This is a genomic window from Bacillus litorisediminis, assembly GCF_022808645.1.
In the GTDB taxonomy this organism is placed as follows: domain Bacteria; phylum Bacillota; class Bacilli; order Bacillales; family JC228; genus Bacillus_BF; species Bacillus_BF litorisediminis.
The window spans coordinates 115,343-173,013 of sequence record NZ_JAKZKT010000003.1 but is presented as its reverse complement, the minus strand read 5'-3'; the positions used below and the strand labels follow the sequence as shown (position 1 = coordinate 173,013).

At 41.1% G+C, this 57,671-nt stretch carries 49 protein-coding genes and 1 riboswitch (1 of these 50 cut by a window edge); of the genes, 40 read left to right on the top strand and 9 right to left on the bottom strand.

The genetic code is table 11. The features are described 5' to 3' along the window. Positions 1 to 60: 60 nt before the first annotated feature. The 6 genes from MLE14_RS02680 (at position 61) to MLE14_RS02655 (ending at position 8,415) form a co-directional block, all read left to right on the top strand. The gene (locus MLE14_RS02680; RefSeq protein ID WP_243296733.1) at positions 61 to 537 is read left to right on the top strand and encodes a DinB family protein; all 477 of its coding nucleotides are present in this window, start codon (positions 61 to 63) and stop codon (positions 535 to 537) included. A gap of 223 nt (positions 538 to 760) precedes the next feature. After that, positions 761 to 1,936, top strand: a complete 1,176-nt coding sequence (locus MLE14_RS02675) for an iron-containing alcohol dehydrogenase (RefSeq protein ID WP_243296732.1) — start codon at positions 761 to 763, stop codon at positions 1,934 to 1,936. 344 nt (positions 1,937 to 2,280) lie between these two features. Continuing rightward, positions 2,281 to 4,155, top strand: coding sequence for a sigma-54-dependent Fis family transcriptional regulator (locus MLE14_RS02670; protein ID WP_243296731.1), 1,875 nt, complete (start codon positions 2,281 to 2,283; stop codon positions 4,153 to 4,155). 178 nt (positions 4,156 to 4,333) lie between these two features. After that, complete coding sequence (locus MLE14_RS02665) at positions 4,334 to 5,521, top strand: iron-containing alcohol dehydrogenase (RefSeq protein ID WP_243296730.1); 1,188 nt, start codon at positions 4,334 to 4,336, stop codon at positions 5,519 to 5,521. A gap of 27 nt (positions 5,522 to 5,548) precedes the next feature. Then, entirely contained in the window at positions 5,549 to 6,904 is a 1,356-nt protein-coding gene (locus tag MLE14_RS02660) for a GntP family permease (RefSeq protein ID WP_243296729.1), read from the top strand. A 50-nt stretch (positions 6,905 to 6,954) separates the two neighbouring features. Further along, the gene (locus tag MLE14_RS02655) at positions 6,955 to 8,415 is read left to right on the top strand and encodes a CoA-acylating methylmalonate-semialdehyde dehydrogenase (protein WP_094245263.1); all 1,461 of its coding nucleotides are present in this window, start codon (positions 6,955 to 6,957) and stop codon (positions 8,413 to 8,415) included. Positions 8,416 to 8,661: 246 nt separating this feature from the next. Here MLE14_RS02655 and MLE14_RS02650 read toward each other — a convergent pair whose 3' ends face one another. Further along, positions 8,662 to 10,578 carry an ABC transporter permease gene (locus tag MLE14_RS02650; protein WP_243296728.1) on the bottom strand — a complete coding sequence of 639 codons (1,917 nt, stop codon included), beginning with the start codon at positions 10,576 to 10,578 and terminating at the stop codon, positions 8,662 to 8,664. Continuing rightward, entirely contained in the window at positions 10,565 to 11,332 is a 768-nt protein-coding gene (locus MLE14_RS02645) for an ABC transporter ATP-binding protein (RefSeq protein ID WP_243296727.1), read from the bottom strand. Before MLE14_RS02645 ends, MLE14_RS02650 begins: the two co-directional genes overlap by 14 nt. Before the next feature lie 210 nt (positions 11,333 to 11,542). Here MLE14_RS02645 and MLE14_RS02640 point away from each other — a divergent pair, with 210 nt between their 5' ends. Both MLE14_RS02640 and MLE14_RS02635 read left to right on the top strand, forming a co-directional pair. Further along, a complete protein-coding gene (locus MLE14_RS02640) occupies positions 11,543 to 12,214 on the top strand; it encodes a response regulator transcription factor (protein WP_313897723.1) in 672 nt (223 codons plus the stop codon). Continuing rightward, positions 12,211 to 13,242, top strand: coding sequence for a sensor histidine kinase (locus MLE14_RS02635; protein WP_243296726.1), 1,032 nt, complete (start codon positions 12,211 to 12,213; stop codon positions 13,240 to 13,242). The genes MLE14_RS02640 and MLE14_RS02635 overlap by 4 nt, the downstream gene beginning before the upstream one ends. A gap of 188 nt (positions 13,243 to 13,430) precedes the next feature. Here MLE14_RS02635 and MLE14_RS02630 read toward each other — a convergent pair whose 3' ends face one another. After that, complete coding sequence (locus MLE14_RS02630) at positions 13,431 to 14,729, bottom strand: MFS transporter (protein WP_243296725.1); 1,299 nt, start codon at positions 14,727 to 14,729, stop codon at positions 13,431 to 13,433. Positions 14,730 to 14,847: 118 nt separating this feature from the next. Here MLE14_RS02630 and MLE14_RS02625 point away from each other — a divergent pair, with 118 nt between their 5' ends. Beyond that, positions 14,848 to 16,095 carry a helix-turn-helix domain-containing protein gene (locus MLE14_RS02625; RefSeq protein WP_243296724.1) on the top strand — a complete coding sequence of 416 codons (1,248 nt, stop codon included), beginning with the start codon at positions 14,848 to 14,850 and terminating at the stop codon, positions 16,093 to 16,095. Positions 16,096 to 16,171: 76 nt separating this feature from the next. On the opposite strand, the gene MLE14_RS02620 is transcribed toward MLE14_RS02625, so the two are convergent. Both MLE14_RS02620 and uvrA read right to left on the bottom strand, forming a co-directional pair. Continuing rightward, complete coding sequence (locus MLE14_RS02620) at positions 16,172 to 17,896, bottom strand: ABC transporter ATP-binding protein (RefSeq protein WP_243296723.1); 1,725 nt, start codon at positions 17,894 to 17,896, stop codon at positions 16,172 to 16,174. 69 nt (positions 17,897 to 17,965) lie between these two features. Next, positions 17,966 to 20,428 carry an excinuclease ABC subunit UvrA gene (uvrA, locus tag MLE14_RS02615; protein ID WP_243296722.1) on the bottom strand — a complete coding sequence of 821 codons (2,463 nt, stop codon included), beginning with the start codon at positions 20,426 to 20,428 and terminating at the stop codon, positions 17,966 to 17,968. 349 nt (positions 20,429 to 20,777) lie between these two features. On the opposite strand from uvrA, the gene MLE14_RS02610 reads away from it, so the two are divergent. The 27 genes from MLE14_RS02610 (at position 20,778) to MLE14_RS02480 (ending at position 49,708) form a co-directional block, all read left to right on the top strand. Then, complete coding sequence (locus tag MLE14_RS02610; RefSeq protein WP_243296721.1) at positions 20,778 to 21,425, top strand: DapH/DapD/GlmU-related protein; 648 nt, start codon at positions 20,778 to 20,780, stop codon at positions 21,423 to 21,425. A 53-nt stretch (positions 21,426 to 21,478) separates the two neighbouring features. Then, on the top strand, positions 21,479 to 21,910 hold the full coding sequence (locus MLE14_RS02605) for a hypothetical protein (protein ID WP_243296720.1): 432 nt from the start codon (positions 21,479 to 21,481) through the stop codon (positions 21,908 to 21,910). A 14-nt stretch (positions 21,911 to 21,924) separates the two neighbouring features. Continuing rightward, the gene (locus MLE14_RS02600; RefSeq protein WP_243296719.1) at positions 21,925 to 22,626 is read left to right on the top strand and encodes a MerR family transcriptional regulator; all 702 of its coding nucleotides are present in this window, start codon (positions 21,925 to 21,927) and stop codon (positions 22,624 to 22,626) included. A 157-nt stretch (positions 22,627 to 22,783) separates the two neighbouring features. Beyond that, entirely contained in the window at positions 22,784 to 23,713 is a 930-nt protein-coding gene (locus MLE14_RS02595) for a PhzF family phenazine biosynthesis protein (protein ID WP_243296718.1), read from the top strand. 642 nt (positions 23,714 to 24,355) lie between these two features. Further along, positions 24,356 to 25,372 carry a TAXI family TRAP transporter solute-binding subunit gene (locus tag MLE14_RS02590; protein WP_243296717.1) on the top strand — a complete coding sequence of 339 codons (1,017 nt, stop codon included), beginning with the start codon at positions 24,356 to 24,358 and terminating at the stop codon, positions 25,370 to 25,372. A gap of 89 nt (positions 25,373 to 25,461) precedes the next feature. Next, entirely contained in the window at positions 25,462 to 27,438 is a 1,977-nt protein-coding gene (locus tag MLE14_RS02585) for a TRAP transporter permease (protein WP_243296716.1), read from the top strand. A gap of 31 nt (positions 27,439 to 27,469) precedes the next feature. Continuing rightward, a complete protein-coding gene (locus tag MLE14_RS02580; RefSeq protein ID WP_243296715.1) occupies positions 27,470 to 28,177 on the top strand; it encodes a FadR/GntR family transcriptional regulator in 708 nt (235 codons plus the stop codon). A gap of 30 nt (positions 28,178 to 28,207) precedes the next feature. After that, positions 28,208 to 28,828, top strand: a complete 621-nt coding sequence (locus tag MLE14_RS02575; RefSeq protein WP_243296714.1) for a fumarylacetoacetate hydrolase family protein — start codon at positions 28,208 to 28,210, stop codon at positions 28,826 to 28,828. A gap of 88 nt (positions 28,829 to 28,916) precedes the next feature. Beyond that, entirely contained in the window at positions 28,917 to 29,627 is a 711-nt protein-coding gene (locus tag MLE14_RS02570; RefSeq protein ID WP_243296713.1) for a FadR/GntR family transcriptional regulator, read from the top strand. 22 nt (positions 29,628 to 29,649) lie between these two features. Then, positions 29,650 to 31,062 carry an FAD-binding oxidoreductase gene (locus MLE14_RS02565; protein WP_243296712.1) on the top strand — a complete coding sequence of 471 codons (1,413 nt, stop codon included), beginning with the start codon at positions 29,650 to 29,652 and terminating at the stop codon, positions 31,060 to 31,062. Further along, positions 31,055 to 32,341 (top strand): (Fe-S)-binding protein, encoded by a 1,287-nt coding sequence (locus MLE14_RS02560; RefSeq protein ID WP_243296711.1) that lies wholly within the window; start codon positions 31,055 to 31,057, stop codon positions 32,339 to 32,341. Before MLE14_RS02565 ends, MLE14_RS02560 begins: the two co-directional genes overlap by 8 nt. Positions 32,342 to 32,353: 12 nt before the next feature. Then, positions 32,354 to 33,544 carry an L-2-hydroxyglutarate oxidase gene (gene lhgO / locus MLE14_RS02555; RefSeq protein WP_243296710.1) on the top strand — a complete coding sequence of 397 codons (1,191 nt, stop codon included), beginning with the start codon at positions 32,354 to 32,356 and terminating at the stop codon, positions 33,542 to 33,544. Positions 33,545 to 35,522: 1,978 nt separating this feature from the next. After that, positions 35,523 to 36,752, top strand: a complete 1,230-nt coding sequence (locus MLE14_RS02550; protein ID WP_243296709.1) for a CaiB/BaiF CoA transferase family protein — start codon at positions 35,523 to 35,525, stop codon at positions 36,750 to 36,752. After that, positions 36,753 to 37,538, top strand: a complete 786-nt coding sequence (locus MLE14_RS02545; protein WP_243296708.1) for an enoyl-CoA hydratase/isomerase family protein — start codon at positions 36,753 to 36,755, stop codon at positions 37,536 to 37,538. A gap of 16 nt (positions 37,539 to 37,554) precedes the next feature. Beyond that, positions 37,555 to 37,986 (top strand): PaaI family thioesterase, encoded by a 432-nt coding sequence (locus tag MLE14_RS02540; RefSeq protein WP_243296707.1) that lies wholly within the window; start codon positions 37,555 to 37,557, stop codon positions 37,984 to 37,986. A 91-nt stretch (positions 37,987 to 38,077) separates the two neighbouring features. Then, positions 38,078 to 39,067: a Bug family tripartite tricarboxylate transporter substrate binding protein gene (locus tag MLE14_RS02535; RefSeq protein WP_243296706.1), complete on the top strand. Its 990-nt coding sequence runs from the start codon at positions 38,078 to 38,080 to the stop codon at positions 39,065 to 39,067. 112 nt (positions 39,068 to 39,179) lie between these two features. Beyond that, positions 39,180 to 39,620 carry a tripartite tricarboxylate transporter TctB family protein gene (locus MLE14_RS02530; protein ID WP_243296705.1) on the top strand — a complete coding sequence of 147 codons (441 nt, stop codon included), beginning with the start codon at positions 39,180 to 39,182 and terminating at the stop codon, positions 39,618 to 39,620. 18 nt (positions 39,621 to 39,638) lie between these two features. Beyond that, a complete protein-coding gene (locus MLE14_RS02525; protein ID WP_243296704.1) occupies positions 39,639 to 41,162 on the top strand; it encodes a tripartite tricarboxylate transporter permease in 1,524 nt (507 codons plus the stop codon). A 129-nt stretch (positions 41,163 to 41,291) separates the two neighbouring features. Continuing rightward, positions 41,292 to 41,975: a GntR family transcriptional regulator gene (locus MLE14_RS02520; RefSeq protein ID WP_243296703.1), complete on the top strand. Its 684-nt coding sequence runs from the start codon at positions 41,292 to 41,294 to the stop codon at positions 41,973 to 41,975. Then, positions 41,975 to 42,502 carry a gamma carbonic anhydrase family protein gene (locus MLE14_RS02515; protein WP_243296702.1) on the top strand — a complete coding sequence of 176 codons (528 nt, stop codon included), beginning with the start codon at positions 41,975 to 41,977 and terminating at the stop codon, positions 42,500 to 42,502. The genes MLE14_RS02520 and MLE14_RS02515 overlap by 1 nt, the downstream gene beginning before the upstream one ends. 3 nt (positions 42,503 to 42,505) lie before the next feature. Then, on the top strand, positions 42,506 to 43,909 hold the full coding sequence (locus MLE14_RS02510) for an SLC13 family permease (protein WP_243296701.1): 1,404 nt from the start codon (positions 42,506 to 42,508) through the stop codon (positions 43,907 to 43,909). 14 nt (positions 43,910 to 43,923) lie between these two features. After that, positions 43,924 to 45,141 (top strand): CaiB/BaiF CoA transferase family protein, encoded by a 1,218-nt coding sequence (locus MLE14_RS02505; protein ID WP_243296700.1) that lies wholly within the window; start codon positions 43,924 to 43,926, stop codon positions 45,139 to 45,141. 215 nt (positions 45,142 to 45,356) lie between these two features. After that, positions 45,357 to 46,436 (top strand): Ldh family oxidoreductase, encoded by a 1,080-nt coding sequence (locus MLE14_RS02500; protein WP_243296699.1) that lies wholly within the window; start codon positions 45,357 to 45,359, stop codon positions 46,434 to 46,436. Between the two features lie 100 nt (positions 46,437 to 46,536). Continuing rightward, positions 46,537 to 47,403 (top strand): fumarylacetoacetate hydrolase family protein, encoded by an 867-nt coding sequence (locus tag MLE14_RS02495; RefSeq protein WP_243296698.1) that lies wholly within the window; start codon positions 46,537 to 46,539, stop codon positions 47,401 to 47,403. A gap of 20 nt (positions 47,404 to 47,423) precedes the next feature. Beyond that, the gene (locus MLE14_RS02490) at positions 47,424 to 48,215 is read left to right on the top strand and encodes an SDR family oxidoreductase (protein WP_243296697.1); all 792 of its coding nucleotides are present in this window, start codon (positions 47,424 to 47,426) and stop codon (positions 48,213 to 48,215) included. 21 nt (positions 48,216 to 48,236) lie between these two features. Then, the gene (locus MLE14_RS02485) at positions 48,237 to 49,235 is read left to right on the top strand and encodes a 2-hydroxyacid dehydrogenase (protein ID WP_243296696.1); all 999 of its coding nucleotides are present in this window, start codon (positions 48,237 to 48,239) and stop codon (positions 49,233 to 49,235) included. 35 nt (positions 49,236 to 49,270) lie between these two features. Further along, entirely contained in the window at positions 49,271 to 49,708 is a 438-nt protein-coding gene (locus MLE14_RS02480) for an Hsp20/alpha crystallin family protein (RefSeq protein ID WP_243296695.1), read from the top strand. Between the two features lie 172 nt (positions 49,709 to 49,880). Here MLE14_RS02480 and MLE14_RS02475 read toward each other — a convergent pair whose 3' ends face one another. From MLE14_RS02475 to MLE14_RS02460, 4 genes are all read right to left on the bottom strand, one after another. After that, positions 49,881 to 50,873: a zinc-binding dehydrogenase gene (locus tag MLE14_RS02475; protein ID WP_243296694.1), complete on the bottom strand. Its 993-nt coding sequence runs from the start codon at positions 50,871 to 50,873 to the stop codon at positions 49,881 to 49,883. A gap of 2 nt (positions 50,874 to 50,875) precedes the next feature. Then, entirely contained in the window at positions 50,876 to 51,829 is a 954-nt protein-coding gene (locus tag MLE14_RS02470; protein ID WP_243296693.1) for an ArsA family ATPase, read from the bottom strand. A gap of 49 nt (positions 51,830 to 51,878) precedes the next feature. Further along, positions 51,879 to 52,145, bottom strand: a complete 267-nt coding sequence (locus MLE14_RS02465; RefSeq protein WP_243296692.1) for a cory-CC-star protein — start codon at positions 52,143 to 52,145, stop codon at positions 51,879 to 51,881. A 65-nt stretch (positions 52,146 to 52,210) separates the two neighbouring features. After that, on the bottom strand, positions 52,211 to 53,953 hold the full coding sequence (locus MLE14_RS02460; protein WP_243296691.1) for a carbon starvation CstA family protein: 1,743 nt from the start codon (positions 53,951 to 53,953) through the stop codon (positions 52,211 to 52,213). Between the two features lie 313 nt (positions 53,954 to 54,266). Between MLE14_RS02460 and MLE14_RS02455 the strand changes: the two genes are divergently transcribed. From MLE14_RS02455 to purB, 4 genes are all read left to right on the top strand, one after another. Beyond that, positions 54,267 to 55,097, top strand: coding sequence for a UTP--glucose-1-phosphate uridylyltransferase (locus MLE14_RS02455; RefSeq protein ID WP_243296690.1), 831 nt, complete (start codon positions 54,267 to 54,269; stop codon positions 55,095 to 55,097). A gap of 242 nt (positions 55,098 to 55,339) precedes the next feature. Then, positions 55,340 to 55,441: riboswitch (purine riboswitch) on the top strand. A gap of 142 nt (positions 55,442 to 55,583) precedes the next feature. Continuing rightward, a complete protein-coding gene (gene purE / locus MLE14_RS02450; RefSeq protein WP_243296689.1) occupies positions 55,584 to 56,072 on the top strand; it encodes a 5-(carboxyamino)imidazole ribonucleotide mutase in 489 nt (162 codons plus the stop codon). After that, positions 56,065 to 57,213 carry a 5-(carboxyamino)imidazole ribonucleotide synthase gene (gene purK / locus MLE14_RS02445; RefSeq protein WP_390628048.1) on the top strand — a complete coding sequence of 383 codons (1,149 nt, stop codon included), beginning with the start codon at positions 56,065 to 56,067 and terminating at the stop codon, positions 57,211 to 57,213. Before purE ends, purK begins: the two co-directional genes overlap by 8 nt. A gap of 6 nt (positions 57,214 to 57,219) precedes the next feature. Beyond that, on the top strand, positions 57,220 to 57,671 hold the start of the coding sequence (purB, locus tag MLE14_RS02440; RefSeq protein ID WP_243296687.1) for an adenylosuccinate lyase. Its footprint extends 841 nt past the window's final position; the window shows 452 of its 1,293 coding nt (coding positions 1-452); the start codon lies at positions 57,220 to 57,222; its stop codon lies off the right edge, out of view.

Genomic DNA, 57,671 nt, shown 5'->3' with positions numbered 1-57,671 from the left:
TTCAATGTTCTCCCGAATTCTTTGAAGATAAATATTGAGGGAATAAGGAAGGTGGATGGCATGCTGAAATTATTCGAGTACAACTGGCAAGTACGCAAGGATTGGTTAGACTGGTGCGACGAAGTGCAAGAGGAAGAGCTGCTGAAGAAACGTGTAGGCGGTCCGGGAAGCATTCTCTATACGATGTTTCATATTATAGAGTGTGAATACGCCTGGATTAGCGCATTGCAAGGAAAGCCGATGCCTGAAGAGCCTCCGTTCGAGGACTATGCCGGAGTGCAAAAATTAAGAAATTATTCAGCACGTTGCCATGAGGAAATAGCTCCTTTCATTTATGCTTGGAACAGGGGCATGGAAACTCGTATTTTGTCTGACAAAAACTCAGCAGGTAAATGGGAGACCTTCCAATACGGGGAGATCATGCGACATGTTATCGCCCACGAGATTCACCACATCGGACAATTGTCTATATGGTCGCGGGAAATTGGAAAGCAGCCAGTAACTGCAAATTTGATTCGCAGGGGATTGTTTGTATAACCAATTACTGTCGTTGATTTAATCCTAAAGCCATAAAAACAATAGCAGCTCAAACTTTATTTTCGTTTGTACCGCTATTGTTTTTATGTGATTTTAGATCCCATTGGTTTTGATTGAATTTCAGAATAAATTGCAATCACTGTTATTATTTTTAAATAGTAGCAGTGGCCGCCTTAGAAATGAATAAAGTGATATTGTATCAATCAATAGGAGGAGTGATCAAATGTCTGAAAAAATAACGTTTGTACCAGTCAGTTTTACCGGCTGGAATTCACTGTCCCATCTGGTAGAACAAGTAAGTCAGTTTGGGGTGAAAAAGATTCTTTTGGTTACGGACCCTTTTTTGAAGGAGATCGGTTTAACGGATAAAGTTGTTGTCCCTCTGAGGGAAGCTGGTTACATCATTGACATCTATACCGATATTGTTCCGGAACCGCCTCTGGAAATTGGAGAGAAATTAGTGGCCAATACACGTGAGTTCCAGTATGAAATGGTTATCGGTGTGGGGGGCGGCAGTGCGCTAGATTTATCAAAACTAGCAGCTGTTTTAGCTGTCCATGAAGGTAACGTCGCGGATTACTTAAACTTGACGGGTACAAAAAGAATTTCAAAAAAGGGGCTTCCCAAAATTTTAATCCCTACGACTTCAGGAACAGGCTCAGAGGTTACCAATATTTCAGTTCTATCGCTAGAAACGACAAAGGATGTTGTCACTCATGACTATTTGTTGGCCGATGTCGCGATCGTGGACCCTGCTTTAACCATTTCGCTGCCGCCTAGGGTAACCGCGGCAACCGGTATAGATGCTCTGACCCATGCCGTCGAAGCTTATGTTTCTAAAAACGCAAGCCCGGTATCTGATGCCTTTGCGCTGCAGGCAATCAGGTTAATCAGCGGATCAATCCGTACAGCAGTGTCGAACGGTGAAGATCGGCAAGCCCGTACCAATATGAGCTATGGAAGCTACCTTGCCGGATTGGCCTTTTTTAATGCCGGAGTCGCAGGTGTACATGCCTTAGCCTATCCGTTAGGCGGTCAATTTCATATTGCCCACGGTGAATCAAACGCTGTATTGTTTCCGTATGTAATGGGCTATATTCGGCAGAGCTGCGAGAAACGAATGAAAGATATTTATAACGCAATGGGCTTCCATCCCACAAATCTTTCACCATTAGAAGCCTCCTATAAGTGTGTAGCGGAGTTAAAACGTCTAGTAGAAGAGATTAATATACCATCTACGTTAAGAGGATTTAACATTCCCGAGGATGCGCTGGAACGTTTAACAAATGACGCAATTCAACAAAAACGATTGCTAGCCCGCAGCCCCATGACACTAGAAAAAAAGGATATTTACCGGATTTATAAAGCTGCCTATGCCGGTATCATCGAAGACCAATAATAAGAAAATCATTTTTTTGCTAAACAAGCAATCTAATTTAAAAATAAGGATTAGTGGACAAGAACTATTGATTGACACAGGTTTGACCAACATGATGAAACCCGGGCTCCATAGGTGAAGTTCGAGTATAGATCTCGTATGCCTCTATAAACATAGCTTGATAGTATTCAACATTAAAATGTTCAATAATCAGGTAAAGCAGAAGTTGATCTCTTTGAATGAGGCACTTCTGTTTTTTTACTGTTAAAAATCAGAATATTCTATATAGACACATTGAAAAGTAGATAGATTTTATACTAATCTAACAGATAAAGGGAACTGAATCAGCAAAGGAGGGGATGTATATGAAAAAAATAGAGCAGGTGTGCAAATGTAAAACAGGGTTAACTGCAGCGGACTGGATGATGAAGAACCCGGCCTATATCCATTTGGATACTAGAGTAGGAGAAGCAGCAGCCATTCTCACACAACATGATTTGGATTTTATTTCTGTAGTGAATCAAGACCTTAAGCCAATCGGGGTGCTTGGTTCAAAAGCTATTATTTTGGATCTTTTACAGGGCTTGCCTGACAGGCCAGTCTCAGAATGTCAGATAAATATTGATTTTCAAAGTGTCAGCCTTTATGACACCATTACAGATTTATACCAGCAGCCTTATACGTATTATCTTGTATTGGATGACGAGATGAGACTAACGGGAATTCTATCCCAAAAGGAGATTTTGCATGCACTTGGCCATTATGTAGATGAATTGAACAAGAGCAAAAATGCAGCAGAGATCTTAAGCATCATTTTAGATAGTGCCTATGAAGGGGTTGCAGTTGTAGATGAAGAGGGAATTGTCCGAGAATTTAATGATGCGTACAGCCGATTTACAGGCATAAAAAAAGAAGAGGCGATTGGCCGTCATGTAAAAGAAGTGATTGATAATACCAATTTGCATAATACAGTGAAAACAGGTCTTCCGGAACGGGGAGTTATTCAATATATTAAGGGTCAGCCGATGGTCGTTAACCGGATTCCGATTTGGAAGAATGACAAGGTCGTAGGAGCGATTGGCATGCTCATTTTCGAGGGAGTCGGGGATTTATATCGAATATATGACCGGTTTCAAAAACTAAATATTAAGCAGCAGCCTCCAAAATATTTAGAAGACAAGAAAAAGGCGAAGATTTCGATTGATTCCATAATTGGTGAAAGTGAATCGATTGCAAAAGTGAAACGATTGGCCAGAAAGGTTGCAGGCACAAGTGCAACCGTGTTAATCACGGGCGAAAGCGGGACCGGTAAAGAAATGCTCGCTCGCAGCATCCATCATTTAAGCTTTTATGCAAAGGGGCCATTTGTAAGCGTGAATTGTGGAGCGATTCCGGAGCATTTATTTGAATCTGAATTGTTCGGATATGATGAAGGAGCGTTTACTGGTGCAAAAAAAGGCGGAAAACCAGGCAAATTTGAATTGGCCCAAAATGGCACTATATTTTTAGATGAAATTGGTGAACTGTCGCTTACGATGCAGACGAAGCTTTTGCGGGTTTTGCAGGAAAAAGAAATTGAACACGTCGGGGGAAATCAAAAATATAAAATTAACGCGAGAATCATCGCAGCGACCAACCGTGATTTGAAAGCAATGGTTGAGAGAGGCGAATTTAGGGAGGACCTTTATTACCGGATTAATGTGATTGAACTAACTATTCCGCCGCTCCGGGACCGAATCGAAGATATTCCGCTCTTAATCTCGCATTTTTTAACAAGTACCTCTAAAAAATATGATATTGAAGAAAAATTGGTTACGAAAGAAGCAATGTCTGTCTTTTTGCACTATGCTTGGTATGGAAATGTAAGGGAATTAGCGAATGTCATTGAAAAACTTGTCATTCTTACAGAAGGCCCGGTCATTGACGTTCAGCATGTTCCTCGATATATGAAGGAAATTAGCTATCATTACGACAAGTATCGCAATCTTGAACAAGCTGAAACCATCGGACTCTACCATTCATCTGTTTTTGATTCTGAAGAAAAAACGGCATATCATGCCGAAGGAAATAATCGGCCCCTACTTGAACAAGCCAAATCTATTCATGCCAAAAAAGAAAAGGAAGCGATTATGGAGGTTCTGGAAAAGACGGGCGGGAATAAATCAAAGGCAGCCCGTCTGTTGGGAATACATCGAACGACTTTGTATCAAAAAATAAAAAAATATCGACTTGACTGGTAAATCTTATTGTTCAAAAAGTGTATATAATCCACTACACTTTCTCTACAGTTTTGTAGATATTCCTCTACATACATATAACGAGATCTTCCATATCATTCGGAAAATGAGCGGTTTTTTTATGTTGGCACACTTCTTGCATGTTATAAAGTTGTAATCGAATAGAAAGGAGTGTCAGCGTTTGGGATTATTTCGAGCACCGCAAACCATTTCTTATGGACGCCATGCATTTGATACGGTTGGAAAGGAGGCCGCATTAAGAGGAAAAAAAGCGCTCATTATCAGTGATCATATTATGGAAGGCCTAGGCAATGTCGGAAAGCTTCGCGATCTGCTTATCAAAGAAGGAATCACGAGCGCTGTCTATACTGGGGTCAAATCAGAGCCAACCGATGTTTATGTGGAGGAGGCTTTGAATCTTCTAAAACAAGAACAGTGCGATCTGGTCCTTTCACTCGGAGGAGGCAGCTGTATTGATACAGCGAAAGCAGTCGCAATTCTCGCAACCAACAGCGGATACATTGGCGATTTCATGGGAGGCAAAAAGATTGCAAGTAGAGCGCCGATTCCTCATATTGCGATTCCGACTACAGCAGGAACAGGGTCTGAAGCAACGGATGTTACGGTCATTACGAATACAACCAGCGATGTAAAAATGATGATTAAGCAGCCTGCCCTTATGCCAACTGTGGCTATTGTTGACCCCTTATTAACAGTGTCATCACCTAAGCCTGTTACCGCTGCAACGGGTGTTGATGCATTAAGTCATGCGGTTGAAGCTTATATTTCACGCCGTGCTCACCCGATGACCGATGTGTTGGCTCTATCCGCCATGGAACTTATTGTCGGAAATCTAAAAGATGCCTATAAAGATGGGGACAATCTTCAGGCGAGAGAAGCGATGTCCTTAGGCGCTTTGCAAGCTGGAATGGCTTTTTCTAATGCATCTGTCTGCTTAGTTCATGGGATGTCAAGACCAATTGGGGCGTTATTCCATGTGCCTCATGGGTTCTCTAATGCGATGCTGCTTCCGGCAGTGCTTGAATTTAGTCAAGCGCATTGTGTCGATCGTTTGGCGGACTTAGGCCGTTATTTTAATCCGGAAGCGAACCGATTATCAAATGAAGAAGCAGCAGATATTGCTGTACAATCTGTAAAAAAGCTATGCCTGGAATTAAATATCCCCAATTTACAGGGATGGGGAATTGATCAGGAGCAATTTGAAAGCGCTCTCGATAAAATGGCGACAGATGCGCTGGCGAGCGGAAGTCCGCAAAACAATCCTAGAGTGCCGGCAAAAGAAGAAATCGAGGAACTTTACCGAATTTGCTACAGCTACGACTACTCAGTTAAAAGTTCCGTACTTTAAAAATGTTAGGGGAATGGGGAGAAAAGTATGGAAGTGTTAGGATTCGTTGGTTTAATTGGGTCATTGGCACTATTAGTGTATTTGACGATGAAGGGCATCAATATTATTGTCTCGGCGATTCTTTGTTCTGTGCTGGTCGCGGTTTTAGGGGGATTAAATTTAGAAACAGCCTTAATGGATGATTATATGACCGGGTTTGTGAACTATTTTTCTTCCTGGTTCTTTGTTTTTTTACTTGGAGCTGTTTTTGGAAAATTCATGGAAGAAACGAGATCGGCTGAAAGTATTGCGACCTGGATTAGCACCAAGTTTGGAGTAAAACGGGCTGTATTTGCTGTGGTGGCTGCAGCAGCGATTATGACATATGGCGGAGTTAGTTTGTTTGTGGTTGGTTTTGCAGTTTATCCAATTGCGGTTTCGTTATTCCGGACTGCCAATTTACCGCACCGGTTTATTCCGGCAGCCTTAGTGTTTGGCTCTATTTCCTTTACCATGACTTCACCGGGTTCACCTGAAATTCAAAATATTATTCCAACCGAATTCTTTGGCACTACGCCAACTGCGGGCGGGTGGATTGGTGTTCTCTGTGCCTTGATTATTATGGTAGCAGGCGGATTATATATAGGAAGAGTTGTGAAAAAGGCTTCTCAAAACGGGGAGGTATTCTCCCTTCCGAGAACATCGCCATTAGAAGCTAAAGAAGAAATGGCAGCCAGTCTTGCAGCTGAAAGTATGGACATGAACCCTGAGCAAAAAGCGAAGGATTTACCTCATGTTTTTCTTGCCGTTTTGCCATTGATTTTAGTTATTGTATTGCTAAATGTATTAGGGCAATTTATGGATCCAACCATCGCTTTATTAATTGCGTTAGTGATTGGGATCGCTGACGCATGTATAACTATGAGTAAATATTTGAAGGAATTTTGGAATTCATTAGCTATCGGAGCGCAAAACTCATTAGTAGCGATTGCCAATACTTGTGCGGTTGTTGGTTTTGGCAGTGTGGCTGCTACGGTTCCGGCCTTTGATACTTTAATTGAAGGCTTGGTGAATATGCCTGGACCTCCATTGTTAGGACTGGCAGTGGGAGTTACCTTAATTTGCGGAATCACTGGTTCTGCATCGGGCGGGTTAGGGATTGCATTGCCAATTCTTTCACCTATTTATATGGCGCAAGGTCTCGATCCGGGTGCGATGCATCGGATTTCCGCATTAGCTTCTGGCGGCCTTGATTCACTTCCGCACAATGGGTATGTTGTAACGACTATTCGGGCTATATGTGGTGAGGAACATAGTCGTGCATACAAACCTATCTTTATGCTAAGTGTCATTTTACCTACCATTGTTCTATTCTTGGCGGTAATTCTTTACTCTATTTTTTAAAGATTCTTTACAAATAAAAATAAAATCATAGATTGAAAGGGGATCCTTACATGACTCAGACTGCTGTTAAAACACTAAAGAACTATGTAGGCGGAGAATGGATTGAAGCTAAATCCAATCAAACAGAACCAGTCTACAATCCAGCGACTGGCGAGATTATTGCGTACGTACCGATTTCCAGCTCTGAAGATGTCGATCATGCCGTTGATGTTGCCTTCGAAGCATTCCAAACTTGGAAGGAAGTGCCGGTCCCAAAGCGGGCGCGAATTTTATTTAAATATCAGCAATTATTAGTTGACCATTGGGACGAATTAGCCAGACTCATCACTCTTGAAAATGGAAAAAACTTCACAGAAGCACAAGGTGAGGTTCAGCGCGGAATAGAAAATGTTGAATTTGCAGCCGGTGCACCTTCCCTTATGATGGGTGAGCAATTAGCTTCTATCGCGACCGATTTAGAGTCAGGTGTGTATCGTTATCCGATTGGTGTCATCGGAGGGATTACACCATTCAACTTTCCAATGATGGTCCCTTGCTGGATGTTCCCTATGGCGATCGTGACCGGAAATACTTTTGTTTTAAAACCATCAGAACGAACCCCCTTACTAGCCAATCGCTTAGCTGAATTGTTAGAAGAAGCGGGTCTTCCAAAAGGGGTATTCAATATTGTTCATGGTGCTCATGATGTCGTGAATGGGCTTTTGGATCATAAAAAGGTGGCAGCTATTTCCTTTGTTGGCTCCCAGCCTGTTGCAGAGTATGTCTACAAGCGCGGCACTGCGAATTTAAAACGCGTTCAGGCTTTAGCGGGTGCGAAAAACCATTCAATCGTGCTTAAAGATGCCAACTTAGATAACGCAGCTACACAAATTTTAAATGCAGCCTTCGGTTCAGCAGGTGAACGCTGTATGGCTGCATCAGTAGTGGCCGTCGAAGAGACTGTGGCAGATGCATTTTTAGAGTTACTTACGGATAAAGCAAATAAGATTACGATTGGGAATGGACTAGATGAAGGAATTTTCTTAGGTCCCGTCATTCGGGAGCAGCATAAGGAACGGACTTTAAAATATATTGAAACCGGTGTTGAAGAGGGCGCAACTCTTGTACGTGACGGCCGTAAGGATGAAGCTGCACAAAAGAAAGGCTATTTTGTCGGCCCGACCATTTTTGATCATGTAACAACAGGCATGAAAATTTGGCAGGATGAAATTTTTGCGCCAGTATTATCCATTGCCCGTGTGAAAAATTTAGACGAAGCCATCGAACTTTCCAATCAATCCCGTTTTGCAAATGGAGCCTGTATTTTTACGAATGATGGGGGAAGTGTCAGAAAGTTCCGCGAAAATATTGATGCTGGCATGCTAGGGGTTAATATTGGAGTACCAGCTCCAATGGCCTTCTTTCCGTTTTCCGGCTGGAAAGATTCTTTCTATGGTGATCTCCATGCCAATGGTAAAGATGGATTACAATTTTATACACGCAAAAAAGTGATCACAACCCGTTGGGTGTAAGATTCATAGAAAAAGAGTACTGCAAACGTGCAGTGCTCTATTTTTTTATCTTTGTATAAAAAAGATTGTTTCAAATAAGTATTTACATACAGAAGAAGCATTTTCTTAACGGAAATTAGAAAAAAGTCATTGGTTGCAAATAAATAAAAAAACAAATCCAAAGGATTTTTTTAAATAGTAATGTTTTTGGTTGAGGGACAGACCCCAGTGGACGAAAGCTGGAATGCACTGGAGGTCTGATCCTTTTTATTTATTAACAATATTATGATAGGTGTTAACGGTCAGCACATAATAGATGATGTAAATCAAAATAAAGGAAGCCATTGCCGTAATTAAAGGAACAACCATATTAGCTCCTATCAGATTGGATATGAAATTACTTGTAAAATGCAAAATGGCGCTTCCGTGTAAGATTCCGACAGTTAACGGAAGTCCGAAAACAAAGCTTGATTGTTTTTGGATGGTTTTTCGGACTTCTTTTTTGCTGACACCGACTTTTCGCAAGATATCATAGTTTGGTTTCACTTCATTGGCTTCTGTCAGCTGTTTAAAGTAAATGATACTTCCGGTTGCGGCCAGAAAGACTAGTCCTAAAAATCCGAGTATAAAGAGACTGAGCGCATTGCCTTCTTTCCCTTCTTTATAGGCGATATAAAAGGAGGAAGTAACCTGAAAGTCCTTTCCGGCCAGTTGATCAAAAGCTATTGCGGTAGCTTCTGTTGTCTTCTCATTCTCCACTTCATAAGCCCGATAGGTAAGCGGTGTGATTTCTTTCGATACCTCTGCAAATACTTCATCACTTACCACAATAAAGAAATCAGGGTAATCAAATGGGAGGATCGAGTCTGTTGCCAGATCCGTAATCGAAAGGGTTTGTTGACTTGCAAGCGTGATGCTTTCACCGATAAATTGCTCGGCTTTAAACTCCGTTAATCTCGGCTTGATGACAGCTGCTTCATTCCCGGACAGGGATACTTTTTTATCCCGATTCAACGCTTCAGACACTTGATTAAAAGCGGTTTCTGAAAGAAGTTTCATAGGTTCAGTTACATAATCGAGCTTAAAGGAAAGCTCTCCGCTTACTTTAATAATTGGAATCGTAACCTCGGCCAGCACGGGATGCTCCGAATCCTTTTTAATAAGGTCCTCAGCCTGCTGGTCAAATTCATCCCCTCTCGATAGATGGGTATAAGTGAAAGGGACATCATCTTTAGCCCTTTGTTCGCTTCCATAATAACCACTATACGTAGCGCCAAAGAAACTTATAGTGGCTGCGCTTAAAATTGCGATTAGAGTAAAGGTCCGCGCATTGCCTCTAATGCGATACAAAAGCTGGGACGTGACAAGCAGGTTGATCCCCCGATAATAGCGTGCTTTATTTTTCTGAAATCCTTTTAAAATAAATAAGGTGACCGAGCGGAAAAATAAATGGGTTCCGATGATTAATAAGATTAACGCAGAGCCGTAATTAAACTGCACATACTCATTGGTAAGTTCTTCTGGAAAAGGTCTTAGGATTAAATAGTAGCTTATACCAAGCATAACTAGTCCAATGACAGTGGATACAGCCGAAACCTGCGGTGCTTGTTCTCCTTTTTTCTGGGCTTGAAATAGCTCAATTAATTTAAATCGATAGATGATCCGGTAACTTTGGACGGACGTAAAAAGAATGATGACCATAAATACGGACGCGGTTTGGACAATCGCTGCGATTGAGATACTGAAGTCTACCACAGCAGCAGATCCCATCAATTTGATTAAAATCATCGAAAATAGCTGGGAAAGGACGGCTCCGAGAACGATCCCAATGATGAGAGCGATGATTCCCATTATTAAGTTTTCATAGAATAGCATTTTGCCAATCGTTTTCTTGCGTAAGCCAAGCATTGAATAAAGACCGACTTCTTTTTTTCTCTGTCTTGTAAAAAATGAATTCGAATAGAGAATAAAGATGCCGACAAACAAAATCAAAACAGCAGAGGAGGCCATGAACATAAAGTCCATTGTCTCTGATAAAAGAATACTTTCTTGAATTTTATCGCTGTATTGTAACGAAACAAACGTGAAGTAAATAACCATACTAAATACAAGGGAAATGAAATAAACCACATAATTTCTAAAGTTCCCTTTAATATTCTTTTTCGCAAGACTAAATAGCGTCACTTGTGCCACCTCCCAGAGCTGAAAGGACATCTAACACCTTGTTAAAAAACTCTCTGCGGGTTTTATTGCCTTTCACAAGTTCTGTAAATAGCTTTCCGTCTTTAATGAACAAGATTCTTTGACAGTAGCTGGCAGCAAACCCGTCATGTGTTACCATCAGAATGGTGGCATGGTCTTGCTCGCTTAAGTCTTTTAAGCTTTCTAATAAATCCGTTGCTGACTTAGAATCAAGGGCACCAGTAGGTTCATCAGCTAAAAGTAAGCTCGGTTTTGTCACGATGGCACGAGAGGCAGCTGTTCGCTGTTTCTGTCCGCCCGAGATTTGATAGGGATACTTGTCTAAAATCGAACGGATGCCAAACCGATCCGCTACAGCTATAACCTTTTCTTCTAATGTGCTGACATTCATTTTCGCCAAGGCCAGCGGAAGCACTATATTTTCTTTTACCGTTAACGTATCAAGTAAATGATAGTCCTGAAAAATGAAACCAAGCTTATCTCTGCGGAAGGCAGACAATTGTTCTTCATTCATGCTTCTAATGTTGATCCCGTCGATTAGAATTTCACCAGATGTCGGCTGATCAATGGTCGCTACTACATTTAAGAGCGTAGATTTACCTGCTCCAGAAGGACCCATAATGCCAACAAACTCTCCTTCATAGACAGTTAAATCAATGTTATCGAGGGCGGTAAAGACGTTTCCTTTTGCTCCGTATATTTTCTTGATTTGTGTTCCTTCTACAATTTTCTTCATCTATTTCAATCCCCCATAAGTAAATGTTGGTTTCTCAGTACTGAACAATCTCATTGTATCTGATATAACATTCACGTAATCTTACAGTTTCTCCTTTAAAGCTTACATTTTTGTAAGCTGCATGCAGAAACCGAACTATTTTTAGTAGTATGGAATCAAGATGAATTAATAATTCTGTACATGCTCACTTGTAAGAAGGGGGATTAGAGTGTGAAAATAATGATTGTAGAAGATGAAAAGACGATTCGGGATATGCTGGGAGAAAGCCTTGCAAAATGGGGCTTTGAAGTGGTTACGGCAGACGAGTTCGAAGACGTTTTGCAGGTGGTGATATCCGAAAAACCTCATTTAATCCTGCTTGATATTAACCTTCCTTCATTTGACGGGTTTTATTGGTGCAGTAAAATCAGAGAGTTTTCAAAAGTCCCTGTTATCTTTATCTCTTCCCGTGATTCAGCAATGGACATGGTAATGGCGATGAACATGGGAGGAGACGATTTTATTCAAAAGCCATTTGATACCAATGTCTTAATAGCTAAAATCAACGCCCTGCTGCGCCGGTCTTATTCCTATATGGATATTGAACCGAACGTGCTCGAGCATAACGGGGTTATCTTAGACTTGAAAGACTGGGAAATTATATATCAAGGAAATAAAGCGGATTTAACCAAGACTGAGTTTATTATATTAAGGCTTTTAATGCAGCAGAAAGGGACTGTTGTGAATCGGACGAAAATGATGCGGAGTCTTTGGAAGGACGAAAGCTTTATCGATGATAATACGTTAACCGTAAATATCACACGGCTGCGAAAGAAGCTCGCTGAGTTGGGGAAAGATGATTTTATTTCGACTAAAAGGGGAGAAGGGTACATCATCCAATGAACTTTTTTGAATATATCAAAGATAAACGGTTTTTCCTCGGTTTCTATGTGATGATCATGATTTTTGTTTCCTTAACGATGCTAGTCAGTGTTCATTCAATTCCGATTGGAAATATCCTATATATCCACATTGGCTGTGGTTTATTGGCCATTCTTTACATCGTCCTCGGTTATTTTTATAAAAGAAAGTTTTACGTAAATCTCCATGACATGATTGAAAGCGGACTGGAGGATATCGGTTCGCTTACGCCTCATATCCAGAATCATCAACAGATGCTATATGTAGAGCTTTTACAAAAAATGATCAGCAACAATCATGCCCAGCTTCAGAAATTATATGATGAAAAGCGGGATCAGCAGGAATTTATTATGGCGTGGATTCATGAAGTAAAGCTTCCCATCGCTGCCAGCCGGCTGCTGATGGAAAATAGTGAAGGAAAGTCAATTGAATATTTAGTAGATAAGTTAGAGGATGAAATGGATAAAATTGATCATTATGTGGAGCAAGCACTCTTTCAATCTCGTACGGATTCATTTGCTAAAGATTACTTCATCACAGACATACCAGTGAAACAAGTCATTCATAAGAGTGTGAAAAAATATGCCAAGCTCTTTATCAATAAAGGGATCCGCTTTCAAATGGAGATTGCAGGCCAGGTTGTCCATAGTGAGAGCAAATGGCTTGGGTTTGTCGTGGATCAAATCTTGATGAATTCACTCAAATATACAAACGAAGGCGGAGAAATCTCAGTTCGTTTTGAAGAGGATCGGAAGGAAAGGCGGCTAGTCATCAAGGATAATGGAATTGGGATTACTCCAGAAGACCTGCATCGAGTTTTTGAAAAAGGCTTCACGGGAACGACCGGGAGATTGTACGGAAAGTCAACGGGGATGGGATTATATTTGGCGAAAAAGCTCGCTGCTAAATTAGGCCATGACCTCACGATTGAATCAGAGGCAGGCGAGTATACAAGGGCCATTATTCATTTTCCGAAAATTAGGCAGTACTTTCAATTTGACGAGCATTGACAAAACGGAACCACCCAGGACAAGAGGGACAGGAGACATGCCTGACAAGAGAGTGGACAAGAATTAGCGGTCCATAATGTTTAAGCTGCGATGATTTCCATATTTATTTTTTAAATTGACAAAAAAAGAGCGTAACCCAAAGTGGTTAGATGACACCCTATAGGTTACGCCCAAATTCTATAAAATGACTATGCCCCTAACACATTACTGTCTACCGATGGTTTTTTAGAAAGGTCAGGATGAGCTTTTTGAATCACGGATGGTCTCCCTAGAATGAGAACAACACCGATTAGTACTGCTGCTGATGAGAGCAGGATCCATTGAGCCGGGAGATAGTCGTAGAGGAATCCGTAAATGATCATCCCTAGTGGCATGAGGCCCATTGCCATCATTTCAAGAATCGAGAATACCCGCCCTTTGTAATCATCATCAATCCTCTTTTGCATCATGACTTGGATTGGCGTGTTAACAATGATCATCATGGATCCGAAACCAAACATGAGTACGATATAATAAATAAATGTCGAAGCATATGACAGTGAAACCATCAGTGGTATCGCAATGGCTCCCATGATGGCTGCCATTGCGAAAATTCCTCGTTTCGACACTAATAGCGGAAATTTGACTTCTTTCCGCATAGAGAAGTAAATGGAAAAGAGAAACATTCCAACTGCAAAAGCACCTTGTGTTAAACCAAAATGCTGGGATTCCATCTGTAATTTTTCGATCAAAATAAATGAATATCCGACTTCGAAAGCCCCCATTAGAAAGTTAATCAGCAGTGAAATCCAGATGATCGTCATGAAAACTGTCTGTGTTTTCAAGTAGCTGATACCAGCTTTGATACTTTGCCACATCTTTTCTTTCTTTTCTCCTTCAACGGACTGTTTTCTTTTCGCGAAAAGCTTGAAATTCATCGTAGCTTCCAGGATGATGGCGAAGCTAGAGGCAACCATATACATAATGAGAAAAACGGGCATGGAAACGGCTCCGTATAAAAGTCCGCCGACAGCCGGGCTCCCGATGGCTGCAAAGGAGAGGGCCATTTGGTTCAATGACATGGCTTTCTGAATTCTTGCTTGATCCACAAGTCCGGTAATGGATGAAGTGAAGGCGACTCCAGAAAAAAGAGAGGTTAGTGACAAAATACTGGTGGTTGTATAAATCGCAATTAATGAAAGTCCTTGCGCTAAGCTGACGGTAAGAAGCCCGCCGATTGCGAGGGTCGTTATGACTTGTGAAGTAATCGCAATGGATTTTCTCGAGTACCGGTCCGCAATGTACCCGGCAAAAGGAGCAGCCAGTGTGCGCGGTAAAATATTGCATACGAGATTGGTGGCAAAGCTAGTGGCAGAGCCAGTTAATTGCAGGATATAGAAGCTGATGGCAAAGGCATACACTTGTGCTCCAAACGATGAAATTAGTTTGCTAATCGTAAAGGTATACAAGTGATAGGTTGCTTTTTTTAACTTTAAAGCCTCTTCCATAAAAATCCCCACCCCAAAAAGTTTAATTTGATTAAACAAATTGTATCATGAGTAAACTTCCATTTCAATAAAAAGTTTAATATAATTAAACTATGGACAAGTTAGGAGTGTTGCCGCCATGTTAGGTGAACGGATAAGAAAGCTTAGAAAACAAAAGAACTTAACGCTGGAAGCACTAGCTGGTAAAGGCTTGACAAAGGGAATGCTGAGCTTAATTGAAAATAACAAGGCAAACCCATCGATGGAGAGTTTATCCTACATTGCTGATCAGCTTGGAGTTGAAGTGGCCGAGCTGCTTGGAGACATTAGCTCTGAGGAAATGCGGGCGGTCCTTGAACAAGCTGAAAAGCTTTTTAATATGAATTCCGAAAAAAGAGATGAGAAAATTTTTGAGGAGATCGTTTCTATCATCCGGCCATATATACCGAGTCTTAACCAGGGATATGAGTCGGCGCGCTTGTTAGAAATCTATAGCCGGACTCTCTTTTATCAAAAGAAAGAGGGGTGGGAAGAGCTGTCCGTGCGATCTTCTAAAATGTATGATCAGTTGAATCTGATAGCGAAACGTGCTTCGATTGGCATTTTTCGGGCGATGGCCAGGTTCGTTGAACATCAGTATGAGTTAGCATTAGAAATTTTTAAAAAAGAACGGGCTGATATCGAGGATAAACAGTCACTTATAGACCCCATTACTCGGCTTGATTTGGATTATCATGAAGCTATATTGCATTTCTCCGTTGGCGATTCACGGTCTGGCATACAAGTAATGGAGCAAGCCATTGCTTTTTCAAAGGAACAAAAGATTTTTTACCTCGTCAGTGATTTATACCGGCTTGCAGCAGCCTATGCTATGCTGGAGCAAGATGAGGAAGAGATGGAGTATTATATTAAAAAATTGCGGCAGTACGGAGAGTTTGCAGAGGATCTTCATTCCTTGTTGTTTTGTGAGCTCATTGATCTTGTATACCTAAACAATGAGCAACAGAATTTCGAAGAAGCCTTGCAGGTGATTGAGAAGCATTTAGGGAATCCGAAAATGATGGAGGACTACAAATATTGGATCTACCTGGAGAAGGGGAAAGCATTGTATGGTCTTGGGCGTTATCACGAATCCCTGCAATGGTTTGAAAAAGTCGAAATACCAGCCTATCTCCATTTTCCCATTGATTTGGCTTTTTTCTATGTCATGCATGCTTACCAATCGCTTTGCTACTACGAACTAGGTGAAAATGAGAAGGCTGCAGAATTTGCAGAAAAGGCGCGGGACCTATTCAAATCCCTTCCGCAATCACCGCAAAAGGAATTCGCTGAAAAGGCTTATCGAAAAGTAATTAAATGCCAAGACAAAGGGGATACCGAATATTAATCTTTTAAATTAGGACTTCTTTTCATAGGAATAAGGAACGCTTCTGACCATGTACCAATCAGAAGCGTTTTTATATTTATGCCAACTGCTGCTCGGCAAACTCTCGATACAGCGGATGTGATTGTACCAACTCTTGGTGAGTACCAGCCCCCGTGATTGTTCCATTTTCAATTAAGATGATTTTATCTGCGTTGACGATGGTGGATAATCGGTGGGCGATAATAAAGGTGGTTCGCCCTTCCATGAGCCGTGCCAAGGCTTGCTGGACAATCCCTTCTGATTGACTGTCTAAGCTTGCCGTGGCTTCGTCCATCATCAATATTTTTGGATCTCTCAGGAAGGCTCTTGCAATCGCAATTCGCTGTCTTTGACCGCCTGAAAGCTTAACTCCGCGTTCTCCCACCTCTGTATCTAGCCCATTTGGAAATTCTTTTATAAATTGACCAGCGTAAGCCATTTTAACTACTTCCCATAAGCGGTCATCGTTGATTTCTCCTACGTCCTCTAGTCCATAGCACAAATTTTCTCGAATCGTTCCAGCCATCATCGGACTGTCTTGCGATACATAACCAATTTGCTTTCGCCATGCATACACGGAAAGCTCGCTAATCAGGGTGTCCCCAATCAGAATTTTACCTGATGTCGGTTCATAAAAGCGTTCCAGCAAACCAAACATCGTGGTTTTCCCGCCTCCGCTCGGACCTGCAAAAGCAATCATGGATCCAGGCGGTACGTCAAAGGATATATTTTTCAGGACAGGCTCTTCCTCACTATAAGAGAAGGAAACATCCACTACATGAATTTCTTGGTTCGTAATATCCATTTCTTTTCCGCTTTGTCCAGGCTCCACTTCTTCATCTAATATTCCAATAATCCGGTCAGCTGCCCCTTTTGCTTTTTGCAGCTGGGTAAAAAATAAGGTAAAAGATGTAATGGGATAAATAATTTGAAAAAGATAGAGCAGAAAAGCAACCAGTGAGCCTGTGCTCATGGTGCCATCTGCCACTCGGATCCCGCCATAGCCAATGATGATGACAATGACCACCATGACGACTAAGTACATAAGGGGTCCGATAAGAGAGAAAATTTTCCCTTCTTTTAACCCAATCAGCACCAGCTTTTCGATCCCGGCTAATCCCTTTCTTTCTTCGTTCTTTTCCGCATTGGAGGCTTTCATGAGCCGTATTTCACTTAGAGTCTGCTGGACATTCGCAGTAAAGCTGGCTGTCTCATCCTGAAGACTGCGAGATATCTTGGACATTTTACTGCCTAAAGGGGCAATAAATAAAATCGATATGGGAACCGCAATAAACATGAGCAAGGTCATTTTCCAGTCCATTATAAACAAGATCGTAACGGCACCGATAATGGAGGTAATTCCGCTAATAAATTGAGGGAAATGCTGCGAAATTAAGTCCTTTAAAACACCGGTATCATTGACAACCCGACTGACCGTTTCCCCGCTGGTATGTTCATCAAAGTATCGAACGGGTAAACGTAAAAGCCGGAACCATATTTTCTTGCGCAGCTGAGCGACTATTTTTTGCCCTACATAGGTTAAAGCATATAAAGAAAGTCCGTCTATGACAGCTTGTAACAAAAAAACCGCAACCATGGCCATAATTAATAATGTGTTGATGGATTCAATGGAGAAACCATCAACCATTTCTCTTGTTAATAAGGGGATGGTGAGCCCAGTCATAGTAGTGAGAATACTTCCGATCATCCCAATGGTCAAGGCTAATTTAGGTATATCAGCAGAAAGGATAAGAGACAGGAATGGCTGACGTTTTATTTTCATGCGTATACCTCCTTTTTTGAAGAGTTGTAACGCTTCTGGTCTCGGGTAAGACCAGAAGCGTACTTTTATTTAATGAAGGTTTAAGTACTTGCCAGTATGTGAGTTTTCTAAAAGAGCAATTTGTTCCGGTGTTCCTTCACCAATCACTTGTCCACCGGCAGCTCCGCCTGATGGCCCCATATCAATCAACCAATCAGAGGCTCGAATCACTTCTAGTGTGTGTTCAACGACAATCACAGTGTTTCCTGCATCTACCAGCCGATTTAAGAGGAGAAGAAGCTTGTTTACATCAGATGGATGTAATCCTGTTGTCGGTTCATCGAGCAAGTAGAGAGTGTGATTGGCGGTTTGTTTGTACAATTCCTTCGCCAATTTAATCCTCTGACTTTCTCCCCCAGACAGGGTCGTGACAGATTGCCCCCAGTTTAAATAGCCCAGTCCAACATCACATAACAAATCAATAATGGATCCAATCTTTTTCATTCCCTTAAACATTTCACGGCTCTCCTCAATCGTCATATCCAGGATAGCTGAAATGTTTTTACCCTTGTACGTTATTTCGAGGATGAAGTCCTTAAACCTTTTTCCTTTACACACAGGGCAGGTGACCTCTAAATCAGGCATGAAATGCATATTGGTCATTACAAACCCAAGACCTTGGCAATGTTCACATCTACCGCCTGGTGTATTGAATGAAAAATCCTTTGGCTCAAGCTTCTTATCTTTTGATTCTGGCAGACTGGCAAACAGATTCCGAATTAAAGTGAAGGCTTCAGAATAGGTTGCGACATTCGACCGCTGCATCCTGGTTAGAGGCGTTTGGTCCACAGTTATCATGTTTTCAATCGAATCAAAACCAGTTATCTTTTCACACCCCTCTACTTTTCCTTCCTTCGCGGAAGAAAGCACATCGAATACTAAGGTAGATTTTCCAGAACCGGAAACCCCTGTGATTGAAATGAACGTTCCTAGCGGGAAGGAGACGGTCACATTTTTCAAGTTATGCTTGGTTGCGTTATGAACAGTTAGATACTTTCCGTTTCCGTCGCGTCTTTTCCTTTTTGCAGTTACAGGTTTTTTTAGGAAGGCCCCTGTAATCGATTGCTCCTGTTCCATTAACTGTTGGACAGTACCTTCACCGATCACGTTTCCTCCGTACTTACCGGCACCAGGACCGATATCAATAATGTGGTCAGCTCCCCGCATCATATCTTCATCATGTTCGATTACTAAAACGGTATTGCCTAAATCTCGCAGTTCTCTCATAATTTCCAGCAGCCCTTGCGTATCCTTTGGATGTAATCCTGCTGTCGGTTCATCTAATATATAGAGTACACCAGTCAGACCCGAACCAAGAATCGTAGCTAATCGTAAACGTTGGGCTTCACCGCCTGAGAGCGTAATCGTCTGGCGATCTAATGTCAGATAGCCTAATCCCACTCGAATGATACGGGTGATTTTTGTTTTGATCTCATGCAGTAAGGATTCTGCAACGTATAAGCTTTCTTCCGATAATTCGCTAAGAAGCTCGTCAATCCAAATGAGTATATCGTCCAAGGACCATTTAGAAACGGCTGTAATGGAGGTGCCAGCCACTAACACTTGACGGCTGGCTTTATTTAACCGTTCGCCTGAACAATCAGGACAAGTTTTGGAGAAAAATAATGGAGCTTCTCCCGATTGGCCAGCCTTTTCTTTGAACCTTCTCCAAATTCCCGTAACCACACCCTCGAATTTTCCTTTATTGACAGCCTTGGGAGGTTTTTTATCTGGAAAGTAGGATGAGAATGGTTCACTTTCTACTCCATAATAGAGAAGATCTCTTTGAACATCCGTATACTCCTTTAATGGCTGGTCTAAGTCTAATGGGATTTCATAGTAGTCAGCAGCAGCCTTTAATATTTGGAATTGATAGTCACGATAAGGTCCCTTCCAAATCAGGACCGCATCTTCATTTAAACTAAGCTCTTCATTAAAAACGGAGTGAAAGTCTAGCTCTGAAACGATTCCAAGTCCGCTGCAAGTTTCGCACGCCCCTTCCAGTTTGTTAAAGGAAAAATGGCTGCGAGTCAGCTTTTCAAAACGATGCTGGCAATGAGGGCAATCTATATATTGTTTAAAGTCATCTTCTTCATAGATGTCTTTGTCGAAACGGGGAGGGATTAGCCTAAGACAGTTGGGGCAAAGTTGTTCTCCAAGTTTTTCATAAACCACTCGTAAATACGTATAAATATCCGTTATGGTTCCAACGGTGGAGCGTGGGTTTCGATTTGTAATGTGCTGGCCGATGCTGATGGATGGAGATAAACCGGCAATCGATTCGACTTTCGGCTTCCGAATAGCATCTGTCGTCATCCCCATGGATTCCATATAGAGCCGCTGGCATTCTCTTTGAAGGGTATCTAGGGCTAACGTTGATTTTCCAGAACCCGAGGGACCTGTAATTAAAACCAATTTGTTCTTTGGAATCCGAAGCGAGATGTGTTTCAGGTTGTGTTCATACGCACCTTTAATCTCAATGAAATCTTTCATAAAATTCCTCCTTATATTATAGTTACTCTCCTATTCTATAACATTAAAGCAAATGCTAAGGTTGTGTGTTATTTTTATTGATTTGAATGGTAAAATACCGTCATGGTGGTTTAAGGTTATATTGTAATGTTGGGAAGGGTTAGTCTCGGGGAGAGAAAAGAGCTGCCCAAGCCGGAAACGAAGAGCCCGAGTTTAATTGCAGAATTCATTTATCATTTTGTCAATGTGCCGGGAAAGCTTAATTGGCAAGACTTAATTTGTTCACAAAAGCTTTACGATTCCGTAACTTGTCGTACATGTAAACAACTTATGATGAAAGAAAGTCGTAAGAATGAGAGGATGGATAGTAGTGACATTTACATATATCGATCATGCGGTTAAGGAAAAACAGCTTACTCCGGTGCCTTCCATACACGAGACGGCAATCGTCCGAAAAAGCCAAATCGGGGAGTGGACTGAGATCGGCGCATTCAGCCGATTTAATGAAGTAATGTTTGGAGATTATAGCTACTGTGTTGATGATGTTGAAATTAATTATGCGGAGATCGGGAAGTTTTGCTCAATCGCTTCACACGCATGCATTAATCCTGGCAATCACCCAATGTGGAGAGTCACGCAGCATCATGCCACATACCGCAGCAAATCGTACGGATTCCAACAATCGGATGACATTGAATTTTTCCAATGGAGAAGAGACCATAAGGTGGTTATCGGCCATGATGTATGGATTGGCCACGGAGCCACGATTATGCCGGGAGTGACAATCGGAACGGGGGCAGTTGTGGGTTCTGGAGCGGTCGTAACCAAAGATGTTCCCCCGTATACCATAGTGGCTGGAGTGCCGGCAAGGCCAATTCGACAAAGATTTTCAAGTGAAATTACCGAAAAACTGCTTGCCATCGCATGGTGGGATTGGCCAAGGGAGTTGTTGGAGCAACGTTTCGATCAGTTTAACGATTTGGAGCAATTTTTATGTACATATGCATCGGAAAAATAATCTTAAAGTCTCTCGATGGCGTCGGGAGGCTGTTTTTTTGAGGTTGAAATCTCGTGAGTGTAGTGGTTTACTTATTTAGTCTCGGTAGGAGGAGAATTAGTCTCGGTAGGAGGAGAATTAGTCTCGGTAGGAGGAGAATTAGTCTCGGTAGGAGGAGAATTAGTCTCGGTAGGAGGAGATTTAGTCTCGGTAGGAGAGGATTTAGTCTCGGTAGGAGAGGATTTAGTCTCGGTAGGAGGAGAATTAGTCTCGGTAGGAGGAGAATTAGTCTTGGTAGGAGGAGAATTAGTCTCGGTAGGAGGAGAATTAGTCTCGGTAGGAGAGGATTTAGTCTCGGTAGGAGAGGATTTAGTCTCGGTAGGAGGAGATTTACTCTCGGTAGGAGAGAATTTACTCTCGGTAGGAGGAGATTTACTCTCGATAGCGGAGGATTTACTCTCGGCAGCGGAGAATTTACTCTCGGTAACGCCAAATATCCTTTTTAGCAGAGGTGGATTCAATGGTAAAACCAATTGAGATTGCTAAGAAGCTCGGTATTAGTACAAGTGCTCTGCGCCATTATGAATCATGGGGCATTGTTCCAAAAGCAGAACGGAAAGCAAATGGATATCGTGTATATACAGAGGAACACGTTGCCTATTTTGAATGCATTCGCGCCATGAACTCCGGGTTTGGCATGAAGCTGATCCGCGAAATTATGCCAATGCTTCAAAAGAAGCAGGTCATAGATGCTTTATGGAAGGTCAATGCCATTCAGGCACAGTTAAATAAAGATAAACAAAAGGCAGAGAAGGCACTCGCCATCCTTGAACAGGATTCATTCGATGAAATGATGAGCCCGCAACAAAGCAAGCAGTGGTACACCATTGGAGAAGCAGCCGAGTTAATCGATGTCTCGCCGTCAACACTCAGACACTGGGAACAAGAAGATTTAATTGAACCGGAGCGTGACAGGACAAGCGGCTACAGGATGTACACGAAAAATGATTTGCGAAAGCTTTTAGTGATCCGCACCCTCCAAAAAGCGGTGTATTCGCTAGAGGTTGTCCGGGAAATCCTCGGTGAAATGGACAAGCATAATCTGGAAGAAGCTATAAAAATCACTAGGGAGTCCTTGGTTTATCTAGACTATTTGGTTAAAGAGCAGCTGAAAGGGATGGCTTATTTGTATAGATTGTGTCAGATTGTCGAGGAAAAATGAAGGGCTTCAGATGAATCGCTGATTGAGTCATTGAAGGAATGTTCATATATTCCCTCCGCCTAAAAATAAATGCAATCATTTAATTTATGAAAAACATTCGTTTGATTCATGATAAATCGAGAGATATATTTATTTAGCAGGGATTGGAGGAGAACGCATGAACATTTTAAATTATACGCTGTTAGACGTATTTACAACCAATCAGTTTGGAGGGAATCAGCTCGCCGTATTTTATGGGGAAGAAGACTTGTCAACTGAAATAATGCAAAGGATTGCCAGAGAGTTAAATTTATCTGAGACGGTATTTATTTTTACCGCCGATTCACCTAGTGCAGATAAAAAATTACGAATCTTTACTCCGCAGCTTGAGCTGCCAATGGCTGGTCACCCTACCATTGGGGCTGCTTATGTATTGGCTGAAAAGGAAATTCTGAAGACTGAACCGGGTCAGAATCAATGGATATTTGAAGAGAAAGTCGGGAATATTCCCATTACAGTTTATAGGGATCATTCACGAATTTCAAAAGTTGAAATGAAACAGCCGAATCCAGTTTTTGGTGAGAAAATACAAGATTATGAAAGGGCTGCGAGCCTTCTTTCACTGTCAATTGACGATATAAATATGAATTTTCCTATTCAAACTGTTTCAACAGGGGTGCCGTTTTTATTTATCCCGATTCAATCGCTTGCAGCTATAAAAAGAATCAATTTTCGAAGTGACGTATGGGAAAAATATTTTAGCCGTAATCCTCATACAACAAATATTTTCACATTTACTGCAGAAACAGAAGAGCCTGAATCAACTGTACATAGCAGAATGTTTGCACCAGCGATGGGAATATCCGAAGATCCAGCAACTGGTGCCGCAAGCGGTCCTTTAGGCGCTTATTTAGTAGAGCATGGTGTCATCCCTTCGAATGAAGACGGTAAATATTTCATCAGAAGTGAACAAGGATTTGAAATAGGACGACCCAGCTATATTGACATCTCTATTCAAAAAAACGGTAACGACTATAAAGAAGTAAAAATTGGCGGAAACTGTGTGATCATGGGTTCAGGACAACTTTACATACGTTCATTGAAGTAAGGGATCTCACAACAGTGAATCCTTTTTTGCACTTAAGAAAGTATAAAATTTTAGCAAAGCAGCAAATTCGACGTAGCTAAAATTTTTAGGAATAAAGTATAAGCGCAACTAGGTAATCGCCTGCACCTAAAGGCCTGGCGCTAGCCAAGTTTTCTTTATTTAAGGTTTTGTTAAACTATCCGGCTGATTTCCGCTGCTGGCGCAGAAGCTTACGCAGGCGATTTGGGAGCCTCCTCAGCGCTTTAGCGTATGCTCAGGTTTCACTTGACTCGCTTTTCTAAGCAGGAGTCTCGCATTCCGCTCCAATCAGCATGGTTCCATACCACAATAAGCTTTTTTCTAGCCTTGTTTAAAGATTGCTAAATACATCATGCAAGAACCAATTTATGGAACAACCGATGGTTTGGCTCACGTCAGTCAAGCCTTTTTTCGTTGTTAAACAATGCGGTTTGATATGGAATGCTAGCTTTTCATACAAAGATCTATCCCCTTTAAAGCTTTATTGCTATAAAGTACCGAACAGTCGAAAATTTAAAAAAATTGTTGAATTTAAAATTTGTAATGTTGTATACTTGTAATACAACTTGTGTAAAGCGCTTACATGAAAAAAGTGAACAAATACAATAAGGGGAGAATAACTAAATGAAAAAGCACTTATTTCTAGTATTAACTTCCGTATTCGTTCTTTTGTTAGCCGCTTGTGGGGGAACAGGCAGCGGCGGCGGAGAGAACAAACAGCAATTTCTAACAATTGCAACGGCTTCCTCAGGAGGTACTTATTATCCAATTGGAGTTGGAATGGGGAACCTTTGGACTGAAAAACTCCAAGGTGAAGGTATTAAGGCTACAGGTCAATCTTCTGCAGGGTCTGTCGAGAATATCGACTTATTAAGAAAAGGTGAAGCACAGCTAGCGATTTTACAAGGTTTAATTGGAGCACAAGCTGTTGACGGATCTGGAAATTTTGAAGGAAATGCTTATGAGGATTTGCGTTCAATCTCTATGCTTTGGCCAAACGTTGAACATTTTCTTCTTATGAACGACAAGGTAAAGACAGGAACAATTTCTGATATTGAAGGTACCACTTTCTCAGTAGGACCACAAGCAAGCGGAACAGAACAATCTACTCTTGTTATGATGGAAGGAATCAATTTAACGAAAGAAAATATTAAACCTGAATATTTAGGATACGATGATACCGTTTCAGCTATGCGTGACGGAAGACTTGATGGCGGATCAGCTCCTGCTGGTATCCCGGTAGCGGCCGTTATGGATATGTATGCAAGCGGTGTCGATGCAACTGTGTTAGAAGTAACCGATGAACAGCTAGAAGCGATTAATAATGTTTACAATACATGGTATCGTTTCGTGATTCCTGCAGGCACGTATCCGGGAGTTGATAAAGATATCAACACAATTGCTCAGCCAAACTTCTTAGGGGTAACAAAAGAGCTTGACGAAGAAACGGTTTATAAATTAACAAAAACACTATATGAAAACCTAGACTTTATGTATGGTGTACATGATTCAGCTAAAAACATGACACTTGAAACAGCTTTAGACGGGCTGCCAGCTCCTTTGCACGCTGGGGCATATAAGTACTTTAAAGAACAAGGTCTAGAAATCCCTGAAAACTTAATTCCGCCAGAAGCTAAGTAATAAAGCGTTAAAATTGGAGGGATTCTTCCCTCCAATTTTTAAACTAAGTAGAAAAAGAGTTTGATTGAAACGAAAGAAGGTGGGATAGGATGTTTACATTTAAGAAGACACCTAAAGTTGGCCAAGAAATGGATTTGGATAAAGAGGGCGGCGGCGGAGTTCGCCAATTAACTGGAAAACAGGCTACGATTGCTGCAGTATTTGCAATTGGTCTATCGGTTTTTTCCATTTATGTAAATGGATTCATGAATATTCAGGAGATATACCGCAATGTCATTTTTCTAGGTTTCCTATTTGTTTTGGGCTTTCTTTTATATCCAGCAACAAAGAAGGGAAATCGAGAAAAGTTTTCAATTGTTGATGCTATTTTAGCTGTGATTGGATTATCTGGAGTTGTTTATATTCTATTTAATTATTCTGTCATTCACAATGTGAGAATGTCACAGGCGATTACGCAAGATTATATTTTTGCGATTATTACGGTTGTAATTCTATTAGAAGTTGCCAGAAGAACGATTGGGATTTTTATTCCTTTACTTTCTTTGATTGCGCTGATTTATGCTGTGTATGGCCCTTCTTTTCCGGGATTGTTTGCTCATGCAGGCTTCTCGATGGAGAGACTCTTATACCGCATTTATATGACTACTGAAGGTGTCTTCGGTATGACATTTTCAATTGCCACTACCTATATTATTATCTTCATTCTATTCGGAGCGTTCCTGACTGCAAGCGGAGCAACCAAGCTATTTAATGATTTGGCGATCGCAATTGCAGGACAACGCCGTGGCGGCCCAGCCCAGGTAGCCGTTATTTCTAGTGCTTTAACTGGCACTTTGAGTGGTAGTGCTGTCGCCAACGTTGCAACCACTGGAACCTTTACAATTCCTCTAATGAAAGGTCTTGGACTCAAACCAAGATTTGCTGGTGCTGTAGAAGCAGCAGCATCTACAGGCGGAATGATCATGCCGCCGATTATGGGAGCCGCTGCCTTTATTATGGCTGGATTTTTAGGAGTCAGCTACAATGTTATTATTTTGGCAGCTGTCATTCCTGCGATTCTTTATTATGCAGCATTAATCTTTGCGATTGACATCGAAGCGAAAAAGCAAGGTCTTAAAGGGATGAGTAAAGACTCAATTCCGCAGGTATGGGCTGTATTAAAAGAAAGAGGTCTTTTATTACTACCTATCATCGTTATTATTGGAGCTCTTTTATCTGGAAAAACTCCGCTGTTTGCAGGTTTTGCCGGAATTATCACAGTTATTGTTACGAGCTGGTTAACAAAAGATAAATCAAACCGTATTACGTTTAAAAAGGTAATAGAGGCTTTAATTGATGGGGCCAAAGGGACCGTTCAAGTTGGGGTTGCCTGTGCTTCCGTAGGTATTATTATCGCGGTTGTGACGATGACAGGACTTGGTTCTACTTTAGCCTATAACATTATTGAACTTTCTGGTGGAGAACTATCTGTCATCTTAGTTCTCATAATGATTACATGTATTGTTTTAAGTATGGGATTGCCTTCAACTGCTCTTTATATCGTTGTGGCTGTTACAGCTGCACCAGCATTAGTTGAAGCTGGAGTTAATCCAATTGCAGCCCACTTCTTTGTATTCTGGTTTGGAGCATTATCGAATGTTACACCTCCTGTAGCGTTAGCATCTTATACTGCCGCCGGACTTGCTGGAGCAGATGCGATGAAAACTTCATGGACAGCTGTGAAGCTCTGTTTGCCAGGGTTTATTATCCCGTTCATGATTGCTTACAACCCAATCATGGTTATGCAAAATGAAACAGGAGGAACCGCATCAATCGTTAGTGCGATTCCGGTTTTATTAACAGGAATGCTTGGCGTATTTGCGCTTGCTGTAGCGGTATTTAACTTCTTCAGAACAAAGCTGAATCTATTGGAACGGATTGGTTTCTTTGCGACTGCTATTCTTTTAATAGATCCGGGTATGGTGACTGATATAATTGGGTTAGCCATTGTTATTTTATTGTTGGCGATTCATATTACGCGCTCGAAAAAAATAGAAGTGAAGCCGGGATCTGAAGTAGGAGCTTAGAAAGCTCAATACTGCGTAAAGGAAGAATTCCATGCGTATTAAAAGAGAAAAGGTATCGAATTTAGTACTAGAAGAAATAAAAAAGATGATTAAATCAGGTGAATTCCCGCCTAACAGTAAGCTTCCGTCTGAAACAGAACTCGCAAAGATGTTTGGTGTAAGCCGCTCTCCTATTCGGGAAGCCCTAAGTGTGCTGGCAGCGAGCGGCTTAATTGAGTCAACTCAAGGCGGGGGAAGCTGGGTGAGGGAAGTGAACCTGGCCGAAATGCTAGAGCCTGTTCAATTCGAAATGGTTGAAGTTGAACAGGTTCAAGACCTATTAGAAATGCGCACAATCATTGAATCTGAAGCCGCTTTTCTTGCAGCAAAGCGGCATAAGCCCGAGGATATCATAGACCTGGAGGAAGCTCTTGAAGCTTTTAGAAGGGTCAGTGAAGATCAATATAAGATTGGGTATGAAGAGGATTATGCGTTTCACCGTATTATTGTCAGGGCTGCCTACAATCCATTTTTAACGCAAACTATGGATCATTTATCAGAGCTGCATTTAAAAGCGATGATGTTTTCGCTTGAGAAAAACCTTGGCTGGGAAGCGAAACGGCAAGAAGTTTTTATGGAGCACGTTCATATTTTTGAGGCTATTAAAAACAGAGACAGTCAAGCCGCACGGGCTGCCGTTATTGAGCATTTAACCAACGCCAGAATAAAGCTTGGGGACAGACGGGTGTCCAAGCTTTAAATCCAAAATAAAAAGGACCGATGTAGAAAAATGGATATTCGCAATATTTTTTGTATTGGACGCAATTATGCAGCACATGCAGCAGAGCTGGGAAATGCAGTCCCGGAATCACCGATTCTTTTTTCAAAACCGACTCATGCTTTGGTGAAAGCAAATGGAGAGGCCGTATCATTCCCGAGTAATCAGGGTGAAATCCATCATGAGCTCGAAATTGTTCTATATATCGGAAAACAAGTAACAGATGGGTTTAAAGCGGACGATGTTGTAACAAAAATGGCACTTGGAATTGATTTTACATTAAGAGATTTGCAGTCTGAACTGAAAAAACAAGGGTATCCCTGGCTTCGAGCAAAAGGATTTAAAAATTCAGCCATCATAACGGAATTCTGGGATTTCCCAGGTACAGATGCTTGTAAGGAAACCGACTTCTCTTTATTAAAAAATGGTCAGCGTGTTCAACACGGCAATATTCAATTGATGATGTTTGATTTTCAGTCCATCCTCGAACATATTCACCGGGAATTTGGTCTCGAGGAAGGAGATATTGTTTATACTGGAACACCTGAAGGAGTTGGATCCATCGCGAATAGAGATGAATTTGTTTTACTATGGGGAAATGAAGAAAAGGGACGTTTTATTGTCAGTCTATAAGGAGGGAAAAGGAGCGATTTGGATCGTTCCTTTCCTGCCATTAATGTGGACAGTCCACTAGACCTCTAGGACAGTAGGGAGGAGAAGGATGAAGCTACGGCCAATCAGAAAACAAAAACGAATCTATCAAGTTATTATTGATCAAATTAAACATGCCATTGAGAATGGACAGATTAAGCCGGGGGACAAATTGCCGTCTGAAAGAATGCTGGCCGAATCTTTACAAGTATCCAGAACATCTGTTAAAGAAGCTGTGACTGTTTTGGAATCGGCTGGGATTGTTCATGTCAGGCCGGGGGTAGGTATGTTTTTAATCCAAGATTCCCAACAAAGCCTACTATCCAAGCTTTCACAAGTAATTGAAGGGCATAAAGCGAACTTTAAAGATTTATTAGAACTTAGGCAAGCAATTGAAGGAGATGCCGCTTATTACGCAGCGATCAGAATTACAGAAGAACAAAAAGCAAAACTTACATCAGTTTTCCATGATCTTGTTTTGGCTGAAGAACTAGGCGAAGTCGCGATTGAGGAAGATTTCCGCTTTCACTTTACCATCGTCGAAGCAGCCAATAATCCGGTAATGCTGGAAGTGATGAATCTGATTTCAGATAAAATGATTCATAGTTTAGCAGCTAGCAGAGAGAACTCAACAAAGAATCAGGTTTTAAATATGGAAGTACAATCCGAACACCGCCATATTTATGAAGCCATTATGAACAATGAACCGGAGAAGGCCAGACAGGCAGCTTGGGAACATCTCCAAGGGAGTAAACAGCGTCATATCCATCTTTTAGAATAACGGAAAATGGAGAGGAAACAAAATGGACAGAGACAGAATGATTGATTTAATTGGGGAATTTATTCCAGAGAAAAAAAGGATTTTAACGGATAAAGCTGATTTATACAGTTACTCCTATGATGCTTCTTTTGGAGTCTATGTTCCTGATGTTGTCGTTCAGCCGAAAGAAACCGAAGAAGTGGCTAAAATTATGAAGTTGGCCAATCAATATGAAATACCTGTCTATCCTCGCGGTCAAGGCACCAGTTTAAGCGGCGGTCCGCTCCCGGTAAAAGGCGGGATTGTCCTTGACTTATCAAGATGGGACCAAAAACTTGAAATTGATGCAGAAGACATGGTGGCAATCGTCTCGCCTGGTGTCATAACAGCACATATAAACGCCAAAGCAATGGAAAAAGGGCTGATCTATCCTCCAGATCCGAGCAGCTCCAATATCGCTACCATTGGGGGGAATCTTGCAGAAAATGCAGGCGGACCAAGAGGGCTTAAATATGGGGTTACAAAGGATTATGTGATTGGATTAGAAGTGGTTACACCAGAAGGAGAAGTTATCCGAACAGGCGGACGGACTGTTAAAAATGTAACCGGCTACGATTTAACTAAATTGATAGTAGGCTCTGAGGGAACTTTAGGGATCATAACAGAGGCAATTCTCCGTCTTTATCCAAAACCGGCAGCAAGCAAAACCTTAATGGCGTTATTTGACGATTTGGTCGATTCAGGCAAAGCGATTTCGAAAGTCTTAAGCTCCGGGATCTTGCCGGCAAAGATGGAAATCATGGACCAAGCATCCATACAAGCGGTAGAGGCATACCATCCGCTTGGTCTCCCAATTGATGTAGAAGCATTAATTTTAATCGAATTGGATGGTCATCCGATGGCGATTGCTGATGAAATGGTAAAGGTTCAAGAGGTCTGTAAAGAGGTCGGTGCCAGAGAAGTAAAGGTTGCCTCGACGGATGATGAAGCAAAGGAATTGTGGAAAGCCAGAAAGCTGGTTTCCCCGGCCATTGTCCGAGTGAAACCAACGAAAATTTCTGAAGATGCAACGGTTCCGAGAAGTAAAATTCCAGATATGTTTAAAAGATTAAAAGAAATCAAAGAAAAATACAAAATTGATTTAGTCGTTTTCGGTCATGCAGGTGATGGCAATCTTCACCCGAATATCATTGCTGATAAACGGGATCATGAAGAAATGAAACGCGTGGAACTGGCTGTTCAGGAGATCTTTGAGGCAGCGATAGAATTAGGCGGGACTCTCTCAGGCGAGCATGGAATCGGGACGATGAAAGCTCCTTTTATGGAAATGGAATTAGGCAAGGTGGGGTTGGACATGATGAAGCGAATCAAGGAAAGCTGGGATCCAAAGAACATTCTAAATCCGGGCAAGATTTTTCCGGAGCCAGGGCAAAGGCTAGTGCTGTCTCATGAATAATGCCAATCTCGCGTATGAACAAACATTTGATTGTGTTCAATGCGGCTATTGTTTGCCAGCTTGTCCCACCTATAAAACGATGGAAAAAGAAACCCACTCACCTAGAGGAAGAATTAATCTGGTCAAAATGGCAGCAGAGGGAAAAATTTCGCTTTCCGAGCTGGAGGGTCCCATTGACCTGTGCCTAGGCTGCCGTGCCTGTGAAACCGTCTGTCCGACCAATGTGCAATATGGAAAGATTTTAGAATCAGCAAAAGAAGTCTTACAAGAAGAAAAGAAGAAGAAAATGCCGAATCGGGTGAAATTGTTTCAGTCCTTTTTCTTTAATAAAGTATTGCCTAATGATGCAGTTTTGAACATGGCAGGGTCGGGCTTAGCTTTCTATCAGCAAAGCGGGCTGCAAAAGGTTACGCGTAAGCTGGGAATCTTAAAAATGTTTCCTGAAAATCTTGCAAGCTTTGAAAAAATCTTACCAGATGTTGAAGGTCCGATTCGAAGAAAGCAAAGGGCGAGTCATTATTCTGCTCAAGGCAAACCGGTCTATCGAATCGGCTTTTTCACAGGCTGTATCATGGATACGATGTTCTCATCGATTAATACATTGAGCATCAAGCTCCTGCAAGCAGCAGGCTGTGATGTGACTGTTATTAAAGAACAAACCTGTTGCGGCGCTTTGCAAAGCCACAGCGGGGAAATCAACATGACAAAGATGCTGGCCAAGAAGAACATTGAAGCATTTGAAAAATATCAGTTTGATTTTGTGGTGAACAGTATTGGCGGCTGCGGAGCGATGCTGGTTGAATATGGCCATCTTTTGGCTGATGAACCTGCGTGGGCTGAACGGGCCAGGGAATTTGCAAGAAAAAATGCTGATATCAGTGTGGTACTAAGTGAGTTATCTTTGCCTTTTAAAAAAGAGATACGAAAGGCAGTCACCTATCAGCCCTCCTGCCATATGACCAATGTGCAAAAAAGAACAAAGGAACCGCTAGCTCTTTTGCGGTCAATACCGGGTATTCATTATATAGAGCTGCCTGATCATGATATGTGCTGCGGTTCTGCGGGGATTTATAACTTAGTGAATTACCAAGAGTCAATGAAGATTTTAGATGGAAAGATGGAGCATGTTCGAAGGGTTCAGCCAGAGGTCATTGTGACGACAAATCCAGGCTGTCATTTGCAAATGAAATTAGGGGTTGAACGGGAGCAGCAAACTGACAAGATTCAGGTTGTTCATCTGGTCGAATTGCTGGCTGAAGCTTGTGAGATTAACGTCTAGGGAGATGAGTATATGTATGATTTTACGATTATAGGCGGGGGTATTGTCGGTTTATCAGTAGGGTTGGCGATGACTGAACAATTCCCAGGAAAAAAGATCCTGATTTTAGAAAAAGAAAAAGAGCTGGCCGCTCATCAGACAGGAAATAATAGCGGAGTGATTCATTCTGGCATTTACTATAAACCAGGCAGCTTTAAGGCGAGGTTTGCGAGACAAGGCAGTCAATCAATGGTTGAATTTTGCCAAATATATGGAATTGAGCATGATATTTGCGGAAAAGTGATTGTGGCCACCAATCAGAAGGAATTGCCTTTGCTTGAAAATCTTTATCAGCGCGGACTGCAAAATGGTCTTTCGATTAGAAAATTGAATCGTGAAGAATTAGTAGAGATTGAACCGCATGTCAATGGGCTTGAAGCAATTCATGTCCCGGCTGCAGGGATTGTAAATTATAAGCAGGTTTCTAAAAAAATTGCAGAATTGATACAGGAACGCTGCGGAGAAGTAAAATGCAAAGAAGTGGTTCGGGCGATTCAAGAACATCAGGATGGGGTTACCGTTGAAACAGATCGAAATACGTATGAAACGAAATTTTTAGTGAACTGTGCCGGCTTGCATAGTGACCGGATTGCTAAGTTAGCAGGTTATCAGATTGATATGAAAATCGTTCCATTCCGCGGGGAATATTACAAGCTTAAGCCGGAGAGCAGAGGCTTGGTTCGTAACCTAATCTACCCTGTTCCAAATCCCGATTTCCCGTTCCTTGGCGTGCATTTTACCCGCATGATCGGCGGTGAGGTAGAGGCCGGCCCAAACGCGGTATTAAGTTTTAAACGGGAAGGGTACAAGAAAACCGATATTAATCTGAAGGATCTTGCCGAAGTTTTAAGCTATAAAGGATTTTGGAAACTGGCGAGTCAAAATATGCGGGAAGGCATCAATGAAATGGTGCGCTCTGTGAGCAAAAAGAAGTTTGTTGAAAGCCTGCAGACTCTGATCCCGGAAATCAAAGGGGAAGATTTAGTACCGGGCGGAGCAGGCGTGCGGGCACAAGCATTGAAAAGTGACGGTTCATTAATAGATGATTTCCACTTTGTTCAAGGCCGAAAGAGTTTACATGTTTGTAATGCGCCTTCACCGGCGGCAACTGCGTCGCTTGAGATTGGGAAAGAGGTTGTGAGGCAGATAAAGGAGCGGTTTTAGCGAATATATGGGTGTAAAATTGCGGTGCGGGTAATTGGGAAATAACGGAATGATTGCCCTGTTTTATCAGCGATAGGTTGGTGTTAAAAGATGCTGCTCATACTGTGAATACGGTTGGAGAATGTAGGTCGCTCCGCTTTGGTACAACGAGCCAGTGAAATAGTCAGACCACTACGACCAGGTGAACCACTGATTACGACTCTTTCGGGAAGCATCAGAGTAGACTGACCCATTGTTGCATCAGACTGGTACTATAATAGTTGCAGCGGAATGAGGATCCATTAAATTGCGTTTGGCGGATCCTCATTCCGTTATTTGAATGAAAACATGCACTTTAGGGGCTGAAGCGGATTTTGATTCCGCTATTTGTACAAAATCAATCAAATTTGACGGAAAAAAAGGCAAATAACGGAACCAGGATCCGAAACCATGCTCCAAACGAAGATTTTTGAATAAATAGCGGAATGAGGATCCATTAAATTGCGTTTGGCGGATCCTCATTCCGTTATTTGAATGAAAACCTTCACTTCAGGGGCTGAAGCGGATTCTGATTCCGCTATTTGTACAAAATCAATCAAATTTGACGGAAAAAAAGGCAAATAACGGAACGAGGAACCGAAACCATGCTCCAAACGAAGTTTTTTGAATAAATAGCGGAATGAGGATCCATTAAATTGCGTTTGGCGGATCCTCATTCCGTTATTAGAACGAAAACCTGCACTTCAGGGGTTGAAGCAGATTCTGATTCCGCTATTCAAACAAAATCAGTCAAATTTGACGGAAAAAAGGCAAATAACGGAACCAGGAACCGAAACCATGCTCCAAACGAAGATTTTTGAATAAATAGCGGAATGAGGATCCATTAATCAAGTTTGGCGGATCCTCATTCCGTTATTAGAACGAAAACCTGCACTTCAGGGGTTGAAGCGGATTCTGATTCCGCTATTCAAACAAAATCAGTCAAATTTGATGGAAAAAAGGCAAATAACGGAACCAGGAACCGAAACCATGCTCCAAACGAAGATTTTTGAATAAATAGCGGAATGAGGATCCATTAATCAAGTGTGGCGGATCCTCAATCCGTTATTAGACCGAAAACCTGCACTTCAGGGGTTGAAACGGATTCTGATTCCGCTATTCAAACAAAATCAGTCAAATTTGACGGAAAAAAGGCAAATAACGGAACCAGGAACCGAAACCATGCTCCAAACGAAGATTTTTGAATAAATAGCGGAATGAGGATCCATTAATCAAGTGTGGCGGATCCTCAATCCGTTATTAGACCGAAAACCTGCACTTCAGGGGCTGAAGCGGATTCTGATTCCGCTATTTGTACAAAATCAATCAAATTTGACGGAAAAAAAGGCAAATAACGGAACCAGGAACCGAAACCATGCTCCAAACGAAGTTTTTTGAATAAATAGCGGAATAAGGATCCATTAAATGAGTTTGGCGGATCCTCAATCCGTTATTAGACCGAAAACCTGCACTTCAGGGGCTGAAGCGGATTCTGATTCCGCTATTCGAACAAAATCAATCAATTTTGACGAAAAAAAAGCAAATAACGGAACGTTTTCGTCCGTAACTAAAATCAAGCTTGACTCTGAGCGTAACATTATAGTAATCCTTAACGATTTTAGCCCGATTCACCGTTAAAATAATGAGAAATATTTGATTTTGCTGCGGTCTATATGACCGCAGCATTTTTTATACTTACGTGAATCCGATAACCGCAGTAAAAGTTTATAAAGGGCAGTATCGGGACAGGAAGCTAGGAAAAAGTCTTTTACAAGGGGCTCTAAAGGACAAAAACAAGAAGATTGGGAACAAAAAGTCATTCATAAAAGGCCTTATAGAACTTAATAGCAAGCCCATCATTTTAATAATTTAAAATTTTCAGAATACAGGTTGACATATTTCTTTGGGTTTATGTATATTTTATATTGTATACATTATACACAAAAAGGAGGTCTTTATGATGCTACCACTATCAGGAGTTAAAATACTAGATTTAACCCAATTTTTAGCTGGCCCGTATTGTACGATGGTTTTATCCGATTTGGGCGCAGAAGTAACAAAAATTGAAAGATTTCCAGGAGGGGATGATTCACGAAGACTGGGTCCATTTATTAATGGGGAAGGATACTGCTTTGCCATGCCGAATAGAAATAAAAAAAGTCTGGCACTCGATCTCAAATCTTCCAGGGGAGTAGAGATTTTTCATAAGCTGGCTGAAAAGGCAGATATTATCATTGAAAATTTTCGTCCGGGAGTTACAAAGAAATTAGGGATTGATTATGAAACTATCAAAACGGTGAATCCTGAGATTATTTATTGCTCTATTTCCGGATATGGCCAAACGGGTCCATATAGTCATAAGGGTGGCTTTGATATCATTGCACAAGGTGTAACCGGATTTATGAGGATGACTGGTGAACCGGGAGGTAGGCCCGCAAAATTTGGAATTGCCATTAACGATATTGCGGCAGGTGCAACAGCCATTTACGGAATTTTAGGTGCCTATATTCATAAGCTTAAATCTGGTGAAGGCCAGTATCTCGATACCTCATTGGTGGATGCAGGATTAGCTTGGACTATTTGGGAATCCGCTGCGTATTTTGGAGGCGGGGAAATCGCAGGGCCTACAGGAACAAGACATCGCCGGTCTACCCCATATCAGGCTTACCGGACAAAGGATGGCTATGTGACAGTAGGTGCTGGCAACCAGCGGTTATGGGAGCGTTTCTGTTTGGAAGTGGTAGAAAGACCGAGATGGATCGAGCATGAAAAGTATATAGATTTACAAAGCCGGATGAAAAATATTGAAGAGTTAGAAAGGGATATTGAAGAAGTCTTGATCCAGGAGACCACTGCTTATTGGGTTGACAAACTAGATAAAGCTGGTGTTCCAGGGGGCCCAGTATATACGTATGACCAGGCACTTAGCGATCCTCATATTCTAGCACGGGGAATGGTACAAGAAATGGAGCATCCAAAGTTAGGAAAAATTAAAACATTAGGGATTCCTATCAAGTTTTCTAAAACGCCATTGCAAATTAAAAATCCGGCGCCTTGGCTTGGACAGAATACGACAGAGAAATTAAAGGAAATTGGTTTAACAGACGAAGAAATTGAAACTCTTTACAATGATCAAGTTGTTTTTGATAAATATCGTGAAAAAAGTGCAGTGGCTAGGGAGGAAAAATAAATGGAAAAGAAAGATATTTACTTAGTTAAACAAGGAGAAGTCGCTTCGATTATTTTAAATAGACCAGAAAAAAGAAACGCTCTTACTCATGAAATGTGGAAGGAGATTCCTTCATTAATTGAAGAAGTGGAGGAAGATCGATCGATTAAAGTATTAATCATCAGAGGAGCGGATGAAATCGCATTTGCGGCTGGAGCTGATATTTCTGAGTTTAAGACGCTGCGGGCTGATTCAAAGGGTGCGAAAATTTATAATGATGCAACCCATAAAGCAGAGCGGGCTATTGCCACCATGAAAAAGCCAAGTATTGCTTTGATTCAATCCTATTGTATTGGCGGCGGCTGTGAAATTGCACTTGCCTGTGATTTTAGATTCTCTGATACAAACGGTAAATTTGGGATCACCCCTGCTAAGCTTGGATTGGTATATAGTTTAACAGCTACCAAGCAGCTAGTCGATTTAGTCGGACCCTCACAAGCCAAGTATATATTGCTGTCAGGTGAAATTATTGATGTTGATCATGCTTTACGGATCGGACTGGTGGACAAAGTTTTTCAGCCTGAGGAGATTGTAGAAAAAACCTATCAATTTGCCGAGGAATTATGCCAGAAGGCACAGTTCACCGTAAGGAGTATGAAACATATTATCGGTTTAATTCAACATGGGCAAGTGGAGGAAAGTGAAGAAACAGAGAATTTAAGAAATGGTTCCTTTGACACAGAGGACTATAAAGAGGGAGTCAGAGCTTTTCTGGAAAAAAGAAAGCCAAAATTTACGTATTCTTAAAAGAGGGTAGAGAATCATGGGGAAATCTAATGTAGAACGCCGGTTTGAAGAGGCTTTAAAAATAGAAAAAAGAGATTTTGAAGAATTTTTTTTAGTAAAATTCTTTGGTTTTTCATTCAGTTATGGGGAGGAGACATGTTTGATAGAGCTGGAAACGGATGATTACATGTTCAATCCCCAAGGCTCCCTTCATGGCGGTGTCATCTCCTTATTATTAGATGTTTCAATGGGGCATCTTTGTAAGAAATTTATAGGAACAGCTGTAACTTTGGAAATGAAAACTCAATACTTGCGGCCGATTTATACTGAAAAAATTAAATGTGAGGCTAGTTTTATAAAAAGAGGTAGAGAAATCATTATGGTTGAATCAAGAGTGTTCAAAGAAAATGGAAAGCTGGCCGCACTTGCAACAGGTACGTGGAAATTATTAAAGGAAAATATCCAATAGTTCCTTGCTTACATATGTTTCTATATTTTCTGACACCTGGACTTAGCTGGCTGTAAAATGAAAGCGTTTTATTTTGAGGAAGGAAAATATAATGAAGAAACTTCAAATTGTTTGTATATTGATGGCGTTCATTTTGTTGGTATCTGCTTGCAGCAGTAATGGAACTACATCAGCCGGGTCGAATTCAGCAGAAGGGTATCCACAGGAACAACTTGAATTCACAATTGCCTTCGGTCCAGGTGGCGGCAGTGACATCATGGCTAGAACTGTAATCTCTATTTTAGAAAAACATGAATTATATCCTGAAACCATAATCCCAGAAAATAAAGAGGGGGGCAGTGGAGCTGTTGGCTGGGGATACCTGAAAAATCAAAGCGGTAATCCTTATCATATTTCTACAACGAGCGGAAGTTTTATAACCACTCCATTGTTGTCTGATGCTGGTTTTAACTATGAAGATTTTACTCATATTGCATTAATGGCTACTGATGACATGTTTTTCTTGGTCAGAGGGGATTCGGAATACGATTCGTTAGAAGAATTTGTTGCAGCAGCAAAATCCAATAATTTCAAAGTAGGCGGAATTGGTGCAGCCAATGTAGACAGAATGATCGTCACTACTTTTGCAAAAGAGGCAGGAATTGAATTAGAGTATGTCTCATTTAATGCTCAAGGCGAAAATTTAGGGGCGATCCTTTCAGGCAGTCTTGATGCTATTGTTAGTAATCCAGGGGATGTTGCCGGGCAAATAGAAGCTGGCGAATTAAAGGCGCTGGCATTTTCGGGAAAAAGTCAGCTCCCAGATTATCCAGATGTGCCTACCTTTATAGACAAAGGTTATGAAGTAAGCATCCCGATGCCTAGGGGTATTATTTTGCCCGGAGATGTTCCGCAAGAAACCAAAGAGTGGTGGATAGACACCATGAAAAAAGTTGCTGAAACCCCAGAATGGAAAGAGTATATCCAAAAAAATAAATTAACAGAATACACTTTATTCGGTGATGATTTTACCAAATATTTAGAGGAAACGACATCTGTGTTTGAAGAGATCATGATTGATCTGGATATCATTGAACAATAAATTTATAAGCGAAATAGTCTGAATATTTAGATTTGAAAGTCTTCCTGCTTATCAGAATTGGCTTACTAGCACTGTAAGTCAATTCTTCAGTACATCCTAAGGGGGAAAAGAAGTGAGAGCCATCTTTTCAGGAGTATTGTTGATTTTCTCTATATGTTTCACAATTTACGGATTTAAATATCAATATTTAACCCATACAGGTCAGATGGGTGCAGGGTTTTTCCCTAGGTGGATTGGTTTTCTCTTAATTCTCTGTACGGCAATCAGTTTTTGGAAAGACATACGACTTGTTTTAAAGGATAAAAGCAAAGATATTGCCTTTACAAAGACGATGGTTTCCTTAGTTGGAATCACTGCCCTATTTATTATTTTGTTTCCGATTATCGGAGCATTACTAACGATGATTCTCTATGTTTTTTTCGTATTATTACTCCTAAACAGCAAGAAACTAGTAACCAATATTATTGTAAGTTTAGTATTTCCTCTTGGAACCTACTTACTATTAGAGACTTGGCTGCATGCTGGAATTCCAAAAGGGTTTTTAGGCTTTTAATGGGATGGAGGGTAATGAATGGATATTTTATCAAACCTATGGCTAGGTTTTACTATCGTATTTACTCCAACAAATATTTTGTTTCTGCTGATTGGTGCGTTTGTGGGAATGATTGTAGGAATAATTCCAGGCTTTGGTCCTACAGCAGGGATTGCTATTCTTTTGTCACTCACTTATACGCTTGATCCTACAACTGCCATTATCATGTTAGCTGGTATTTACTATGGCTCCATGTATGGCGGGACCATTACATCCATCGTTATTAATACACCTGGAGAATCTGCTACTGTCGCCAGTACATTTGATGGATATCCTCTAGCCAAAAGAGGGAGAGTCGGCCCAGCTTTAGTGATGCAGGCAGTGGCTTCTTTTATAGGCGGTACGATTGGCGTTATATTAATTAGCGGATTTGCGCCATATTTTGCAAATCTTGCCCGCTCTTTTGGACCGCCAGAATATTTTATGATTATGGTAATGGGGCTGCTGACACTCATCATTATTATGGGAGAGAACAAAATTTATGGATGCATATCTGCATTATTAGGTTTAGCGTTAGCAGTAGTTGGTGTAGATGTTATTTCAGGGGCGCAACGGTATACATTTGGGCAGCCAGAATTAATTAATGGGATCTACTTTTTGCCTGTTGCCATTGGCCTATTCGGAATCGGGGAGCTATTTCACTCTGTGTCTGAAGGCGCACATAAAGCAGCGCAAGGCACTATTATAAAATTCGATATGCGCAAAGATTTTTGGCCGAGTGTCACAGAATGGGTTGAAAGTAAGTTCGCATTTATTCGCGGCTCTCTCCTCGGTTTTTTTGTTGGCGTCTTGCCTGGTGCAGGTGCAACAGTTGCTTCTCTTATGTCTTATTCTTTAGAAAAGAAAGTTTCTAAAGAACCAGAGAAATTCGGTAAGGGATATATGCCAGGTTTAGTGGGTCCAGAATCAGCCAATAATGCCGCATCTGCAGGCGCAATGATTCCGCTCTTAACTTTGGGGATTCCTGGTTCAGGATCAACAGCCGTTTTACTTGGAGCGTTTTTAATGTGGGGGTTACAGCCCGGGCCATTGTTAATGACGGATAATCCCGAATTTTCATGGGGACTTATTTCGAGTATGTACCTTGGAAATGTGATTCTGATTGCGGTTAATATATTTGCCATACCGTTGTTTATTAAAATTATGAAGATTCCATATTACTATATGGTACCTGTCATCCTGATCCTTTGTACGATTGGAACATTTAGCCTTCATGGAAGCATTATTGAAACTTGGATTATGCTTATTTTTGGTGTCATCGGATTTCTAATGAAAAAATATGGCTTCTCCCCAGCAGCACTTGTGTTAGCTCTTGTATTAGGACTGATGGCCGAAAATACATTGAGGCAATCTCTTATTATCTCGGACGGGAATTTATCAGTCTTTTTTACAAGACCTATCTCTTTAACGGTTTTACTAATCATGGCCGTCATGATTATTTTCCCGCTTATTAAGAAGGCCAAGAATACATTTATGAAAAATGATTCTGATGTTCAAATGTGAATCCTGCTAATAATGACAATGTTTATAGTTTTTCAACAATACTAGTAGGAAAGAATTGAAAACTTTATAATTACATCAAGGTAATCCTATAAAATGACTAAGAAAATAGCGAAAATGTGAGGTATGATCATGAGTTTGTCGGCAAAAACAATTACTGGTGCAGCTTACGAAAAAATAAAATCTGATATTTTAGCCGGGAAGTATAAGCCCGGTCAACGTTTATTGGAAAAAGAACTGTCTGAAGATCTTGAAGTCAGCAGAACTCCAATCAGGGACGCACTTGTTCGGCTGGAAGAGGAAGGACTAGTGACCATGAAACCTCATAGAGGGGTTTTTGTCAGAAAACTGACACGGAAGGATATTCAAGATTACTATCAAACTAGAGCGGTGTTAGAGGGGCTTGGTGCTCAGTTAGCGGCCAATAACATAACTGAAGAGGCAAAGGTAATTCTGCAAAATTATATGAAAAAGATGGAATCTATATTGTCAGAAGTAAGAAATGAAGATGATAAAGCGATTGTTGATGTCAATGATGATTTTCATTCCTATATTTTTCAGTTGGCAGATAATGCAATTCTAGATAAAATGCGGAGAACTTTAGCGAGTCCCATTGCTTTAATCCGATCCACCTCATGGATTAACAAGGAACGTAAATATGAAGTATTTCAGGAACATATAAGAATCACCGAAGCGATTTTAAATAAAGATCCTCTTTTAGCTAAAGAACGTGCAGAGGAACATATTTATAAAGCCTGGCAATCAGCGGAACGAAATTTAGATCATCTGCCTAAAGATGAGGAGGGCGATAGTTAATGCTATACCGGATCCATGAAAAACAGCCGGTGGTTCATGAAAATGCCTACATAGCTCCAGGGGCTATTCTAATTGGCGACGTCATCATTTCCGATCAAGCTTCTGTTTGGTTCAATGCTGTATTAAGAGGGGATAACAGTCAAATAACCGTCGGAGAGCGTTCAAACATTCAGGACGGAGCTATTATTCACGTGGACCCAGGTTTTCCGGCAATGATTGGGCAAGATGTTACAATTGGTCACAATGCGATTATACATGGCTGTATCATTGAAGATGGTGCACTAATCGGAATGGGAGCTGCCATTTTGAATGGTGCAATCGTTAAAAAAGGAGCACTAGTTGCAGCAGGTGCATTAGTGACAGAAGGAATGGTGATCGAAGAAGGAATGCTTGCTGCAGGTGTGCCCGCAAAATTAATGAAGAATTTAACGGAGAGTCAAGTTGAGAGGCTAAAAAGGGGAGCCGAAAGTTATGTGCAAAAAGGAAGCATGTATAGCAGAAACTTAGAATTAGCAGAAAAGGGATAATCAATGTGGCCCCTTCGATTTTTATTAAATAGTAATGTAATATTTTTGTTGATTAATCTATTTAGCTGGATATTAGTTTTATATATTCCATTCGATCACGCAAAGATGTTTATAGTCTTACTATTTGCTCTTTCAGGATGGGCGATTGGAAATTTACCTCAGCCCATCATATCATTATCATTAATTCTTTATTTAGACTTACTTGGAATTGCTCCTTTCTCGGAAGGGTTAGAAGGGTATTCGCAGCCATTTGTTTGGTTATTAGTTGCGACATTTATTATCGCTGCGGCATTTGAACATACAGGGTTAGGGCGGCGGATCGCTTTACTTATATTCTCGTTAGTAAAAGGAAGCAGAAGGGCAAGCGTTACTTTAGTTATGATTGCTCTGACCGTTCTTAGTTTTCTAATTCCAACAGGAGCGGGACGGATCGCCATGATTTTGCCTGTTTGCCTCGGATTGATTGAAGTAGTTAAAGAGGAAACCGAGGAAAAATCTTATGCTAAAAATATCCTGTTAGGTGTAACATTTACCTCGTCGATCATGTCTTTTTCATTAATTACAGGTTCAAGCTCTTCGGTATATGCAGCCTCAGCTATTAAGACGCTTACAGGGTATTCATGGGATTATCTGACATGGCTATTGGTCCATTTTCCAATAGCACTGGCCTATATTATAAGCCTATTGTTTATTCTTCGATGGCGTTTTCCAATTCATAAAAATGATGGAAATGCAGAGAAGAAGTATATTGAGATGCAATTGGCGAAATTAGGAAAAATTAAAAAAGCAGAAATCAAGCTAATCATCATTAGTTTAATTATGATTACTGGCTGGATCACAGAATCAATTCATCATTATTCGGTTGCAATGGTAGCCATGTTTTCAGCATTACTTTGCTGTTTTCCATTTACAGGTGTCCAAACTTGGAAACAGGCTAACTCAAAAATTGACTGGAATATCATTATTTTATTTGGGGCTGCTTATGCGTTGGCTGAAGCTATGCAAACGAATGGAACCGCCGATTGGATGGCTTCTTTTTTAGCCGATTTTATCCCGGCTCATAATCCGCTTTGGGCCGCATTAGTAGTCGTCATTATGATCGTTATTTTCCGGCTGGGATTTGCAAATATGTTAGGTGTAACAGCTGTCTTTTTACCTCTGACCATAAGTTTGGCTGATGTACTTTCCATTAACCCAGTATGGTTAGCCCAAATCGTCATTATTACCTGTTCATTTGGGTATTTTCTTCCTTCTCAGAGTCCGGCGAATTTAATGACCTATTCGGTAGGGGAATACTCTAAAGCTGACCTGTTAATTATCGGAATATTCATGATAATCATAACGATTCCGCTCCTTTTTTTATTCGCTTTCTACTATTGGCCATTCATTGGATTAAATCCTTACTAAGGGGGAATTTTTAAATGAAACCGTTAGATGGCATTAAAGTGATCGATTTGTCAAGAATCCTTAGCGGCCCATTTTGTACAATGATTTTAGGGGATTTTGGAGCAGAAGTTATAAAAGTTGAGTCACCTGAAGGCGATGATACGAGAGGATGGGGACCGCCGTTTGTCGGGGAAGAAAGTGCTTATTTTTTAAGCATCAACCGAAATAAGAAAAGTATCGTCATCAATTTAAAAACAGAAGAGGGAAGAGAAATTTTCCTGGATTTGGTGAAAGATGCTGACGTAGTCGTTGAAAACTTTAGACCAGGTACACTAAAACGATTAAAAATTGACTATAACATTCTAAAATCAGCCAATCCAAAAATAATTCTGGCATCTATATCAGGGTATGGCCAGACCGGCCCATATTCTAATAAGCCTGGATACGATGTCATTGCACAAGGAATGGGCGGATTAACTAGTGTAACCGGGGAACCGGGTCAGCCTCCAGTAAAAGTAGGTTTTTCAGTAGCTGATATCGGGGCTGGAATGTGGGCCATTATTGGGATTCAAAGTGCATTGCTGGCACGGCAGCATACGGGCATGGGGCAATGGGTTGATGTATCGCTTTTAGATACGATTATTTCTTGGCAAACCTACTTAGCAGGTAACTATTTTGCAAGCGGAGAGAATCCTAAGCCACATGGAGGGGCACATCCAAATATTGTTCCTTATCAATTATTTAAATCAGCAGATGGATATTTTAATATCGCGGTAGGAAACGAAGGGTTATGGCAAAAGTTTTGTACAGCCATCGGCAACCCTGAATTAGCTTTTTATCCAAAATATAAAACGAATAAAGAGCGTATTGTAAACAGGAAAGAACTAATATCCTATTTACAGGATCTATTTATAAAAAAATCTACAAAGGACTGGATTGAAATCTTTGAAAATGCTGGCGTGCCATGCGGTCCGGTTTTAACATTTGAAGAAATATTCAAAGATCCTCACGTGCTAGCAAGAAAGCAGCTAATAGAGGTAGATCATCCTAAGGCTGGTACAATCAAAATGACCGGAATTCCCGTTAAATTTTCAGAGACACCTGGTTCAATTGATTTACATCCTCCTTTACTTGGAGAACATACAATTGAAGTATTAAAGGAAAAACTGAGATTAAGGAAAGAGGAGATAGTAAAACTGGTGGATTGTAAAGCGATATCTGCAGCCGAGGAAGAAGTAAAAGCCTTCTTTTAATTTTTTAACGTATCAGTGTATACATTATTATGTATACACTGATGCTTTGTGGTAAGAGAGTCATATCCTAGTCATTTGATAAATAAATAGGAAGTCTATATAATTTAAATTATCGAAAAGGGAGAATTTTTTGATTAATTACCTGGATTCTGTAATAAAGTAATAATCTTTTAGTCTCTTTTTACAATCAAATACATAAGGAATGAGGGACAACCTTGACGACAATAAGGATGGAGAAAGATAGGCTAACGGAATGGATAATCGAGATTTTTACAGCTGCTGGAATGGACGGGGAACAAGCGAAAACGATCGCAGAGCATCTTGTATTAGCGAATTTGCGTGGAGTCGATTCTCACGGAGTCAGTAAAGTTGATATTTATACGAAGCGGCTGGAAAAGGGGATTGTCAATAAAGATTTCCAATATAATAGATTGAAAGAAACGCCTGTAAGTGTTTTGATTGATGGTTGCAACAGCATGGGAATCCCGCTTGCTACCATGGGGATTCAGTTAGCGGTAGAGAAGGCAAAACAGTCGGACGTTGGAATTGTCGGAATTAAACGATCTAATCATGCGGGGATGCTGGCTGCCTATACAAGCTATGCGGCTGATCAAGACTGTATTGCACTTGCGACCACAAATGCGCCTTCCTCCATGGCACCATGGGGCGGCAGGGAAATTTTCTTTGGAACGAATCCGATTTCTTACGGAATTCCTGCAGGTGATCAATTCAATATTATTTTTGATATGGCGACGACGGTTGTGGCAAAAGGGAAAATTGTATTAGCCCAGCAGGAAAACAAGAAAATTCCGCTAGGATGGGCCATTACCAAAGATGGCAGGGAAACAACCGATCCCAATGAGGCGCTGGAGGGCTTAATTTTACCAAGCGGCGGTCCAAAAGGATATGGGATTGCCTTTTTAGTCGAAATTTTATCAGGTCTATTTACTGGTGCAGCTTACGGGCCTTATATCGGCAGTTTATTTGAAGACTTTGAAAATGAACAAAATGTAGGTCAGTTTTTCTTTGTCATGAGGGCAGACTTATTTGAGGATTTATCCCAATTTAAACAGCGAATGGATCGGATTATTGAGGAAATCCGCCAGGTTAAAAAAATGGATGGTGTGGAGAGAATTTATTTGCCTGGTGAAATTCAATTAGAACTGGAACAGACAAGAAAAGCAGAAGGAATCCCGCTTACATCTGAGGTTATCGACAACCTATTATCTATCAGTCAAAAATATGGGGTTTCAACGGAAAAATATCGGGAAGTGTTTAATAGGGGCACCGTATAAGCTTTATTTATTCAGATCCGGTGCTCACGAAAATGAAAGCGTTATACAATAGACATGATTTGGCAATCGGGTAAAATTAATCAATAAAGGAGAACTTCAGATGAGATTAGGTACAGTAAAAACAGATGGCGCAGAAAAAGCGGCGATTGTTGCAGATGAAAAAGTATATGTAATAGAAAAAGTGAATGAAGTCCTTGGTCATGCCTGGAAAACAAATCTATTTGAACTGATTCAATCAGGCCAGCTAAATGAATTAAGAGATTGGTATTCGACTAGTAAAAGCGACCTTGAAAAAGTTGAAGGTTTGGCAAAAGAGGAGGTCACATTTGGTCCTTTGTATCGCCACCCGCGCAAAATTTGGGGAATCGGACTAAATTATGTGGAGCATGCGGCTGATCTCAGTGAAGTAGCACCTAACACAGAACCGGCAAGCTTCATGAAGCCGGACACCGCGATTATCGGACCTGATGATACGATTTTGATTCCTCATCAATCAGAGCGGACCACAGCTGAATCGGAGTTGGGAATCATCATCGGTAAAGAGTGTAAAAACGTATCTGAAGAAGATGCAATCCATTATGTGGCCGGCTACACAACGATTATCGATATGACAGCTGAGGATATTTTGCAAAGGAATCCGCGTTATTTAACTCGTTCCAAAAGCTTTGATACGTTTTTCAGCTTCGGACCAGAGCTTGTTACAACGGATGAGGTAGAGGATGTCAACAGCTTAGAGGTTTCTACGGTAATAAACGGGTCGTTACACCGGAAAAACGTCGTTTCGAATATGACTTTTCGTCCATGGTATCTAGTATCCTTCCATTCAAAAGTAATGACTCTGCTTCCGGGAGATATTATCTCAACCGGAACACCAGGAGCTGTCGTTATTCGGGATGGAGACGTGGTAGCTTGTGAAATTGATGGATTTACTGCATTATCCAACCCTGTAAAGGATCTTAAAAAATAACTTTTTTGGAGGAAAATCAAATGGATTTACAACTAAAAGGAAAATCGGTGATTGTAACTGCGGCAAGTAAAGGGCTTGGAAAGGCAACAGCTAAACAATTTGCCGAAGAGGGAGCCCATGTTTTAATTAGCAGCCGGAATAAAGAAGAATTAGAGATTGTAGTGGAAGAAATTAAAAAAGAAACAGGAAATGAACAGGTTCGCTATGCCGTGTGTGATATTACAGATTCGGCTTCTATTAAACGTCTAGTCGAAACGGCGGTGCAATGGAATGGAACAGTGGATGTTTTAATTAACAACGCCGGGGGGCCGCCAGCAGGAGGATTTGATAAATTTTCAGATGAGGATTGGCAAAAAGCATATGAATTGAATTTGTTAAGCTTTATTCGTCTTATTCGCGAATGTTTACCTTATATGAGAAAGTCGGGAGCAGGACGGATTGTTAATTTTGCATCCTCATCTATAAAGCAAACATTGGATAACTTAATTCTTTCCAATACATTCCGTGCGGGGATTGTGGGTCTTTCGAAAAGTCTCTCACAGGAGCTGGCCAAGGATAATATTTTAATTAACACGGTCGGCCCCGGACGGATTGCAACCGATCGTGTCGCTGAGCTGGATGAAATTCGTGCAAAACAGCTTGGTGTATCTTATGAAGAGTTAAAAGCACAAACTGAAAAGTCTATCCCGATTGGCCGTTATGGTCAGCCTGAAGAATTTGCGAAGATGGCTGTGTTCCTGGCATCTGGTGCGAATACATATGTAACCGGGCAATCGTTTGTCGTAGATGGGGGATTAGTAAAAGCATTATAAAGGTCAGGAGGCTTTATACGTTTGGCTAAAAATCTTGTTATTTGTAAAAAGGTACCTGAAGCCATTTTGGATGAACTCGAAAGTCAGTATCAAGTTTCCTATTATCCGGATGGGGAGGAACTTGATAATCCTGACTTTTTAAAGCGTTTGGCGGAAGCAGATGGACTTTTAGGTCCAAAAAAAGCAGATCAGCATCTTTTAAAAAAAGCTCCCCAATTAAAAATTGTATCGAATATTTCTGTTGGCTATAACAATTTAGATATCGAGGCATTAACCAAAAGAGGAATTATGGCAACCAATACACCGGATGTTCTGACTGACACAACCGCGGATACGATGTTTGCGATTTTAATGGCAGCAGCAAGACGGGTTTCCGAACTCGACCGATTTGTAAAAGAGGGAAAATGGGTTAAGCACATCACTGAAGAGCTTTTTGGAATCGATGTCCATCATAAAACGATTGGGATAATCGGTATGGGAAGGATTGGCGAAGCGATTGCAAAACGTGCCCGTTTCGGCTTTGACATGAATGTTCTATATTATAACCGGAACCGTAAACGTGAGGCTGAAGAGAAATACGGAGCCGTGTACTGTACGCTGGATGACCTTCTCATGCAATCTGATTTTGTCGTCCTTATGACGCCGTTAACGAAAGAAACAGAGGGGTTCATCGGACTCCGGGAATTTTCCTTAATGAAAAAGTCTGCCATTTTTGTAAATGGTTCAAGAGGAGAAACAGTGATAGAAGAAGATTTGGTAGAAGCCCTGAGACAGGGGCTGATTCGGGGAGCGGCGTTAGATGTATATGCCAAAGAACCTGTGGCTTCAGATCATCCGCTCCTTTCCTTTGAAAATGTGGTAACAGTGCCGCATATCGGCTCGGCGACAAAGGAAACACGCGATAAAATGGCTGAATTAGCAGCAGAAAATATCAGGTCCGGGCTCGAGGGGAAAATACCGCCAAACCTTATTAATCAGGAAGTAGTAGCACCTGAATATTCTCCCAAAAATCAGAAATAATATCCTTGTAATTATTTACAAGGAGGTAAACAGCGATGTCATTAATTCCTTATGATCCTTTCCGAAGGCTAACAGTCATGAGAAAGGAATTTGATCGGCTTTTTTCAGATATTCCGATTGGGTTCGAAAATGAGCAGAATTTTGGCGGAATTCGCGTCGATGTTCATGAAACAGATAATGAGGTAGTCGCTGCTTTTGATATCCCGGGTCTTGAGAAAAAGGAAGATATAAATATTGATATTTCCGATCATACGCTAACTGTCAGCGGCTCGATTAATCGTACGAATGAAGTCAAAGAAGAAAGCATGTACAGAAGAGAGCGCTACGTAGGACGCTTCCATCGCGCGGTTACCCTGCCGAGTGCAGTCTCTCATGAAGGGGTTAAAGCCACCTATCGAAATGGTGTGCTCGAGGTAAGAATGCCGAAGCAAATGAAAGATAACCAGAAAAAGATTGATGTAGAGTTTCATTGATGTCGTTTCATTAATGAAAAGAGGCAATCGCAGTCAGCTGAGCTCGGGCGATTGCCTTTTTGTATGGAGAAAAAAATTGGCAGGTGTGTACGGAACGTATGTCCATAACACTAGGGTCCTGCCAAAAGTGCAAAAACCAACTTGACACCTTTAGACGGATTGTGTGAATTCTCTAATCTACAACTATCCCAATTTTCCCGAAGTTCTTCGAATCTCTTAGGTATTCAAAGGCTTCTTTATATTCAGAGAGCGCAAACACCCTGTCCAATTCAGGCTTAATGTTATGTTTTTCAATAAAATTTAGCATTTCCTGAAATTCCTCGTGGCTTCCTAGAGTGGAGCCTAACAGGTTGTATTGTCCATAGAAGAATTTGCGGATATCAATTGTAACTTCATCTTCGGTTGTTGCTCCAAATGTAACAACGGTTCCCCCTGGACGGACAATACCCAGTGACTTGTTCATCGTTGCTCGGCCGATTGATTCAATCACAAGGTCGACCGTCTCGCCTTTTAACTCTTCGTTCCAGTCAGACTCTGTCGGAATGGCTAAATCAGCTCCCAGGGCTAAGGCTTTCTTCCGTTTATCCTCACTTCTTGACGTAACAATTACACGGGCTCCGGCTGCTTTAGCAAATTTTAAAATAAATGTAAGCACTCCGCTTCCAATGCCAGGAAGCAACACGGTGTCTCCTGCGTTAACTTTCCCTCTCGTAAACAAAGCACGATAACCGGTTAAAGCAGCTAATGTAAGAACGCCAGCTTCTTCCCACGTCAAGAAACTTGGTTTTTTCTCGACAATATCTTCCGGAACGACAATATACTCGGCATAGGTACCGTGAGTTGGATTGCAAAGGATTTGAAATTCAGGAGGCGGCGCATCGCTGTTTTTCTTCCAGCCTATCGATGGACTGATGATAACCTCATCGCCAACTGAAAATTTTTTCGCTCCCTCTCCAACTTCAGCAATGACACCTGCACCGTCACAGCCAAGAATAACTGGAGGGGCATCTGCTTTATGGTTTTTCGTAACCAGAAGATCCCGCCGATTCATACCGGCAACTTTAATCTTCACTTTTACCATACCCGAACCTGTTACAGGCTCTTCAAAATCCCGGTATGTTACACCTTCTAATCCTTCTTTTCCTTCATGAACAATCGCTTTCATTTTTAAGCGGTAACCTCCTCTAATGCATCCTTTACATAGTCAGCAAAAACAGATAGCTTCTGTTGATCCGAAATATCCTCTTCAAATAAAGGGATTTTGATGAGAGTTTGATTTGGGAATACGTTCTCGATTTGATTTAAATAATCCTGCTCCTGTCGCCGGCGTTTTTCCATAAACTCACCATCAGCATAGTCTGGCAATACTTTATTGACAATAAGTGTTCGGACATGAAGATGATGTGCATCCAGCTGTTTAATCGCCTTTTCTGTTTCTAAGATTGGCAGTCTTTCTGGATTTAAGACAAAGGTAAACCCTGTTTGGGAACCGTCTAAAATAATTTCCCTTACAGCTGCGAATTTATTTTTTCTCTTTAGCAGTACTTCATAAATCGGATCCTCAACGGGTGCTCCATCATGCAGCAGCTTGCTATAATTGTCGTTGATTTTCTTTCTTCGCTCGAGCATTCCGTCAATCCAGACACTCATCAGTTCAGGCAGCGACAAAAGTCTGATTGTATGTCCAGTAGGAGCCGTATCAAATATAATTTTATCAAAATTTTTACTTTCTTCTAGAATAATAGATACGATTCGGTCAAAAAGAGCAGCTTCATCTGCACCCGGAGAGACACTGGCCATATCAATCTGGCGGTGAACTTCAGCAATCATGTCAGAGCGGACAAGCCCTTTCAGGTTTTGTTTAACCGATTCAATATATCGTTTTGATTCTTCGATTGGATTAATTTCGATTCCCCAAAGCTGATTCATCAGCTTCGTCTGTTGATTGCCCACTCTTTTATGGAAGATATCCCCGAGATTATGAGCCGGATCCGTTGAAACGATTAATGTTTTTTCGCCTGTTTGGGAAAAAGCTAATGCCAGAGCTGCAGAAGAGGTAGATTTTCCGACTCCGCCTTTTCCTCCGACAAATATGATTTTTTTATGTTTTAATGGATTCATTGATTGATCCTCCTATTGTAAGTACTGAAGAGGCTAGCTTACAACATCCTTAGCAGCACCTAAATCCACTCAGCGGCGACTTTTCCATCCCCATCCGGATATGCCAATCATGAAATTTTTCTAGTATATAGGGATAAAGTTCAAGAGTGTAATAAAACGCCGGGTTGGGAATGCCGAGCATGTCGGAATAGACAAGGAGGAGAAATAAATCGTCCTCATCACGCAGCTCTCTCGCAACTTCAGATTTATGGGGGAGACTTAAGACTTCATCATAATATTGAAATAATCGTTTTAAAGAAAGTCTTTTAGAAGCCATCATCTATCATCTCTTTCTATAAAAATATGGAGAGCCGCGAACTAGCCCGCGGCTCATCAAAAGTTTTACGCATCAATTGAAATATTGTCGTTCGATTTTTTGCTTAAAGCAGAAACGGCTGTTATCAAAATCCAGAAAGCAAACACAAGAATGATTGCGCCGAATATGAACAAGAGCCAGCTGGCATTTGACCCGCCGAACGGCAGCCATGTCGTGAATACCTGGGTTATCATGGCCCAAAGTGTCATAAACATAAGAAACGCCATTGGGATAAAGGCTGGCAGATAATTCCTTCCGAGTCGCTTAAGCCAAATAGCGATCAGCAGCAAGCTAATTCCCGCAAGCAGCTGATTGGACGTTCCAAATAAAGGCCATAGCAAGTAACCGCCAGAACCAAAGCCGTTTGGACCTTCTGGCAGCAATGTTAATGCAGCACTGGAAATAACGGCAATGGATGTAGCAGAATGCTTGGTTGTAATGGCTTTAAAATTGTATTCTTCTCCAATTTCGGAGATAATGTATCGCATTAAACGCACCGAAGAATCAAGAGTTGTTGCAGCAAAGCTTATGACGATTACGGAAACAATCGTAGTTGCAACAAATTCTGGAATGCCCAGCCCTGTCGCTAATTTACCTGCACCCTGAACAAAAGAGGATAAACCTGAACCATTTGCTGCTGTAAAGCTAGAGTACTTTGCGAGAAACTCATCAGTTGATGGGAATAAAGTGACGACGGCAATAACTGAAATTAGAGCTAAAACGCCTTCTCCGATGGCCCCTAAGTACCCAACAAAGCGGGCATCGGTTTCTTTATCTAGCTGCTTTGAGGATGTTCCTGATGACACTAGACCATGGAATCCGGAAATCGCACCGCAGGCAATCGTAATAAACAGAAGCGGGAACCAAGAGACATCGGTTGCATTAGGATTTGTCATTGGAGCGGTGACCTCCGGATTTGTAACTAAGAGGCCTAAGTAAAGAATTAATAAACCTACCACTAACTGGTGGGAGTTAATATAGTCTCTTGGCTGCAATAGCTTCCAGACGGGTAAAGTTGAAGCGATATACACGTAGATCATTAAAATGATGATCCATACAAAGAAGGCCAGTGATGTGGCCGACATTCCAAATAATCCAGTCGCTTCTGCACCGCCAAAGTATTTAACCAGGTCAATTTGCAGAACAGGATAATAGCTTGCGACAATGGCTGCTGCATACATGACTACTAGGGCAACAAGTGAGGGAACTAATAAGCTTCCTTTTTTCTTATATACCCTGTAACCAATCCAAATAGCCAGCGGGATCTGGATGAATACCGAAACAACGCTAGCAGGAAAGCTAATAAATAAATTGGCAATAACCCATGCAAATACTGCGTTTACCATTAATACTAATAACAAAATGATAAATAAGAACAATATTTTGGCTTTTTGGCCAATTAATTTGTTTGCGATCGTTCCAACCGATTGACCTTTGTTTCGGGCAGAAAGGACTAAAGTTCCAAAGTCGTGAGCTCCTGCCGCAAAAATCGTTCCTAATGTCACCCATAGCAACGCAGGCAGCCAGCCCCAATAAACGGCAATCGCTGGTCCTACGATCGGCGCAGCACCCGCCACAGAAGTAAAGTGGTGTCCCCATAAAACAAATTTGTTCGTTGGAACATAGTCGACTCCATCATTAAATTGATGGGCTGGTGTTACATAATTTGGATCGAGCCGATAGATCTTTTCTGCAAGAAATTTAGAATAATAGCGATAACCTAAGAAGAAAATGATACCACCAAATATGGCTAAGAAAATACCTTGCATAAATACCCTCCTTTAAATTATGATAAGCGGTATTTTGTAACCGCTTTCACTTCAAAATTATACTAGTCAATCTCCTGGGCAATCAACCATTATTCTAAAAAATTAAAATATTATGCTAATTTTAAAAGATGAATAAAGGTATTCATTACATGTGCGCATTTACAAGTTCTTAATAAAATCTTCAAAAAACATGGAAAACTGCACTATTGACAGTTTCAAAACCCTGGACACCCTCATTTAATAACTAGTAGATGTGCAGGTTTCCTAATCGAAATTCATCATGCCATGAGCGGAGTAAGTGAGGTGAAACAATTTGATTAAAAAAGCGATGATACCTGCAGCAGGTTACGGGACAAGGTCTCTCCCGATTACTAAGGTCGTTCCAAAGGAATTATTTCCGATTGGAAATAAGCCTGCTATTCATTATGTGGTAGAGGAAGCGGTCTTAGGAGGAATAGAAGAGATTCTCATTGTAGTATCCCGTACAAAAAACATGATTTCAGATTATTTTGATCGTTCTCTTGAGTTGGAAACATTTTTAAAGCAAAACAATAAAAGTCATTTATTAGAAAAAATCAAAATTCCGGAAATTAGAATTCAGTACATCCGACAGCCATACGCCAGAGGCTTAGGAGATGCGATATTGTTGGGAAAAAGCTTTGCAGGCAATGACCCTTTTGCGGTGCTGCTTCCGGATGAAGTGTTTTTGGGACAAGAGAATATAGGACTTTCACAGTTAGTTTCTCAGTATAAAAAATATCGGAAAAATGTGCTGGGACTTTCAAGGGTAGAAGAACAGAAACTGTCAAGCTATGGTGTGATAAGCCCTGAGTATAAAAATGATGAGTTCATCAAAGTTGCTTCAATTATAGAAAAGCCAAAATCGAACCCGCCTTCCAATCTTGCCGTAATCGGACGGTATATTTTTAATCCGACTATTTTTCATTTTTTAGAAAAAACAAAGCCAGATGGATCTGGAGAAATTCAGTTAACAGATGCGATGAACGCTATGCTGCAGTTCGAGGATTATGATGGGGTACTCATTGAGGGAGAGCGCTATGATATTAGCAAACTGGAAGAATACATTGCAGCCAATCAATACATTCAACTAAGTGAAGATGCAGTTAACAGAAAAATAATGTAGGGTTTGAATATGAAGTGTAACAAAAATCTGCACCGATTTAAATGATTGGAAGACTTCTCCAATAGCTAAGGAGAAGTCCTTTTTAGTAAAAATAAAAGATTTCCATCAAAACTTTGCTGACAATGTAGCTTAACCGCTATATACACTTAAATCCGAACGTTATTTTTTCGATATTGTTAAATTGTTCGCGTTTGGTTGACATTAGCTAGGTTCAGTTGTTAAAATAAAGACGAAAAAAGTTAAAAATTGAATAACAACGCCCTCGTATAATATCGGGAATATGGCCTGAGAGTTTCTACCTGATAACCGTAAATTATCAGACTATGAGGGAAAGTTATTTGCCCGGAATCTCTTGGGTCTTTTTAATGCTGTTTTTCTTCATTAAAGGGATGTATCTGCCCGGACAGGTTACTTTCTCTTACAGGAAAAGTAAACTCTGTCTCGGGCTTTATTTTTTGAAAAACAAAGAAGTTCTGGAGGGAGAACATGAGTTCAGAAGTGGCCGTTATCATGGGGAGTAAGTCAGATTGGGAAACGATGAAGCATGCATGCGAAATTTTGGATCAGCTCCAAATTTCCTATGAAAAAAAAGTGATATCTGCTCACAGGACACCCGATCTTATGTTTGAATATGCGGAAGGTGCACGCGATCGGGGAATAAAAGTGATTATCGCAGGTGCAGGCGGGGCAGCTCATTTGCCAGGTATGGTAGCCGCTAAAACAACCCTTCCTGTTATTGGTGTACCAGTGCAGTCAAAAGCTTTAAACGGATTAGATTCCTTGCTTTCGATTGTCCAAATGCCAGGCGGCGTTCCAGTGGCAACTGTTGCGATTGGAAAAGCCGGCGCAACAAACGCAGGTCTTTTAGCCGCGCAAATCATTGGTATTACCAATAGTAAAGTAGCGCAAAAGCTGGAAAATATGAGAGAACAAACAAAACAGGCAGTTTTAGAAAGTAGTGATGAGCTTGTCTAAACGAGTGATTTTACCCGGAGAAACCATAGGAATTATTGGAGGCGGTCAGCTAGGCAGAATGATGGCACTTGCCGCTAAAGAAAAGGGCTTTCGGATTGCTGTTCTCGATCCGGTTGAGGATTCACCTTGCGGGCAAGTAGCAGACTATAAGATTGTGGGTTCCTACAATGATATTGAAGCTATTCAACAATTAGCTGCAGTCAGTGATGTCATTACTTATGAGTTTGAAAATATAGATGCTGAAGGTTTGCAATGGCTTTATGAGAATGCGTACGTTCCTCAAGGGACGGAAATCCTTAAAATTACGCAAAATCGGGTCAGCGAGAAAGCAGCACTTGTCAAAGCAGGAGTAGAGGTCGCGCCTTACGCAGTCATTGAAACATTGGCTGATTTAGAAACGGCGCTTCGAGAAATTGGCAGCCCGGCTGTTTTAAAAACGGCTAGGGGCGGTTATGACGGAAAAGGCCAATTTGTAATCCGCTCTGAAAATGAAATGTATCAAGCTGCAGAGCTTTTATCACAAGGTGTTTGCGTACTGGAACAATGGATTCCTTTTGAAAAAGAGATTTCTGTGATTATGGCAAGAAATTTGGATGGTGAATTAGCCGTTTTTCCGGTTGCAGAAAACATTCATCAGGATAATATTTTGCATCAAACAATTGCACCGGCAAGAATCGGAGAACAAGAAAAGGCATTGGCTGTAGAGATGGCCAGAAAAATAGCGATTTCATTAGGGTTAGTCGGAACATTAGCAGTTGAAATGTTTTTAACAGAAGATGGCCGCATCTATATCAATGAACTCGCGCCAAGACCGCATAACACCGGGCATTATACGATTGAAGCTTGTGAGACATCCCAATTCGAACAGCATATCCGGGCCGTTTGCAATTGGCCATTAGGCAAGGCAGAGCTATTAAAGCCGGCTGTTATGGTAAACATACTAGGAGAGCATCAAGAGGCTGTAATTCAAAAGATCAAGTCCTACCCAAACTGGAAGATTCACCTTTATGGAAAAGCAGAGGCAAAGGTGAAAAGAAAAATGGGGCATGTCACACTGTTAACAGACTCAGTTGAGGATGCACTAGCTGAATTTTCATCAAGTCAAATTTGGGAAACTGCAAAGGAAAAGATCGGGGGATAACAAAAGATGATAGATCGTTACACTCGTCCGGAAATGGGCGCCATTTGGACAGAAGAAAACCGTTTTAAAGCTTGGCTGGAGGTTGAAATCCTAGCTTGTGAGGCGTGGGCTGAGCTTGGCGAAATTCCGAAAGAGGATGTTCAAAAAATCAGAGAAAAGGCATCCTTTGATATAAATCGGATTAAGGAAATTGAAGAAGAAACACGCCATGATGTCGTTGCCTTCACACGCGCTGTTTCCGAAACACTGGGAGAAGAAAGAAAATGGGTTCACTACGGGTTAACCTCTACAGACGTTGTGGACACCGCACTTTCTTACCTGATTAAACAGGCAAATGAAATTCTATTGAAGGATTTAGAAAACTTTATCGAGATATTAAAAAATAAAGCCCAAGAGCACAAGTATACCGTGATGATGGGAAGAACCCATGGCGTGCATGCAGAGCCAACGACATTCGG

Bases quoted from the DNA above. Each gene is read 5' to 3' on its own strand.
- MLE14_RS02495 (WP_243296698.1), top strand. From the start codon at position 46,537: ATGAGATTAGGTACAGTAAAAACAGATGGCGCAGAAAAAGCGGCGATT.
- MLE14_RS02460 (WP_243296691.1), bottom strand. From the start codon at position 53,953: ATGCAAGGTATTTTCTTAGCCATATTTGGTGGTATCATTTTCTTCTTA.
- MLE14_RS02585 (WP_243296716.1), top strand. From the start codon at position 25,462: ATGTTTACATTTAAGAAGACACCTAAAGTTGGCCAAGAAATGGATTTG.
- MLE14_RS02575 (WP_243296714.1), top strand. From the start codon at position 28,208: ATGGATATTCGCAATATTTTTTGTATTGGACGCAATTATGCAGCACAT.
- MLE14_RS02550 (WP_243296709.1), top strand. From the start codon at position 35,523: ATGCTACCACTATCAGGAGTTAAAATACTAGATTTAACCCAATTTTTA.
- MLE14_RS02595 (WP_243296718.1), top strand. From the start codon at position 22,784: ATGAACATTTTAAATTATACGCTGTTAGACGTATTTACAACCAATCAG.
- MLE14_RS02490 (WP_243296697.1), top strand. From the start codon at position 47,424: ATGGATTTACAACTAAAAGGAAAATCGGTGATTGTAACTGCGGCAAGT.
- MLE14_RS02525 (WP_243296704.1), top strand. From the start codon at position 39,639: ATGGATATTTTATCAAACCTATGGCTAGGTTTTACTATCGTATTTACT.
- MLE14_RS02635 (WP_243296726.1), top strand. From the start codon at position 12,211: ATGAACTTTTTTGAATATATCAAAGATAAACGGTTTTTCCTCGGTTTC.
- MLE14_RS02600 (WP_243296719.1), top strand. From the start codon at position 21,925: ATGGTAAAACCAATTGAGATTGCTAAGAAGCTCGGTATTAGTACAAGT.
- MLE14_RS02680 (WP_243296733.1), top strand. From the start codon at position 61: ATGCTGAAATTATTCGAGTACAACTGGCAAGTACGCAAGGATTGGTTA.
- purE (WP_243296689.1), top strand. From the start codon at position 55,584: ATGAGTTCAGAAGTGGCCGTTATCATGGGGAGTAAGTCAGATTGGGAA.
- MLE14_RS02670 (WP_243296731.1), top strand. From the start codon at position 2,281: ATGAAAAAAATAGAGCAGGTGTGCAAATGTAAAACAGGGTTAACTGCA.
- MLE14_RS02675 (WP_243296732.1), top strand. From the start codon at position 761: ATGTCTGAAAAAATAACGTTTGTACCAGTCAGTTTTACCGGCTGGAAT.
- MLE14_RS02580 (WP_243296715.1), top strand. From the start codon at position 27,470: ATGCGTATTAAAAGAGAAAAGGTATCGAATTTAGTACTAGAAGAAATA.
- lhgO (WP_243296710.1), top strand. From the start codon at position 32,354: ATGTATGATTTTACGATTATAGGCGGGGGTATTGTCGGTTTATCAGTA.
- MLE14_RS02620 (WP_243296723.1), bottom strand. From the start codon at position 17,896: ATGAAAATAAAACGTCAGCCATTCCTGTCTCTTATCCTTTCTGCTGAT.
- MLE14_RS02545 (WP_243296708.1), top strand. From the start codon at position 36,753: ATGGAAAAGAAAGATATTTACTTAGTTAAACAAGGAGAAGTCGCTTCG.
- MLE14_RS02505 (WP_243296700.1), top strand. From the start codon at position 43,924: ATGAAACCGTTAGATGGCATTAAAGTGATCGATTTGTCAAGAATCCTT.
- MLE14_RS02465 (WP_243296692.1), bottom strand. From the start codon at position 52,145: ATGGCTTCTAAAAGACTTTCTTTAAAACGATTATTTCAATATTATGAT.
- MLE14_RS02535 (WP_243296706.1), top strand. From the start codon at position 38,078: ATGAAGAAACTTCAAATTGTTTGTATATTGATGGCGTTCATTTTGTTG.
- MLE14_RS02475 (WP_243296694.1), bottom strand. From the start codon at position 50,873: ATGAAAGCGATTGTTCATGAAGGAAAAGAAGGATTAGAAGGTGTAACA.
- MLE14_RS02590 (WP_243296717.1), top strand. From the start codon at position 24,356: ATGAAAAAGCACTTATTTCTAGTATTAACTTCCGTATTCGTTCTTTTG.
- MLE14_RS02645 (WP_243296727.1), bottom strand. From the start codon at position 11,332: ATGAAGAAAATTGTAGAAGGAACACAAATCAAGAAAATATACGGAGCA.
- MLE14_RS02660 (WP_243296729.1), top strand. From the start codon at position 5,549: ATGGAAGTGTTAGGATTCGTTGGTTTAATTGGGTCATTGGCACTATTA.
- MLE14_RS02470 (WP_243296693.1), bottom strand. From the start codon at position 51,829: ATGAATCCATTAAAACATAAAAAAATCATATTTGTCGGAGGAAAAGGC.
- MLE14_RS02560 (WP_243296711.1), top strand. From the start codon at position 31,055: ATGAATAATGCCAATCTCGCGTATGAACAAACATTTGATTGTGTTCAA.
- MLE14_RS02625 (WP_243296724.1), top strand. From the start codon at position 14,848: ATGTTAGGTGAACGGATAAGAAAGCTTAGAAAACAAAAGAACTTAACG.
- MLE14_RS02655 (WP_094245263.1), top strand. From the start codon at position 6,955: ATGACTCAGACTGCTGTTAAAACACTAAAGAACTATGTAGGCGGAGAA.
- MLE14_RS02480 (WP_243296695.1), top strand. From the start codon at position 49,271: ATGTCATTAATTCCTTATGATCCTTTCCGAAGGCTAACAGTCATGAGA.
- MLE14_RS02565 (WP_243296712.1), top strand. From the start codon at position 29,650: ATGGACAGAGACAGAATGATTGATTTAATTGGGGAATTTATTCCAGAG.
- MLE14_RS02510 (WP_243296701.1), top strand. From the start codon at position 42,506: ATGTGGCCCCTTCGATTTTTATTAAATAGTAATGTAATATTTTTGTTG.
- MLE14_RS02540 (WP_243296707.1), top strand. From the start codon at position 37,555: ATGGGGAAATCTAATGTAGAACGCCGGTTTGAAGAGGCTTTAAAAATA.
- MLE14_RS02570 (WP_243296713.1), top strand. From the start codon at position 28,917: ATGAAGCTACGGCCAATCAGAAAACAAAAACGAATCTATCAAGTTATT.
- MLE14_RS02515 (WP_243296702.1), top strand. From the start codon at position 41,975: ATGCTATACCGGATCCATGAAAAACAGCCGGTGGTTCATGAAAATGCC.
- uvrA (WP_243296722.1), bottom strand. From the start codon at position 20,428: ATGAAAGATTTCATTGAGATTAAAGGTGCGTATGAACACAACCTGAAA.
- MLE14_RS02630 (WP_243296725.1), bottom strand. From the start codon at position 14,729: ATGGAAGAGGCTTTAAAGTTAAAAAAAGCAACCTATCACTTGTATACC.
- MLE14_RS02520 (WP_243296703.1), top strand. From the start codon at position 41,292: ATGAGTTTGTCGGCAAAAACAATTACTGGTGCAGCTTACGAAAAAATA.